49 protein-coding genes and 5 tRNA genes (1 of these 54 running past the window's edge) are annotated in these 57,671 nt (G+C 58.0%); 34 read left to right on the plus strand and 20 right to left on the minus strand.

Features of this window, described 5'->3' with window-relative positions; genetic code table 11:
* Positions 1 to 232 precede the first annotated feature (232 nt).
* Positions 233 to 1,033: a serine O-acetyltransferase gene (gene cysE, locus WH50_RS08590; RefSeq protein ID WP_104153521.1), complete on the plus strand. Its 801-nt coding sequence runs from the start codon at positions 233 to 235 to the stop codon at positions 1,031 to 1,033.
* Between the two features lie 89 nt (positions 1,034 to 1,122).
* On the opposite strand, the gene WH50_RS08595 is transcribed toward cysE, so the two are convergent.
* Entirely contained in the window at positions 1,123 to 1,896 is a 774-nt protein-coding gene (locus tag WH50_RS08595) for an exodeoxyribonuclease III (protein WP_104153518.1), read from the minus strand.
* Positions 1,897 to 2,338: 442 nt separating this feature from the next.
* Here WH50_RS08595 and pyrE point away from each other — a divergent pair, with 442 nt between their 5' ends.
* The gene (pyrE, locus tag WH50_RS08600; RefSeq protein WP_110186940.1) at positions 2,339 to 2,980 is read left to right on the plus strand and encodes an orotate phosphoribosyltransferase; all 642 of its coding nucleotides are present in this window, start codon (positions 2,339 to 2,341) and stop codon (positions 2,978 to 2,980) included.
* Between the two features lie 52 nt (positions 2,981 to 3,032).
* On the opposite strand, the gene hisA is transcribed toward pyrE, so the two are convergent.
* The 3 genes from hisA to hisB form a co-directional block, all read right to left on the minus strand.
* Positions 3,033 to 3,767 carry a 1-(5-phosphoribosyl)-5-[(5-phosphoribosylamino)methylideneamino]imidazole-4-carboxamide isomerase gene (hisA, locus tag WH50_RS08605; protein ID WP_110186941.1) on the minus strand — a complete coding sequence of 245 codons (735 nt, stop codon included), beginning with the start codon at positions 3,765 to 3,767 and terminating at the stop codon, positions 3,033 to 3,035.
* Positions 3,768 to 3,830: 63 nt separating this feature from the next.
* Positions 3,831 to 4,481 (minus strand): imidazole glycerol phosphate synthase subunit HisH, encoded by a 651-nt coding sequence (gene hisH / locus WH50_RS08610; protein WP_110186942.1) that lies wholly within the window; start codon positions 4,479 to 4,481, stop codon positions 3,831 to 3,833.
* A 9-nt stretch (positions 4,482 to 4,490) separates the two neighbouring features.
* Positions 4,491 to 5,084, minus strand: coding sequence for an imidazoleglycerol-phosphate dehydratase HisB (hisB, locus tag WH50_RS08615; RefSeq protein ID WP_110186943.1), 594 nt, complete (start codon positions 5,082 to 5,084; stop codon positions 4,491 to 4,493).
* A 206-nt stretch (positions 5,085 to 5,290) separates the two neighbouring features.
* Between hisB and WH50_RS08620 the strand changes: the two genes are divergently transcribed.
* The 10 genes from WH50_RS08620 (at position 5,291) to speA (ending at position 12,883) form a co-directional block, all read left to right on the plus strand.
* A complete protein-coding gene (locus tag WH50_RS08620; protein ID WP_110186944.1) occupies positions 5,291 to 7,486 on the plus strand; it encodes an AsmA family protein in 2,196 nt (731 codons plus the stop codon).
* Positions 7,483 to 8,532, plus strand: coding sequence for an A/G-specific adenine glycosylase (mutY, locus tag WH50_RS08625; protein WP_110186945.1), 1,050 nt, complete (start codon positions 7,483 to 7,485; stop codon positions 8,530 to 8,532). The genes WH50_RS08620 and mutY overlap by 4 nt, the downstream gene beginning before the upstream one ends.
* A 24-nt stretch (positions 8,533 to 8,556) precedes the next feature.
* Positions 8,557 to 8,832: an oxidative damage protection protein gene (locus tag WH50_RS08630; protein ID WP_110186946.1), complete on the plus strand. Its 276-nt coding sequence runs from the start codon at positions 8,557 to 8,559 to the stop codon at positions 8,830 to 8,832.
* Between the two features lie 129 nt (positions 8,833 to 8,961).
* A tRNA-Phe gene (locus WH50_RS08635) sits at positions 8,962 to 9,037 on the plus strand.
* A 2-nt stretch (positions 9,038 to 9,039) separates the two neighbouring features.
* Positions 9,040 to 9,124 (plus strand) — tRNA-Leu (locus tag WH50_RS08640).
* 14 nt (positions 9,125 to 9,138) lie between these two features.
* A tRNA-Phe gene (locus WH50_RS08645) sits at positions 9,139 to 9,214 on the plus strand.
* Between the two features lie 93 nt (positions 9,215 to 9,307).
* Positions 9,308 to 9,394: transfer RNA gene (locus WH50_RS08650), tRNA-Leu, on the plus strand.
* A gap of 40 nt (positions 9,395 to 9,434) precedes the next feature.
* Positions 9,435 to 9,521: transfer RNA gene (locus WH50_RS08655), tRNA-Leu, on the plus strand.
* 443 nt (positions 9,522 to 9,964) lie between these two features.
* Positions 9,965 to 10,825: a polyamine aminopropyltransferase gene (gene speE, locus WH50_RS08660; RefSeq protein ID WP_110186947.1), complete on the plus strand. Its 861-nt coding sequence runs from the start codon at positions 9,965 to 9,967 to the stop codon at positions 10,823 to 10,825.
* A gap of 144 nt (positions 10,826 to 10,969) precedes the next feature.
* Entirely contained in the window at positions 10,970 to 12,883 is a 1,914-nt protein-coding gene (gene speA / locus WH50_RS08665) for a biosynthetic arginine decarboxylase (RefSeq protein WP_104153493.1), read from the plus strand.
* Between the two features lie 132 nt (positions 12,884 to 13,015).
* On the opposite strand, the gene WH50_RS08670 is transcribed toward speA, so the two are convergent.
* Together WH50_RS08670 and WH50_RS08675 are read right to left on the minus strand one after the other, a co-directional pair.
* A complete protein-coding gene (locus WH50_RS08670; RefSeq protein WP_341476831.1) occupies positions 13,016 to 13,639 on the minus strand; it encodes a LysE family translocator in 624 nt (207 codons plus the stop codon).
* 120 nt (positions 13,640 to 13,759) lie between these two features.
* Positions 13,760 to 14,707 (minus strand): LysR family transcriptional regulator, encoded by a 948-nt coding sequence (locus tag WH50_RS08675; protein ID WP_110186949.1) that lies wholly within the window; start codon positions 14,705 to 14,707, stop codon positions 13,760 to 13,762.
* Between the two features lie 370 nt (positions 14,708 to 15,077).
* Here WH50_RS08675 and WH50_RS08680 point away from each other — a divergent pair, with 370 nt between their 5' ends.
* The 3 genes from WH50_RS08680 to WH50_RS08690 are packed head-to-tail and all read left to right on the plus strand — an operon-like array spanning position 15,078 to position 18,352.
* Positions 15,078 to 16,454 (plus strand): CmpA/NrtA family ABC transporter substrate-binding protein, encoded by a 1,377-nt coding sequence (locus WH50_RS08680; RefSeq protein WP_110186950.1) that lies wholly within the window; start codon positions 15,078 to 15,080, stop codon positions 16,452 to 16,454.
* Positions 16,455 to 16,503: 49 nt separating this feature from the next.
* Positions 16,504 to 17,487 carry an ABC transporter permease gene (locus WH50_RS08685; protein WP_104153483.1) on the plus strand — a complete coding sequence of 328 codons (984 nt, stop codon included), beginning with the start codon at positions 16,504 to 16,506 and terminating at the stop codon, positions 17,485 to 17,487.
* A gap of 13 nt (positions 17,488 to 17,500) precedes the next feature.
* Entirely contained in the window at positions 17,501 to 18,352 is an 852-nt protein-coding gene (locus WH50_RS08690) for an ABC transporter ATP-binding protein (RefSeq protein ID WP_110186951.1), read from the plus strand.
* 174 nt (positions 18,353 to 18,526) lie between these two features.
* Here the strand turns inward: WH50_RS08690 and pobA are convergent, their stop codons facing one another.
* Positions 18,527 to 19,732, minus strand: coding sequence for a 4-hydroxybenzoate 3-monooxygenase (gene pobA, locus WH50_RS08695; RefSeq protein WP_110186952.1), 1,206 nt, complete (start codon positions 19,730 to 19,732; stop codon positions 18,527 to 18,529).
* A gap of 180 nt (positions 19,733 to 19,912) precedes the next feature.
* Between pobA and WH50_RS08700 the strand changes: the two genes are divergently transcribed.
* Complete coding sequence (locus tag WH50_RS08700; protein ID WP_110186953.1) at positions 19,913 to 20,857, plus strand: helix-turn-helix domain-containing protein; 945 nt, start codon at positions 19,913 to 19,915, stop codon at positions 20,855 to 20,857.
* A gap of 92 nt (positions 20,858 to 20,949) precedes the next feature.
* On the opposite strand, the gene WH50_RS08705 is transcribed toward WH50_RS08700, so the two are convergent.
* Positions 20,950 to 21,759, minus strand: a complete 810-nt coding sequence (locus WH50_RS08705) for an IclR family transcriptional regulator domain-containing protein (protein ID WP_110186954.1) — start codon at positions 21,757 to 21,759, stop codon at positions 20,950 to 20,952.
* Positions 21,760 to 21,912: 153 nt separating this feature from the next.
* On the opposite strand from WH50_RS08705, the gene WH50_RS08710 reads away from it, so the two are divergent.
* The 13 genes from WH50_RS08710 (at position 21,913) to fabI (ending at position 37,272) form a co-directional block, all read left to right on the plus strand.
* Positions 21,913 to 23,244 carry a class-II fumarase/aspartase family protein gene (locus tag WH50_RS08710; protein WP_110186955.1) on the plus strand — a complete coding sequence of 444 codons (1,332 nt, stop codon included), beginning with the start codon at positions 21,913 to 21,915 and terminating at the stop codon, positions 23,242 to 23,244.
* 429 nt (positions 23,245 to 23,673) lie between these two features.
* Complete coding sequence (locus WH50_RS08715) at positions 23,674 to 24,486, plus strand: CoA transferase subunit A (protein WP_110186956.1); 813 nt, start codon at positions 23,674 to 23,676, stop codon at positions 24,484 to 24,486.
* Positions 24,487 to 24,496: 10 nt separating this feature from the next.
* Positions 24,497 to 25,276 (plus strand): CoA-transferase subunit beta, encoded by a 780-nt coding sequence (locus tag WH50_RS08720; RefSeq protein ID WP_110186957.1) that lies wholly within the window; start codon positions 24,497 to 24,499, stop codon positions 25,274 to 25,276.
* A gap of 2 nt (positions 25,277 to 25,278) precedes the next feature.
* Positions 25,279 to 26,481 (plus strand): 3-oxoadipyl-CoA thiolase, encoded by a 1,203-nt coding sequence (pcaF, locus tag WH50_RS08725; protein ID WP_110186958.1) that lies wholly within the window; start codon positions 25,279 to 25,281, stop codon positions 26,479 to 26,481.
* Positions 26,482 to 26,810: 329 nt separating this feature from the next.
* The gene (locus tag WH50_RS08730) at positions 26,811 to 27,839 is read left to right on the plus strand and encodes a tripartite tricarboxylate transporter substrate binding protein (RefSeq protein WP_110186959.1); all 1,029 of its coding nucleotides are present in this window, start codon (positions 26,811 to 26,813) and stop codon (positions 27,837 to 27,839) included.
* A gap of 56 nt (positions 27,840 to 27,895) precedes the next feature.
* On the plus strand, positions 27,896 to 28,375 hold the full coding sequence (locus WH50_RS08735; protein ID WP_110186960.1) for a tripartite tricarboxylate transporter TctB family protein: 480 nt from the start codon (positions 27,896 to 27,898) through the stop codon (positions 28,373 to 28,375).
* Positions 28,376 to 28,389: 14 nt separating this feature from the next.
* Positions 28,390 to 29,901: a tripartite tricarboxylate transporter permease gene (locus tag WH50_RS08740; protein ID WP_110186961.1), complete on the plus strand. Its 1,512-nt coding sequence runs from the start codon at positions 28,390 to 28,392 to the stop codon at positions 29,899 to 29,901.
* A 26-nt stretch (positions 29,902 to 29,927) separates the two neighbouring features.
* Entirely contained in the window at positions 29,928 to 31,838 is a 1,911-nt protein-coding gene (locus WH50_RS08745) for a bifunctional sugar phosphate isomerase/epimerase/4-hydroxyphenylpyruvate dioxygenase family protein (protein ID WP_110186962.1), read from the plus strand.
* A gap of 253 nt (positions 31,839 to 32,091) precedes the next feature.
* Entirely contained in the window at positions 32,092 to 33,096 is a 1,005-nt protein-coding gene (locus tag WH50_RS08750) for a TRAP transporter substrate-binding protein (protein WP_110186963.1), read from the plus strand.
* 135 nt (positions 33,097 to 33,231) lie between these two features.
* Positions 33,232 to 33,759, plus strand: a complete 528-nt coding sequence (locus WH50_RS08755; RefSeq protein ID WP_110186964.1) for a TRAP transporter small permease — start codon at positions 33,232 to 33,234, stop codon at positions 33,757 to 33,759.
* Complete coding sequence (locus WH50_RS08760; RefSeq protein ID WP_110186965.1) at positions 33,749 to 35,035, plus strand: TRAP transporter large permease; 1,287 nt, start codon at positions 33,749 to 33,751, stop codon at positions 35,033 to 35,035. The genes WH50_RS08755 and WH50_RS08760 overlap by 11 nt, the downstream gene beginning before the upstream one ends.
* A gap of 163 nt (positions 35,036 to 35,198) precedes the next feature.
* The gene (locus WH50_RS08765) at positions 35,199 to 36,242 is read left to right on the plus strand and encodes a TRAP transporter substrate-binding protein (protein ID WP_110186966.1); all 1,044 of its coding nucleotides are present in this window, start codon (positions 35,199 to 35,201) and stop codon (positions 36,240 to 36,242) included.
* A 250-nt stretch (positions 36,243 to 36,492) separates the two neighbouring features.
* Positions 36,493 to 37,272 (plus strand): enoyl-ACP reductase FabI, encoded by a 780-nt coding sequence (gene fabI, locus WH50_RS08770; protein WP_110186967.1) that lies wholly within the window; start codon positions 36,493 to 36,495, stop codon positions 37,270 to 37,272.
* Between the two features lie 10 nt (positions 37,273 to 37,282).
* Here the strand turns inward: fabI and WH50_RS08775 are convergent, their stop codons facing one another.
* Positions 37,283 to 40,294: a hypothetical protein gene (locus WH50_RS08775; protein ID WP_110186968.1), complete on the minus strand. Its 3,012-nt coding sequence runs from the start codon at positions 40,292 to 40,294 to the stop codon at positions 37,283 to 37,285.
* Positions 40,295 to 40,467: 173 nt separating this feature from the next.
* Between WH50_RS08775 and WH50_RS08780 the strand changes: the two genes are divergently transcribed.
* Positions 40,468 to 42,429, plus strand: coding sequence for an alkaline phosphatase D family protein (locus tag WH50_RS08780; protein ID WP_110186987.1), 1,962 nt, complete (start codon positions 40,468 to 40,470; stop codon positions 42,427 to 42,429).
* A gap of 199 nt (positions 42,430 to 42,628) precedes the next feature.
* On the opposite strand, the gene pcaG is transcribed toward WH50_RS08780, so the two are convergent.
* The 7 genes from pcaG to pcaQ all read right to left on the minus strand — a co-directional run bounded on the left by pcaG (position 42,629) and on the right by pcaQ (position 47,128).
* The gene (gene pcaG, locus WH50_RS08785) at positions 42,629 to 43,237 is read right to left on the minus strand and encodes a protocatechuate 3,4-dioxygenase subunit alpha (RefSeq protein ID WP_110186969.1); all 609 of its coding nucleotides are present in this window, start codon (positions 43,235 to 43,237) and stop codon (positions 42,629 to 42,631) included.
* A 2-nt stretch (positions 43,238 to 43,239) separates the two neighbouring features.
* On the minus strand, positions 43,240 to 43,956 hold the full coding sequence (gene pcaH, locus WH50_RS08790) for a protocatechuate 3,4-dioxygenase subunit beta (RefSeq protein ID WP_110186970.1): 717 nt from the start codon (positions 43,954 to 43,956) through the stop codon (positions 43,240 to 43,242).
* A 54-nt stretch (positions 43,957 to 44,010) separates the two neighbouring features.
* The gene (pcaC, locus tag WH50_RS08795; RefSeq protein ID WP_243410045.1) at positions 44,011 to 44,397 is read right to left on the minus strand and encodes a 4-carboxymuconolactone decarboxylase; all 387 of its coding nucleotides are present in this window, start codon (positions 44,395 to 44,397) and stop codon (positions 44,011 to 44,013) included.
* Entirely contained in the window at positions 44,390 to 45,202 is an 813-nt protein-coding gene (pcaD, locus tag WH50_RS08800; RefSeq protein WP_110186972.1) for a 3-oxoadipate enol-lactonase, read from the minus strand. The genes pcaC and pcaD overlap by 8 nt, the downstream gene beginning before the upstream one ends.
* A 332-nt stretch (positions 45,203 to 45,534) precedes the next feature.
* The gene (locus tag WH50_RS08805; RefSeq protein ID WP_165838363.1) at positions 45,535 to 45,930 is read right to left on the minus strand and encodes a T6SS amidase immunity protein Tai4 family protein; all 396 of its coding nucleotides are present in this window, start codon (positions 45,928 to 45,930) and stop codon (positions 45,535 to 45,537) included.
* 16 nt (positions 45,931 to 45,946) lie between these two features.
* On the minus strand, positions 45,947 to 46,105 hold the full coding sequence (locus WH50_RS08810) for a YqaE/Pmp3 family membrane protein (RefSeq protein ID WP_104153418.1): 159 nt from the start codon (positions 46,103 to 46,105) through the stop codon (positions 45,947 to 45,949).
* Positions 46,106 to 46,204: 99 nt separating this feature from the next.
* Positions 46,205 to 47,128, minus strand: a complete 924-nt coding sequence (gene pcaQ, locus WH50_RS08815; RefSeq protein WP_110186974.1) for a pca operon transcription factor PcaQ — start codon at positions 47,126 to 47,128, stop codon at positions 46,205 to 46,207.
* Between the two features lie 87 nt (positions 47,129 to 47,215).
* Here pcaQ and WH50_RS08820 point away from each other — a divergent pair, with 87 nt between their 5' ends.
* Together WH50_RS08820 and WH50_RS08825 are read left to right on the plus strand one after the other, a co-directional pair.
* Positions 47,216 to 47,869 carry an HD domain-containing protein gene (locus WH50_RS08820; RefSeq protein ID WP_207780235.1) on the plus strand — a complete coding sequence of 218 codons (654 nt, stop codon included), beginning with the start codon at positions 47,216 to 47,218 and terminating at the stop codon, positions 47,867 to 47,869.
* A gap of 286 nt (positions 47,870 to 48,155) precedes the next feature.
* Positions 48,156 to 48,428, plus strand: a complete 273-nt coding sequence (locus WH50_RS08825; protein ID WP_110186976.1) for an RNA recognition motif domain-containing protein — start codon at positions 48,156 to 48,158, stop codon at positions 48,426 to 48,428.
* 90 nt (positions 48,429 to 48,518) lie between these two features.
* On the opposite strand, the gene WH50_RS08830 is transcribed toward WH50_RS08825, so the two are convergent.
* Positions 48,519 to 49,181: a histidinol-phosphatase gene (locus tag WH50_RS08830; RefSeq protein WP_110186988.1), complete on the minus strand. Its 663-nt coding sequence runs from the start codon at positions 49,179 to 49,181 to the stop codon at positions 48,519 to 48,521.
* A 147-nt stretch (positions 49,182 to 49,328) separates the two neighbouring features.
* Here WH50_RS08830 and WH50_RS08835 point away from each other — a divergent pair, with 147 nt between their 5' ends.
* On the plus strand, positions 49,329 to 49,826 hold the full coding sequence (locus WH50_RS08835) for an RNA pyrophosphohydrolase (protein ID WP_104153409.1): 498 nt from the start codon (positions 49,329 to 49,331) through the stop codon (positions 49,824 to 49,826).
* A 65-nt stretch (positions 49,827 to 49,891) separates the two neighbouring features.
* Positions 49,892 to 52,189, plus strand: coding sequence for a phosphoenolpyruvate--protein phosphotransferase (ptsP, locus tag WH50_RS08840; RefSeq protein ID WP_110186977.1), 2,298 nt, complete (start codon positions 49,892 to 49,894; stop codon positions 52,187 to 52,189).
* A gap of 60 nt (positions 52,190 to 52,249) precedes the next feature.
* On the opposite strand, the gene WH50_RS08845 is transcribed toward ptsP, so the two are convergent.
* From WH50_RS08845 to WH50_RS08855, 3 genes are all read right to left on the minus strand, one after another.
* Complete coding sequence (locus WH50_RS08845; RefSeq protein WP_110186978.1) at positions 52,250 to 54,433, minus strand: c-type heme family protein; 2,184 nt, start codon at positions 54,431 to 54,433, stop codon at positions 52,250 to 52,252.
* Positions 54,434 to 54,545: 112 nt separating this feature from the next.
* Positions 54,546 to 56,906 carry an ATP-binding protein gene (locus WH50_RS08850; protein WP_110186979.1) on the minus strand — a complete coding sequence of 787 codons (2,361 nt, stop codon included), beginning with the start codon at positions 56,904 to 56,906 and terminating at the stop codon, positions 54,546 to 54,548.
* Between the two features lie 151 nt (positions 56,907 to 57,057).
* Positions 57,058 to 57,671: the 3' portion of an NRDE family protein gene (locus WH50_RS08855; RefSeq protein ID WP_110186980.1), read on the minus strand. The gene runs 211 nt beyond the window's last position; the window shows 614 of its 825 coding nt (coding positions 212-825); its start codon lies off the right edge, out of view; the stop codon is at positions 57,058 to 57,060.

The raw sequence follows: 57,671 nt of genomic DNA on the forward strand, positions 1-57,671 counted from the left end.
GAGTAGGTCATCGCCAGGCATGAAATACAGCACCCCCTGATCGGTAACGGTCAGGGGTTTTGCTTTTGGGGATCATAAAAATAATATGTGAATAGTGCTTACAGCTCGATGTGCTGCTGATTCCGATTAGAGTTCTGTAACTTTTACTTGTCCGCGTATGGGTACTTGAAAAAACTGTGTACCATCCCCAGTCTGTATTCCTCTTACTATAAGTACCATTCGAGATCTATCGATGTCAGAGTTTACCCAACAGGTATGGCATATCGTTCGTGAAGAAGCCCTTGCGCAGTCTGTTCAGGAGCCGATGCTTGCCAGCTTCTTTCATTCGACCATTTTGAATCACGATAACATCGGATGTGCACTGAGCTTCCATTTGGCAAATAAACTCGACTGTCCTACTGTTCCGGCGATTACTATTCGGGAAATCATCCAGCAGGCGTTCCGGGGTGAACCTGCTTTGCTTGAGTCTGCCTGTGCAGATATTAAAGCCACTGTCGAGCGTGATCCTGCGGTATGCGAGTACCTCACTCCTCTGCTTTATCTCAAAGGTTTTCATGCTCTACAGGCTTATCGCGTAGCCAATTGGCTGTGGCGTCAGGGACGGCGTACTCTGGCGATCTTTATGCAGAATCAGATTTCTGTTGTATTTGGTGTTGATATACATCCAGCGGCACGAATCGGTAAGGGAATCATGCTCGACCACGCAACAGGTATTGTCATTGGAGAAACCTCTGTTGTTGGCGACAACGTTTCCATTCTTCAGTCAGTCACTTTGGGGGGGACTGGTAAGGAGAGTGGAGACCGGCATCCCAAGATACGTGATGGCGTTCTGATTGCGGCAGGTGCAAAGGTGCTAGGTAATATCGAGGTTGGAGAGGGAGCGAAGGTTGGCGCAGGGAGTGTCGTGTTGAGACCTGTTCCGCCTCATACAACGGTTGCAGGGGTGCCCGCCAAGATTGTCGGACGTCCAGAATGTACTATGCCTGCGCTGGACATGAATCAGGTATTCGAGCCTGAGGTGGAGGAAGGTTGAGAGTGCATGTTCTGTAGTTGATTTCTTCACCAAAAAAGAAGCCTGCTTGATAGCAGGCTTCTTTTTTATAAGCGGGACAGAAAGCCCGATTACAGATCATGATCGTATTCAATCATCAGTGCCGCGTGATTAGAGAAGCGAGGCTCTTTGATAATCTTTGCTGCACGCACTTTTTTGCCAAAATCTGCAGTGGCAATCTGGTAGTCCAGACGCGCACCTTCATTAAGCTCAAAGGCGCGATTGTAACTGGGCCACCAGGTGAACTGACGATCGGCCTGGTTCACCTGACGGAACGTGTCGACAAAACCCATCTCGTCAAACACATCACGGAAAAATGCCCGCTCTTCTGGCAGAAAGCCGGAGTTCTTTTGGTTTACATACCAGTTACTTACATCTCGTGGCTCTCGAGCAATGTTCCAGGTACCACAGAAGATGAACTGACGACGCTTGCGCAGGGTCTTTTTGAAGAACGCATGCATGTGCTCCATGAATTCATTCTTAACGGCCTGCTTTTGCAAGTCATTCTCCCCAGAGGGAAGCAGAATCGAGCCAATGCTGATTTTGTCATAATCGGCCTGAATATAGCGGCCATGGAAATCACACAGTTCAAAGCCAAGGCCAGACATGATGGCCTTTGGTTGGTGTTTGCAATAAATGGCGACGCCACTGTAGTTGTCTTCTGGTGCATCGAAGAAGTGGGCCTGATAGCCGGCAGGATGATAGATAGCATCGTCCAGCTGGTAGGCTTTGGCACGCAGATCCTGCAGGCAATACAGATCAGCGTCTTGCTGGACCATCCAGTCAAACAGTCCGCGCTCAGCTGCTTGCTGGATGCCTTGCACGTTGAGGGTGATGACACGCATCAGTAATGGAGTCCTTTAGAGTCTTGCTAACAGGTCTGTGAAGAAACACATACATTCTTGGGGCAGATTCTGTAAGTTGGCGGCACCGCATTGACTGGGCATGCAAAAATCTGGGAGTAGCAAGTATAGAAATTTTAATCGGCTACTACGACGGCGTGCTGCCTAAAAGCTACTTACTTATTAGCTGCCTCTAAGTCCGCGAATTATAACACCTTTTGGGAGTTCATGCGGATGTCAAGTGTGTTCAGCCCGGCATAGTGTAACTGCACACTCCCTGTCGAGGCTAGCGTCTATAGCACTTTTGGCTATTAATGCCATGGTTGTGTGGCGAATTTGCTTGATATTGCGTGTATGAATCAAATCCATGCAAAGCGGATGCTGCGCTGGGAGTGCTGAGTTAAAATGCGCGCACTGTTTCAACCCATCACGCAGAGGACAAAGCATGCATGCCTATCAACGCGAGTTTATTGAGTTCGCTATTCAGCAACAGGTACTGCGTTTTGGTGAGTTTACCCTGAAATCGGGCAGAACCAGCCCTTACTTCTTCAATGCGGGTCTGTTCAATAGTGGTTTGGCGCTGGCCAGATTAGGAAAGTGCTATGCCGAAGCTATCCTGCAAAGTGGCATCGAGTTTGATGTCATTCTTGGGCCTGCTTACAAAGGAATTCCTCTGGCTGCGGCTACTGCCGTCGCGCTGGCTGAGCATCATGGTCGTGACGTGCCCTACGTGTTTAATCGTAAGGAAGCCAAGGATCATGGTGAAGGAGGCAACCTGGTAGGAGCGCCTTTACAGGGTCGTGTGCTCATTATTGATGACGTAATCACTGCGGGTACGGCTATTCGTGAGGTGATGGCACTGATCGAGCAGCACGGTGCAACACCGGCAGGTGTCGTCATTGCCCTGAACCGTCAGGAGAAAGGCAAGGGTGAGTTGTCAGCCATTCAGGAAGTTGAGCGTGACTACAACATGCCTGTTGCCAGCATTATCAGTCTGGAGCAGATCGTCGAGTTTCTGGCTGAGCAGGGTGACAAGGAAGCAGAGCTTGCTGCCATTCGCCAGTATCGCCAAAGCTACGGCGTATAACGTGAAGTACAGGAGCCAGAAGGAATCTGGCTCCGTATTACAACTTAACTACTTATTTTCTCTGGTCACACAGGGCTTGCGCTGTGCGAAGGTCCAGCGTGCCTTCGTAGATGGCACGGCCGGTGATGGCGCCAGCAATACCCTGATCGGCCACTTTCGCTAGTGCCTCGATATCACGCATGTCAGTAACGCCACCAGAGGCGATAACCGGTAATCCTGACTGCTGTGCCAGGGCGACTGTCGCTTCCACATTCACACCCTGCATCATGCCGTCACGACTGATATCGGTGTAAACAATGCTGCCGACACCGTCATCGCGGAACCGTTTGGCCAGCTCTACAGCGGTAACGCTGGTCACTTCCGCCCAGCCATCAATGGCAACCATGCCATCCTTCGCATCCAGACCCACGATGATGTGACCCGGGAAACGCTTGCACATATCAGTCACGAATTCGGGCTCTTTCACTGCCTTGGTGCCGATAATGACGTACTGCACGCCAGCAGCAAGATAGGCTTCAATGATCTCCTGGCTGCGGATGCCGCCACCAATCTGGATCGGCAGGTTGGGGAAGGCCTTGGCAATGCGCTGGACGATATCACCATTGACTGGCTTACCGGCAAAGGCGCCATTCAGGTCGACCAGATGCAGGCGACGTGCGCCTTGTTCCACCCAACGTCCAGCCATATCGACGGGGTCACTGGAGAACACGGTGGAGTCATCCATGCGGCCCTGACGTAAACGTACGCACTGGCCATCTTTAAGATCTATTGCGGGAATTACCAGCATGATGTTCTCTTCACAAACTTGCTATCTTCACAGGTAAGCGGCCGGTTGCCGTATACCTTCACGTTATGCGGGTTGGCCATTCCAGTGCAGGAAGTTCTTCAGCAACTGCAACCCTGCACTGTGGCTCTTCTCGGGATGAAACTGCACCGCGAATACATTATCGCGGAACAGCGCGACGTCGAAATCCAGGCCGTAGTGACAGCGTCCGGCAACCAGCTCAGGCTGCTGAGCCTGAATATGGTAGCTGTGGACAAAGTAGAACCGGCTGTTTTGCTCAATGCCCTGCCACAGAGGATGGTCGACGGTCTGTTTGACCTCGTTCCAGCCCATGTGAGGCACCTTCAGCTTTTCGCCGTTCTCATCCTGCAGATGGTCGCCAAAGAAGTGAGCCTTGCCGGGGAATACACCCAGACAGTCATGGCCACCATTCTCTTCGCTGAACTCCATCAACAGCTGCACGCCCACGCAGATACCCAGCAACGGTTTGCCTGAGGCGGCAACCTGGTGTACCACCTGGTCCAGCCCAAGGCGAGTCAGTTCGCCCATGCAGTCACGAATGGCTCCGACGCCAGGCAGAATCACCCGGTCGGCACTCTCAATCACTGCTTTGTCGCTGGATACCAGCACTTGCTCACCGGGCTTGACGTGCTCCAGCGCTTTGGCAACCGAGTGAAGGTTGCCCATGCCATAGTCAATAACTGCAACCGAACTCATGATGGCTCCTTACAGACAGCCTTTGGTGGAAGGCATGATGCCCTGCATGCGCTCGTCGGCAGTCAGAGCCATGCGCAAGGCGCGGCCAAAGGCTTTGAATACTGTTTCTGCCTGATGATGGCTGTTGTGGCCCTTGAGGTTATCGATATGCAGGGTCACCAGAGCGTGGTTGACGAACCCCTGGAAGAATTCAAAGAACAGCTCGGTATCCAGACCATTGATGCTTGCCCGGGTAAAGGGCACAGCAAAGTGCAGGCCTGGACGGCCAGAGAAATCAATAACGACACGCGACAGGGCTTCATCCAGAGGAACGTAGGAATGACCGTAGCGGGTGATGCCTTTCTTGTCACCAAGCGCTTTGCTGATGGCCTGGCCCATGGTGATGCCCAGATCTTCGACGGTGTGATGGGCATCAATATGCAGGTCGCCATTGGCATGGATGTCCAGGTCAATCAGTCCGTGTCGTGCCACCTGCTCAAGCATGTGGTCAAGAAAAGGAATGCCGGTAACTGATTTAAACTGTCCGCTGCCATCCAGGTTCACCGTTACGGTGATCTGGGTTTCCAGCGTATTGCGCGTCACACTGGCGGTACGCTCTGCCATGCCAGGCTCCCCTAGTATTGATCGTGAGTCGAGGTCAAATAAGCAAAAACAACATCGTCCGTCTGGAATTACCGCTGATTTTGCGAGGATGAAAGTATAAAGCCTTGTGCTTCGGGTTAGAACCGTTACTAACAAAAGCTATACGGCTTGGTAGATGCTTTGGCGTTGCGACAAGTGTGGCTGTCGATGCAATTGAGTGAGGGAACATGAAGGCAACAAAAATAATCCTGTGGCTGCTTGGGGCGCTGTTTGGCTTGCTGGCACTGGTGGTGATCTATCTGCTGGTCGCTTTTGATCCGAACGATTATCGCCAGCGCATCGGTGAGATGGTGCAGGAGAAAACGGGACTGCAGCTCGAAATTAAAGGTCCGATGAGCTGGAGCCTGTTTCCGCAGTTTGCCATTACGCTGGAGGATGTACAGGCGGGCTATCCTGATCGCCCTACCGTGGCTACCTTGCAGCATGCCAGTGTCGCTATGGATGTGCCTGCACTCATCAGCGGGCGTTTGAGCCTGTCCGGCCTGATGGTGGATGGTCTGGTGCTGGACCTGAATCGCGACAAGACAGGTGCAAATAACTGGGACCGGCCTTCTGCAGCATCCTCACCTGCTGCCCGTTCCACCGCTGAGCCGGGCAGTCAACCGGCATCCTCCGCCAGCCGCTCCATGGCTTTGGCCATTGATGATATCGATCTGCAGAATGTGCAGGTCAACTATCATGACCTGCAAGCCAACCAGAATATTGCGTTGGGCCCTGTCAACCTGCGTGCCAGTGCGATCCGCCTGGGGCAGGCCTTCCCTTTAACGCTTACCTTGCCGCTGTCTGTGCAGGCGGATGGCAAGCAGGCCATCCAGCTCGGCAACAAACTGCAGGCTTCGATGCTGCTGGACCCTGAGCGACAACTGTATCAGCTGCATGATATGGATCTGCTCAGCACCATCGACGGTGTGACCAGACAGTCACTGTTACTGGAGATAAAGGGTGATGTGGATGCCGATATGCAGCAACAGCAGGTGCGCCTACCCAACCTAAAACTGGCACTGAACGGCATGCAGGGTCAGCTTGACGCCACGGTCAAGGACTTGCAGAAGGCGCCGGCCCTGCAGGGCTCGCTGCAGATTGCTGAGCTGAATCTGCGCAAATGGCTGTCAGATATTGGTATGTCTGTTTCTCTGCCTGATGAGAAAGCGTTGACGGCGGCTTCTATGACGACTGCGCTGATGGTGGACCGCCAACAGTTGTCACTGACTAATCTGACGGCCCGGCTGGATGAGAGCAAAATCAGTGGCAGCTTCCAGCAGCCATTGAACAAGGGGCAAACCGAGTTCAAGCTGGGCATTGATCAGCTCAATCTGGATCGCTATGTCGCCAGCTCAGCAACGCCAGCCACCAAACTCGAGGCATCGAGCTCGACCACAGCAGCAGCGACCGCCAAGACTACAAGTGACGCAGGTTATTCAAAGGCTCCCATGCTGCCCGTTGAGGCACTGCAAGGGCTGAATCTGCGTGGCTCGGTGCAGCTGGGTAAACTGACCTATCAGCAAGTTGCGATGTCGCAGGTCAAGTTCAATGTGGCAGCAGCAGCTGGAAAGCTGGTGGTTGATCAGGCCAGTGCGCAGATTGCCGAAGGCAAGGTTGTGCTTAAGGCACAGGTCGATGCGCAGAAGGCGCCACTACGCAATCAACTGCAGTTCAATGTTGATCATCTGGCACTGGAGCAGGTGCAGACCCTGCTGGGCAGCACACAGCCTGCGGTCAACGGCATCGGCTCGATGAGTGGCAGCCTGAGCATGAGCGGGAACTCGGTTTTTGACTGGGTTAACAGTCTCAACGGCTCGGCCAAGGCCAATGTCACGGATGGACGACTGAACAATATCAACCTTACCCAACAAATCTGTGAGGGCATTGCCTTTGCCAATCAGGAAACACTGACGGCAGCAGCAGACAGTGAGCACACCAGACTGACCAACGCAAGCCTGCAGGCGCAATTCAACAATGGTGTCGCCCATATCGACTCGGCGCAGGGGCAGCTGGTGGGGGCCAGTGCCAAAGGCTCAGGACAGATCAATCTGCCACAGCGGCAGCTGGATATGGGGGTGGGCGTCACCATTGAGGGTGACACCAGCCGTGAAGCCTGCACCATCAATCCTAAATTTCAGGGGCTGGAATGGCCCCTGCGTTGCCAGGGTAGTCTGGATGGTGATCCTGCCAAATGGTGCCGTCCCGACAAGGAAGGGTTTGCCAAGACGCTGACTTCCCTTGCCAGCAACGAAGCTAAACGCAAGGCGCAGAAAGAATTGAACCGTGCACTGGATAAACAATCCGATAAACTGAGCGAAAAGCTCGGTGGAGACAACGCCGAAGCAGTCAAAGGTTTGCTCCAAGGATTATTCAAGAAGTGACCCCAGAGGTATTTCAGCGCGCTGTATTTGACTGGTTCGATCAGCATGGTCGTACCAGTCTGCCGTGGCAGCAGGACAAGACGCCCTATCGGGTGTGGGTATCGGAAATCATGCTGCAGCAGACGCAGGTAGCGACCGTTATCCCTTATTACCAACGCTTCATGGAGCGTTTTCCCGCCTTGCAGGATCTGGCTGAGGCTGAGCAGGACGAAGTGCTGCATTTCTGGACTGGTCTCGGTTACTACAGTCGTGCCCGTAACCTGCATAAAGCCGCTCAGATTCTCTGGCAACAGCACCATGGTGAATTTCCGGCAACGGTAGAAGCAGTACAGGAGTTGCCGGGTATTGGTCGTTCGACTGCAGGAGCGATTCTGTCGATCAGTCGTGGTGTGCGTGCACCGATTCTCGATGGCAACGTCAAGCGTGTGCTTACCCGTCTGCACGGTGTTGAAGGCTGGCCCGGCAGCAAACCGGTAGAGGATTTGCTCTGGCGGCTGGCGGATTACTACACGCCTGACCGGCGTCTGCCGGACTACACCCAGGTGATGATGGATCTGGGGGCGACGCTCTGTACCCGTAGCAAGCCTGCCTGTTTGCTATGCCCCTTAAAAGACCACTGCAAAGCCTATGGCATGGGCACTCCTACTGCCTTTCCCCATGCCAAACCGCGAAAAACGATACCGGAAAAGCACACTTACATGTTGCTGGTACACGATCGCCAGCAGCACAAGGTGTTGCTGGAAAAGCGTCCGGCCAGCGGGATCTGGGGGGGGTTGTGGAGTCTGCCCGAGATGGTGTCCACAGAACAGGCGGAGCAGTTTTGCGCGAGCTGGCAGGCGGAGCTGCATCAGCAGTCGTTACCTGCTGTGAAGCATACCTTCAGCCACTTCCATCTGCACATCACACCTTTGCTGGCACAGGGGGGCTCTGACAGTAAGCTCATGGAACCTGAGCGCTGGCTTTGGTATAACCTCGACGCCCCGGAGTCGGTAGGTTTGGCTGCTCCAGTCAAACGTCTGCTGGCACAACTGGATGCACAGCGTTGAACTTTATCTGTAGAAGAGACTGATATGACTAGAACCGTATTCTGCCGTAAGTATCAAAAGGACATGGACGGCATGGAACGCCCACCTTTTCCTGGCCCCAAAGGGCAGGATCTGTATGAGCATATTTCCAGACAAGCCTGGCAGGACTGGCTGGCGCATCAGACCATGCTGATCAATGAGAAGCGTCTGAACATGATGGACATGCAGTCACGCAAGTTACTGCAGGAAGAAATGGACAAGTTCTTTGCCGGTGAAGACGTGACCAAGATTGAAGGCTACGTACCACCGAGCGAGAAATAGCCGTTGATGCGGAATAAATTATTGAATTGCTTGACAACTTTTGGAGAGGCGAGTAAATTCCTGCGGCGTTCGCTTGATGCGCTTAGGGATTGACACTCAGTGTTTTGTCCTTATAATACGCGCCTCGTTGCCCAGATAGCTCAGTCGGTAGAGCAGGGGATTGAAAATCCCCGTGTCGGTGGTTCGATTCCGCCTCTGGGCACCACTGCGGGAGTGGTGGAATTGGTAGACACACTGGATTTAGGTTCCAGCGCCGCAAGGCGTGAGAGTTCGAGTCTCTCCTCCCGCACCAAGTGAACAGATGTAGCCCAGATAGCTCAGTCGGTAGAGCAGGGGATTGAAAATCCCCGTGTCGGTGGTTCGATTCCGCCTCTGGGCACCACTTAAAGTCATCTGTAAGTGGTAAAACATCAGCGTCTTGTGCTTGACAAGTTAAAAAGTTTAAGTATGATACGCACCACTTTTCGAGCTGCATGCAGATGTGGCGGAATTGGTAGACGCGCTAGCTTCAGGTGCTAGTGTTCGAAAGGACGTGAGAGTTCGAGTCTCTCCATCTGCACCAATGCTCTCGTTAAGTGATTACAATCAGGTAGCTTCACATTGCAGATGTGGCGGAATTGGTAGACGCGCTAGCTTCAGGTGCTAGTGTTCGAAAGGACGTGAGAGTTCGAGTCTCTCCATCTGCACCACCTGATAAAGGTGTCAGTGAAGTATAAAAGGAAGTCGCGAAAGCGGCTTTTTTTGTTTCTGCCCCCCCTCATATTTCCTGTGCCAGCTGTGCTCTGTAGCGACAGCACTGCATCTGATCCACTTCCCCCTCCCTCTGATTTAGTCCTGCTAGTCTTTCTTGCGTTTGTGTGAAAAAAGCGTATAAAACGCAATTTCTTGCAGAAGCAGCGACAGGTTTTTATGCAAATTCGACTTTAGATGTACAACAGGCCCTCTCAGTAAGTACGCTGCCTGTTGTGTATTCCGTGGAAGGAAGACAGGTTAGTGGAGCTGGCAGGGTTATTCCCATCCTTTCTCCCGCCTTATCTCACTTCCCCTCGTCGAACTGTCATTGTGCTGTCATCCATTGTCGATGTCATAACAGCATGTCATCTGGTTTTTATTGTGAGCGAGGAAGGAACACGTGACTCAGCCGCAACGCTATATCGAGACCCTCTACGCAGGCTACGGTCAGTCTTTCACTATTGATAAGGTGCTGTTCGAGAGCAAAACCGAGCATCAGCACCTGATCATCTTCGAAAACCGCGATTTTGGTCGTGTCATGGCGCTGGATGGTGTCATCCAGACCACCGAACGTGATGAGTTCATCTACCACGAAATGCTGACGCATGTACCGCTGTTTGCTCATGGCAAAGCCCGACGAGTGCTGATCATTGGTGGTGGTGATGGCGGCATTCTGCGTGAAGTGCTGCGTCATCCTGAAGTGGAGCAGGTGACCATGGTAGAGATCGATGCTCAGGTCATCGAGATGTGCAAAACCTACCTGCCGGGCCACTCTGACGGTGCTTTTGATGATCCTCGTGCGACTATCGTCATCAACGATGGGGTTGAGTTCGTCAACACGACCGAAGAGCGCTACGACGTCATTATCTCTGACTCCACCGACCCGATGGGCCCAGGTGAAGTGCTGTTCTCCTCGCGCTTCTACAATGGTTGCAAGCGCTGCCTGAACGCAGGCGGCGTCATGGTTGCCCAGAATGGCGTGTGCTTTATGCAGCTGGGTGAAGTCTCGACTACCCGCAAGCGTATGGGGCTGGATTTCGCTGATCAGCAGTTCTATGCCGCCCCGGTGCCCACCTATGTCGGTGGCATCATGACCCTGGCCTGGGGCAGTGATGATGCCTCCCTGCGTCAGCTTCCCGTGGACGTTATCGCCGAGCGCGTCGCGCAGGCAGGTTTTAAAACCCGTTACTACACCCCAAGTATCCATGTGGGCGCGTTTGCTTTGCCCCAGTATGTAGTGGATGCCCTGGCGGGGTGTTGATAGCGGGTGTTACCCCTGAGGGAGAGCCGGTCTGTGTTTTCCCTGTCGCTCTTTATTTATCCGAGTTATCCGAACATTCCGGCTCCCTGAGCCGGTTGCTCCAGCCAGGTGCTGGCCGCCATCTAGAGAAAGGCAACGAATGCAATGAGCGCGTGGAACAGCCGCGATGCACTGAAACTTTACAACATCCCCTACTGGGGCAATGGATACTTTGACGTGAATGAAAGCGGTGAGGTGTTCGTCAAACCTCGTCGCGACAAGGCAGCTACGATAAATCTGCCGGAACTGTGCAAGCATTTAAGCGAGCAAGGGGTAGCGTTGCCTACTCTGGTGCGTTTTACCGACATATTGCATGATCGGGTGTCCTCGTTGTGTCAGGCTTTTCAGGAAGCCATTCAGTACTACAAGTATCGTGCGCAGTACACGGCCGTCTATCCGATCAAGGTCAACCAGCAGCAACAGGTGGTTGAAGGCATTCTGGCCGGGCAGAAGAAAGACCCCAGCGTAACCCGTGTGGGTCTTGAGGCGGGCTCCAAGCCTGAGCTGATGGCAGTGCTGGCGCTGTCGGAGAACACCAATTCCTCCGTCATCATCTGTAACGGCTACAAGGATCGTGAATATATCCGTCTGGCTCTGATTGGTGAGGCGCTGGGCCATCAGGTTTACATCGTTATCGAGAAGGTGTCCGAGCTGGATGTGGTGCTGGAAGAGGCACGTCGTCTGCAGGTGACGCCGCGTCTGGGTTTGCGTGCCCGTCTGGCGTCACAGAGCAAAGGCAAATGGCAAACCTCCGGTGGTGAGAAGTCCAAGTTTGGCCTGTCTGCCCACCAGATTCTGCAGGTAGTCGAACGTCTGCGTAAGGAAGAGGCACTGGACTCCCTGCAGCTGCTGCATTTCCATCTGGGGTCACAGGTTGCCAACATTCGCGACATTCAGACGGGTCTGCGTGAGTGCGCCCGTTTCTACGCCGAGCTGCGTCAGCTGGGTGCGCCCATCAGCGTGGTGGACGTCGGTGGTGGCCTGGGTGTGGACTACGAAGGTACCCGCTCACAGAGCACCTGCTCCATCAACTACTCCATGTCGGAATACGCCAGCAATGTGGTGTACGCCATGGCGGAAGTCTGTGCTGAACGCAACCTGCCGCATCCCAACATCGTCAGTGAGTCCGGACGGGCGCTGACAGCGCACCACGCGGTGCTGCTGGCCAACGTTATTGACGTGGAATCGCCCAAGGAACTGCAGCCACCGCGCCCCGGTGCGGCGGATCCGAAGATTCTGCACGCGCTGTGGGAGTCCTATCAGGAAGCCCTGCACAGTGCTGACGAACGTAACGTGGTGGAGATCTATCACGACACTATTTATGACGTGGCCGAAGTGCAGTCGCTGTATACCCACGGCTTGTTGTCACTGACCGAGCGCGCCAAGGCGGAGCAGATCTATCAGGCCATCTGCATGCAGATCCGGCCACTGCTGAGCCACAAGAACCGCGCACACCGCGAGATCATTGATGAGCTGCACGCCAAGCTGGCGGACAAGCTGTTCGTCAACTTCTCGGTGTTCCAGTCACTGCCCGACGTCTGGGGTATCGATCAGGTGTTTCCTGTGCTGCCTATTAGTGGTCTGGACAAGGAGCCGACCTTCCGTGCAGTGGTGCAGGACATCACCTGTGACTCGGACGGTACCATTGACCAGTATGTGGATGGTCAGGGGATCGAGACCACCCTGCCGGTACCGGAGTTCGACCCGGCCAATCCTTATGTGATGGGCTTCTTCCTGGTGGGTGCCTATCAGGAAATTCTGGGCGACATGCACAACCTGTTCGGTGACACCCACTCTGTTGACGTGTCTGTCGATGAAGCGGGTGAATGGGAAGTCAGCAAGGTGCTGATGGGCGATACCGTGGATCAGATTCTGGCCTACGTGAACTTCGACTCCCGCACCTTTGTTGAGGCCTACCGTCGTCAGCTGACCCGGTCCAGCCTCAGTAGCGAGACGCAGGCGGAATGTCTGGCCTTCCTCGAAGAGGGTCTGGCGGGTTATACCTATCTGGAAGAGTAATCGCTACCCGCGATCAGCTCAGAAGCTGACCAGCGATAAGCTCAGATGTTAAAAAATCCGGCTCCCTGAAAAGAGCCGGATTTTTTTATCTGTGTTCAGCCCCTGTCACAGGGTTGGCGGGTGTTCAGGCTTTCAGGCCAGCGCGGTGACAAACACCCTGACCGCCAGCAGGATCAGTACCACACCGCTCAGGCGGTCAATCAGTCGGGAGCGGGCGCGCAGTTTCTCCAGCACGGCGGGGTGTACCAGTAACAGGGTAACCAGGGTGTACCACAACCCGTCGATCACGAAGGGAGTGGCGACCAGTGTGAAGTGGGCCAGGGTATCACTGCCCGGCTGCACAAACTGACTGAATAGCGCGATAAAAAACAGCGCCAGCTTGGGATTCAGCAGCGAGATCATCAGTCCGTCCCGTGCGGCCTGCGCCGCGCTCTCCGGATTGCCAGCTTCCAGCGTCTGGGCAATACCGCCCTGTGACATAAGGGCGCGCAACCCTAGATAGGTCAGATAGGCTGCGCCCAGCAAGGTCAGCACCATGAACAGACGGGGTGACTGATGCAGCAGCACGGCCAGCCCAAACATCGTCAACAGTGCATACATACCGACCCCGGCAGCGTGAGCCCAGGCAATGGCAAAACCATTCCGCTTACCGCCTGCCAGCGCATGACGGGTCACCATCGCGAGACTCGGGCCGGGTGACATGGCGCCCAGCAGACAAATCAGCAGCAAACCGCTCCAGTTACTCCAGCTCATCATGTTCCTCACAGGTAAGAACGTGTTCACGCGAGATCGTGAGCATGTTCCAGGGGGATAAGCCTGTTAGCCTACGAGACCTGGCTGATAAGGTGAAATCATAATTCGGAATACAGCTGATGATCAGGAATCATGGCCGATTCTGTGTGCTGTGGACTTTGATGCCATGGAATAGAGCGAGGCTTCAAAACACTGGAATACCACCTTACGCAGCCAGGTATGGCTGACATCATCGTGGTACTTGGGGTGCCACAGTAGCCAGTAGCGATGAGTGGGGCAGGGCAGATCGAAAGGGCGATAGGTAATGGCATAGTCTGCCTGCATATTGCGGGCGATGTGCTCAGGGATGATCAGCAACAGCTCACTGCGGCTGATGATACGCAGTGCCGAGGTAAAGAAGGGGACATGCAGACGGATACGGCGTGGCTGGCCCAGCTCTGCCAGAGCCAGATCGACAAAGCTGTCCTTGTCGCCACCCCCACTCAGGGACAGATGCTCACAGGCCAGCAGATCATCGACCGTCAACCGCTGCTGCTGCGCCAGTGGGTGGTCCTGCCGCATGACACACACCGGCCCGTCTTCACCGAGTGCCAGCCCTTCTAGCCCCGGCGGAATGGCCTCCAGCATGGTCGCCACCAGCTCCAGTGGCAGGTCGGCCAGTTGTGACAGCTGCTGGGGCAGCCACAGCTGATAAGTCAGTTGCAGTTGCGGTGCCGCACCGGCCAGCGTGCTGACAATATCGGGCAGGATGTAATGGGCAGCATAGTCTGATGACGCCATGCGGACGTGGCCCTGCCACTGTTGCGGATCAAACTGCTGCGGGCTGAACAGCGCATCGCATTGCTGCAGCAACGGACGCAGTTGTGCCTGCAAGGCCAGGGCACGGGGTGTCGGTAGCAGGCGGTTGCCATCACGCACCAGCAACGGGTCTGCCAGCGCCTGACGCAACTGCAGCAGCTGGCGGCTGACGGCCGACTGGGTCAGGCAGAGCCGCTCTGCCGCGCGGGTGACATGCTGTTCTTCCAGCAAGACTGCCAGAGTGCGCAACAGATTGAGATTGGCAGGGAGCATGGGCAGTCCTGTAACGGCGGGCGGGAGCAATCGGCAGTGTAGCGGTCGGGTTCGCTGCCGTCATGGTGCATGTGCAAAAAACAGGCACCGAGGGTATCCGGCGTACCGGGTTGGTGCGCCGGTTGCCAGTCTGATTCTGCTGCTCAGGGCTAACCCTATGTTAAATAGGGTTTTCTCATTTATGGCATGGTAAGTGCTTTTAGCTTCCTCACAGACTGAGCCGACAGTGATCGTCGGCAGAGCAAAGTGAAGAACCCGAAACGTCTGCCCGGCAGCGTTTCGACAATCTGAGAGCACGGTAAAGGCGCCGTTCCACTTCGGAAATATTCCGGAGGGAGCGGCGCCTTTTTTTATTTCCGAGGGAGCAAAAATGCTGACCAGACGTTCCTTGTGTAACAAAGCCCTGCTGGCGGTGGCCATCGCCTCTTTCTCTTTCAGTGCGCTGGTGCAGGCCGAAGTGGGCGCACCGGAAAAGGAGGAGCTGAAGTTCGGCTTCATCAAGCTGACCGACATGGCGCCGCTGGCAGTTGCCTATGAAAAAGGCTACTTCGAGGACGAAGGCCTGTATGTCACGCTGGAAGCGCAGGCCAACTGGAAAGTGCTGCTTGACCGGGTCATCGATGGCGAGCTGGACGGTGCCCACATGCTGGCCGGACAGCCGCTGGGGGCGACCATCGGTTTTGGCACCCAGGCGCATATCATCACGGCCTTCAGCATGGACCTGAACGGCAACGGCATCACCGTTGCCAACGATATCTGGCAGCAGATGAAAGCGAACATTCCTGTCGGTGCTGATGGCAAGCCGGTCCACCCGATCAAGGCCGATGCCCTCAAGCCGGTCATCGACAAGTACCGTGCCGAAGGCAAACCCTTCAACATGGGCATGGTGTTCCCGGTTTCCACCCATAACTACGAGCTGCGCTACTGGCTGGCCGCGGGCGGCATCAACCCCGGTTACTATGCGCCGCTGAAAGGCGACAGCAGTGGCCAGATCAATGCTGACGCGCTGCTGTCCGTTACCCCGCCACCGCAGATGCCTGCCACGCTGGAAGCGGGCACCATTTATGGCTACTGCGTCGGTGAGCCATGGAACCAGCAGGCGGTGTTCAAGGGGATCGGCGTCCCCGTCATCACCGACTATGAAATCTGGCAGAACAACCCGGAGAAAGTCTTCGGGGTCTCCAGCGACTGGGCAGAGAAGTACCCCAACACCCATATCCATGTCATCAAGGCCCTGATTCGTGCGGCCAAATGGCTGGATGAAAACAACAACGCCAACCGCAATGAAGCGGTGGATATGCTGTCTCGCCCTGAGTACGTCGGCGCTGACCGCAACGTCATCGCCAACTCCATGACTGGCACCTTCGAGTACGAAAAAGGCGACAAGCGTGAGATTCCCGACTTCAACGTGTTCTTCCGCCATAACGCTACCTATCCCTATTACTCCGATGCCATCTGGTATCTGACGCAGATGCGCCGCTGGGGACAGATCCCCGAGGCCAAGCCTGACAGCTGGTACATGGACACCGCGAAAAAGGTCTACCGCCCGGATATCTACGCCATTGCTGCCAAAGAGCTGATCGACCAGGGGCTGATGCAGGCGTCCGACTTCCCTGACTTTGGCAAGGAGGACGGCTTCAAGGCGCCGCAGACCCAGTTCATCGACGGCGTGACCTACGATGGCCACAAACCCAACGACTATCTCAACAAGTTCAAGATCGGCCTGAAAGGCGACGACAAGATCTGATCTGCAGCAGGCCGTGCTCCCGACGGGGCACGGTCAGGAGGGTTATCTCATGAACAGCGTCTCTACACTCTTCAACAGCCGTGCCCGCGGCTCCGTGAACAGCTGGCTGAAGCGTCTGACTCAGGCGCTGGGCATGCCGCTACTGGGGCTGGTGGTGTTTCTGTTCATCTGGCAGACCGGCGCCCAGCATATCGATACCTCGCTGGGCAAGTTTCCCGGGCCTGCACAGGTCTATACCCAGGCTCAGTCACTGCTGGCGGAACATCAGCGTGAGCGAGACAAGGAAGCGGATTTCTATGCTCGTCAGGAACAGCGCAATGCCGAAAAACTGGCCAAAGACCCTCAGGCTGAGGTGAAGATACGCGAGTACACCGGCAAGCCGACGTTCTTTGATCAGATCGGCACCAGTCTGGTGACGGTGCTGTCGGGCTTTATCATTGCCGCGCTGATCGCCATTCCGCTGGGCATCTGCATTGGCCTCAACGCATCGCTCTATGCGGCACTCAATCCGCTGATCCAGCTGTTCAAACCGGTGTCGCCGCTGGCCTGGCTGCCGCTGGTCACCATGGTGGTCAGTGCGGTGTACACCTCGGCAGACCCGCTGTTCGCTAAGTCCTTCCTGACCTCCCTGTTTACCGTGTCGCTGTGCTGCCTGTGGCCGACACTGATCAACACCGCGGTGGGCGTATCGAGCATCAGCAGTGATCTGCAGAACGTCAGCAAGGTGCTGCGGCTGGGCTGGCTGACCCATGTCCGCAAGATCGTGCTGCCCTCATCAGTGCCGATGATCTTCACCGGGCTGCGCCTGTCACTGGGGATTGCCTGGATGGTGCTGATTGCCGCCGAAATGCTGGCGCAGAACCCTGGCCTCGGCAAGTTCGTCTGGGATGAGTTCCAGAACGGCAGTTCCGACTCGCTCGGGCGCATCATGGTGGCGGTGCTGGTGATTGGCCTGATCGGCTTTATGCTCGACCGCGTCATGCTGCTGATCCAGCGCGCGGTTTCCTGGGACAAAAACGCAATTACCCGCTGAGGGAGGCAACATCATGGCTGCACATCTTGAACTGACCGGCGTCTCCATCGAGTTCCCCACCGCCAGGGGCACCTTCAAGGCACTGGACAACGTCAATCTGAAAATTGCCCAGGGCGAGTTTGTTTCGCTGATCGGCCATTCCGGCTGTGGCAAGTCCACCGTACTTAATATCGTTGCCGGGTTGCATCAGGCGACCACCGGCGGGGTGGTGCTGGACGGACGGGAAGTCAATGAGCCGGGGCCGGAGCGCGCCGTGGTCTTCCAGAACCACTCACTGCTGCCGTGGCTGAGCGCGTTTCAGAATGTCGAGCTGGCGGTGCGTCAGGTCTTCAGGGGGCGCAAGAGCAAGGCGGAAATGAAGGAGTGGATTGAGCACAATCTTGAGCTGGTGCACATGACGCACGCCATGCACAAACGCCCGGACGAGATTTCCGGCGGGATGAAGCAGCGCGTGGGTATTGCCCGGGCACTGGCGATGGAGCCCAAGGTACTGCTGATGGATGAACCCTTCGGTGCTCTGGATGCCCTGACCCGTGCCCATCTGCAGGACTCGCTGATGGAGATCCAGAAGGATCTCAACAACACCGTGATCATGATTACTCACGATGTGGACGAGGCGGTACTGCTGTCAGACCGGATTGTCATGATGACCAATGGCCCGGCAGCGACCGTCGGTGAGATTCTGCAGGTGGAGCTGGAGCGGCCACGTAATCGTATCGCCCTGGCGGATGACCCACGCTACAACCACTATCGCCATCAGGTGCTGAGTTTCCTCTATGAGAAGCAGCGCAAGGTGGAGGATATGGACCAGCATCGCTCTGCCCGCAGCAAGAAGGATGTGACAGCGGTCAAGGCACAGGCCTGACGTACAGAGAGAGGCCGTGCACCTGTTTATGGCGGTTGAACAGACGCAGGCAGCGGGCTGTTAGCGGCAAAAAAGAGGCCGGAGTTTGCTCCGGCCAAGGTGTGAAAAACCTGTCAGTGTGAAACACGTGCACAACGCGGTATTCGGCAACGCAGATAGATTTTCAACGACCTGTTAGTCCTCGAAAGGCAGACCGACATAGTTCTCTGCCAGCGAGCGGCGGGCGGATTCGGAGCTGAACACCAGATCCAGTTCAGCCTGCTGGATGCGACGGTCGAAGGCATCGTGCTGCGGGAATTTATGCAGCAGTGATGACATCCACCAGGAGAAACGCTCCGCCTTCCAGACCCGGCGCAGGCAGTTGGCAGAGTAGTGATCAATGCCGATGCTGCTGCGGTCCTTATAGAATTCGGTCAGGGCGCGGTACAGATAGCGCACGTCGGAGGCCGCCAGATTCAGGCCCTTGGCACCGGTGGGCGGCACGATGTGGGCCGCATCCCCGGCGAGGAACAACCGGCCAAAACGCATGGGTTCGGCAACAAAGCTGCGCAGCGGGGCGATACTTTTTTCCACCAGCGGCCCGCGCTGCAGGGTTTCACCGGCCTTGACGCCGAGACGGATTTCCAGCTCATCCCAGATCTGCTCATCGCTCCAGTTATCCAGATCATCCAGCGGCGCCTGAATGTAATAACGGCTCAGGGTGTGCGAGCGCATGCTGGCCAGGGCAAAGCCACGATCATGGTTGGCGTAGATCAGCTCGTGGGATACCGGCGGCACATGGCTGAGAATGCCCAGCCAGCCAAAGGGATAGACCCGTTCGTAGGTGGTCAGCGCCTGCTGTGGCACGCTCTTGCGGCAGACGCCGTGGAAGCCGTCGCAGCCGGCAATAAAATCACACAGCACTTCATATTGCTGACCGTCCTTGCGGTAGGTAATGCGCGGCGTGTCGCTGTCGAAATCATGTACCGCCACGTCATCCGCTTCAAAGACGATGCTGGCACCCAGTTCCAGCCGGGCGTTGATCAGATCACGGGTGACTTCGGTCTGGCCATAGACCATCACCGATTTGCCGGTCAGTCCTTTCAGATCAATGCGATGGCGTTCACCATTAAGACTCAGCTCGAAACCGTCGTGCGGCAGACCTTCCTGATTCATGCGCTGGTCAACGCGGGCTTCCCGCAGCAGTTCAACCGTGCCGCTTTCCAGCACACCGGCGCGAATGCGGGCTTCCACATAATCGCGGCTGCGCTGTTCAATGATGATGGCGTCAATGCCCTGCCAGTGCAGCAGCTGCGCCAGCAGCAGGCCGGAAGGGCCAGAGCCGATGATGCCAACCTGAGTACGCTGGGTAGTGGACGAAGTGGGGGTATGCAAACTCATGATTCATATCCTCGGCTGACCCGGCTACGTGGCCCGGTCATTGTTAGAGTTGTTCTGAGGTTGCTCATTACCCTAGCGATGACCCATGCGGATTCAAATGGACAGAGCTGACCAGTATTTGTATTTTTCGAACATTGTGAATCACGCTGACCCGATAACAACAAGAGCGGGAGCCACCCTATGTCGATGGAAGACTGGCTGCGAAATGTGCCCAGTTATGCGCTATATGGCGAGGAAATTGATGAAATTATCCCCGAACGCATGCATTGCGAGTCGATTGCCGAGCGCAGCGAGCTGTACGAGTGGGAAATTCGCCCTCACCGTCATGAAGTTTTTTTTCAAATTCTGTACGTGGAACAGGGGCAGGGGGTAGCTCTGGTGGATCAGCAGCGGTTTGATCTGACGGGGCCCTGCGCGCTGTGGATTCCGCCGTTACTGACCCATGGTTTTCAGTTCAGTCAGGGCATCAGGGGTTACGTACTGACCATTGAAGATGGCCTGCTGCCAAGTCTGCTGGGCGAGTCGCTGCTGCAGTCCACCCTGGCCTATCCGCAGCGTCTGCTGTTTGCCGTCGACGAGGCGGAGTATCAGCATTTCCATCAGGTGATGGCCGCCATTCTGCTGGAATACAAACACTCCTCCTGGGGACGGCTGCAGGCGTTGCATGCCAACCTGTCACTGCTGCTGGTGCATCTGGGCCGGGCGCTGATGCAGCAGCAGGACACCCTGACTGTCACTCAGGACAATCGGGCCGGGCGTCATGTGCGCAAATATCTGGCACTGGTGGACCGGCATTATCGCCAGCACCGGCCGGTGCAGTTCTATGCCGAGCGACTGGGGATCACCCCGACCCAGCTCAACCGGGTCTGCCAGCAGGTGCTGGGGAAGACCGCTCTGACGGTCATTCATCAGCGGCTGTTGCTGGAAGGCAAGCGTGATCTGCTGTATGCCAACCTGAGTATCAACGAGGTGGCGCAGTCACTGGGTTTTGCCGATCAGGCCTACTTTTCGCGGTTCTTTACCCGGCACAGCGGTACGACACCCAGTGAGTTTCGTCAGCAGGCACGGCAGCAGTTGGTCAGCGGTCGGGCGACGCCGCTACAGCGAAATGCAGATATTGTCTGAATTGTTCGCATGGCGTATAAGTGTCCGCCATGCGAATTGTGTCGAGGGCTGGATGCCGTAGCCGCTCATACCGGTTGCGGCACAACGGCAGGTCAGTTGAGGTACTGCGACATTTCTTTGATGCGCGCCTGCAGATAGGGCAGAAACTCGCGGGTCAGGGTATCGATACTGATGCGGGCGGCGTTGGTGCTGACGTTCAGTGCGCCGACCAGTTTGCCCTTGTTGTCGAAGACCGGCAGCGCCAGTGAACGCAGGGCCGAGTCCAGCTCCTGATCGACAATGCAGTACCCCTGCAGGCGGACCTGCTGGATCAGCTGCCTGAGGATGGTTTTGTCGGTGATGGTCTTGTCGGTATAACGCACCGGCTCGATGTGTTCGAGGAAGGCATCCAGCTGGGCATCGCTTTTCTGCGCCAGCAGTACCCGGCCCATGGAAGTGACGATGGCTGGCAGATGCGTGCCGACCGACAGGGTGATCGACATCAGCCGGTGTTTGGCGGCGGCCCGCGCAACATAGACCACATCTTCACCGTCCAGCACCCCCAGCGAGCTGGATTCGCCCAGATTCTGCGAAATATTCTCCAGATACTGCTGGATCACCGAGTGGAAGTTGTTGGAGGACAGGTAGGCGTACCCCAAAGACAGAATCTTGGGCGTCAGCTCGAAATTACGCTGGTTCTTGCGGACGTAGCCCAGTGCCTCCAGTGTCAGCAGGAAACGCCGGGCCTTGGCGCGGTTCATGCCGGTGCGGGCGGTGACTTCACTGAGCGTCATCTGCCGGTTGTTCTGGTCAAACGCCAGGATGACCTCAAGACCACTGGCCAGGGCGCTGACAAAGTCACGGCTGTCCTCGGTCAGCGTGCTTTCATAGCCATCGTCAAAGGTGCCTGGGGTTTTGCTCATGGGGGTCTCCACATTACGGCATGGACTGCCAGACATCGCGGCAGTGAACTGAACTTTACCGATTGAAACGGTCTGGATTCTACACAAATAAAATTCGCCAACGATAGACCTTTGCTTGTGGCGCACCGTTTACCTTCAGATGGATGACAGTCTATGTATACACGTCTCTTTCAGGATCCTTTCACCTCTCCGGCCCTGCGGCAGCTGCTGTCGGCGGAAAGTTATATGCGCAGCATGCTGGAAGTGGAGCTGCAGCTGGTTCGGGTGCAGGAGGAGGACGGGCAGTGGCCACAGGGCACCGCGCAGCAGCTGCGGGAGGCACTGGAAGGCGTACCGCTGCTGGATTACGAAGTGCTGGCGGGGATTGGTCTGGGCGGCAATGTCGCCATCCCCTTCGTCAAACATATTCGTGAGTGTCTGCCGGCCGGGCTGAAGCGCTGTCTGCACTACGGCCCTACCAGTCAGGACATCGTCGATACCGCGCTGATGCTGGAGCTGCGCAAGGCGCTGCTCTGGTTTGAGCGCAAGGGCGAAGCGCTGGAGGGGCATCTGCGCCAGCTGGTGGAACAGCACCGTCATACCCTGATGATTGGCCGCACCCTGATGCAGCAGGCGCTGCCGATTACCTTTGGCCTCAAGGCCGCGGGCTGGCTGCAGGCCGTGCGGCAGGCCAATCGGCGTCTGCAGGGTCTGAAGGCTGAGCTGTTACAGCTGCAGTTCGGTGGTGCGGCAGGTACGCTGGCGGCGCTGGGAGCGGACGGGCTCAGCACCTATGACCGTCTGGCTCAGGCGCTGGATCTGGCGGCCCCGGCCATGCCCTGGCACACCAACCGGCAAAGCATGCATGCGCTGTTCACTGCCCTTGATGCACAGGCCGTCAGTGTGGAGAAGATCGCCGGTGACATTGCCCTGATGGCACAGACCGAAGTCGGTGAAGTGGCGGAGCCTGCCGGTGAGGGCATGGGCGAATCCTCCTCCATGCCGCATAAACGCAACCCGGTGCGCTGTGCGCTGATTCATGGCGCCACCCGGCAGATTCACGGTCTGGTGACCACCCACCTGAACAATGCGGCGCACCCCCATGAGCGCGCGCTTGGCGGCTGGCATACCGAATGGTCAACCCTTTATGAAGCCATGCTGCTGCTGGGCGGCGCGCTGGAGCAGGCGGAAATCCTGCTGGCCGGGCTGGAAGTGTTCCCGGCCCGCATGCGCGCCAATCTCTACACCACGCAGGGCGTGATCATGGCCGAGCCGGTCAGCCTGGAACTGGCCCAGCGCATGCCGCGTGATCTGGCCATGGCGGCCGTGAAGAAGGCCACCAAAGTGGCGCTGACGGAGCAGATCGGCTTCACCGAGGCGCTGTATCGCGATGAGCTGATTCAGGCCGCCCTGAGTCGTGACGAGCTGGAACAACTGGCCGCACCGGAGAGCTATCTGGGAGCGACGCAAGGGTTTATTGATCGGGTACTGGCACAGACCAGCTAACACTCCATCTGTTTTCTAACTCTCCATCGGTTTTGTTGCACTGAGTCAGCCCGACAGGCTGCTCACCTGCACTTTTTTGTTTCAATACCGTCCTGCACAGGGCGTGGTGGCAACACCACGCCCTTTTTGTTTTCGGGATAAGTGGTTGAAGTGCTTGATTTTGCTGCGTCGCAGCGGGAAACAGGCCGGGTTTTGGCCGCAGTGAGAAGGGCTTTTTACCCCCAAAGGTGAGTTGACAGGCACCCGGCGCAGGTCTATTTTTGTTCGCGATACGAATTAATGTTTGCAGAGCGAACATTTTCGCAAGCGCTGCAGCCTACTGCTCGCGGTTTTTATCAGCAGACTGTTTCATCAACAGACGGCTGTTGAAGACCGAGCCACGACCAGCGCTGACTTCCAGAAAAATGATAAATCTTGAAGGTATGCCCTATGGCCAAGTTCATGTCGCTCCATGACGCCATCAGCACCTACGTAAAGGATGGCGACACCGTTGCCCTCGAAGGTTTTACCCACCTGATTCCTTTCGCTGCTGGCCACGAAATCATCCGTCAGCAGAAGAAAGATCTGACGCTGGTCCGTATGACCCCCGACCTGATCTACGATCAGATGATCGGTATGGGCTGCGCCAGCAAGCTGATCTTCTCCTGGGGCGGCAACCCCGGTGTAGGTTCACTGCACCGCCTGCGTGATGCACTGGAGCACAACTGGCCCCATTCACTGGAAACCATCGAGCACAGCCACGCGGCCATGGCCAACGCCTATGAAGCGGGCGCAGCCGGTCTGCCTCTGGCGGTACTGCGCGGTTATCAGGGCAGTGAGCTGCCGAAGATCAACCCTTACATCCGTTCCATCACCTGCCCCTTCACCGGTGAAGAGCTGGCAGCGATTCCTTCCATCCGTGTCGATGTCGGTATCGTGCATGCGCAGAAAGCTGACCGTCAGGGTAACGTGCTGATCGAAGGCATCGTCGGGGTACAGAAAGAAGTGGTACTGGGTGCCAAGCACGCCATCGTCACCGTTGAAGAGATCGTTGACGACCTGAACAACCACCCCAACGCGACCGTGCTGCCCGCCTGGGTGATCGATGCGGTGGTGGAAGCTCCCCGTGGTGCCTACCCTTCCTATGCGTACGGCTACTACGAGCGTGATAACAGCTTCTACAAGGAGTGGGATGCGATCGCCCGTGATCGCGAGGCCTTCCTGGCCTGGATCAACGACAACGTGCTGAACGTGCAAGGCTGAGGTGACGACCATGACTGCTACCTACACTCCCAGTGAAATGATGACCGTCACCGCCGCCCGTTCGCTGCCCAATGGCGCCGTCTGCTTCGTCGGCATCGGTCTGCCCAGCGAAGCGGCCAACCTGGCCCGTCTGACCCATGCCCCTGACGTGGTGCTGATCTATGAATCAGGCACCATCCAGACCAAGCCCAATGTGCTGCCGCTGTCCATCGGTGACGGCGAGCTGTGCGAAACCGCACTGACCACCGTGTCAGTACCGGAAATGTTCCGCTACTGGCTGCAGGGTGGCAAAGTCGACGTCGGCTTCCTCGGCGCGGCGCAGGTTGACCGTTTCGGCAACCTTAATACCACCGTGATCGGCCCTTACGATGCACCCAAGACCCGTCTGCCCGGCGGCGGCGGTGCACCGGAGATTGCCACCTCCTCCAAGGAAGTGTTCATCACCCTCAAGCATTCCAAGCGCACCTTCGTCGATAACCCTGACTTCGTTACTTCCGTGGGTTACGGCCGTGATGGCAAGGCGCGGGAAAAATACAAGGTCATCGGTAAGGGCCCGACCCGCGTCATCACTGACCTGTGCATCATGGCGCCGGAAGAAGGCACTAACGAGCTGATCGTGACCTCCATTCACCCCGGCGTCAGCCGTGAACAGATCATCGAAGCGACCGGCTGGGCCATCCGCTTTGCCGACAGCGTGGCGGAAACTGCCGAACCCAGCGAGCAGGAGCTGAGCATCCTGCGTGAGCTGAAAGCCCGCACCGCTGCCTTCCACGCTGCTTCCGGAGCCTGATAATGAACAACGTATACATTGCCCAGCCTCTGCGTACTGCCATCGGCAGCTACGGCGGCACCCTGTCCAGCGTGCGTCCTGACGACATGCTGGCGCAGGTCATCAAGGCGGTGGTAAACCGCTCAGGTATTGATGCCGCGGCCATTGAAGAAGTCATCATGGGCTGTGCCAATCAGGCCGGTGAAGACAACCGCAACGTCGCCCGTATGTCGTCACTGCTGGCTGGGCTGCCGTTCTCGGTGCCCGGCACCACCATGAACCGCCTGTGCGGCTCGGGTCTGGATGCTGTCGGCACCGCTGCACGCGCGGTGGCAGCCGGTGAGCTGGAGCTGGTACTGGCCGGGGGCGTGGAATCCATGTCCCGTGCGCCCTTCGTCATGGGCAAGGCCGACAGCGCCTTCAGCCGTAATCAGGCGATCGAAGATACCACCATCGGCTGGCGCTTCGTCAACCCGCTGATGAAGGCGCAGTACGGCGTCGACACCATGCCGGAGACCGCCGAAAACGTCGCCGAGCAGTTCAGCATCAGCCGCGAAGATCAGGATCTGTTTGCCTATCGTTCACAGCAGAAAACCGCTCGTGCCCAGGCCGAAGGACGCTTCAAACAGGAAATCGTCGCCATTGAGATCCCCCGCAAGAAGCAGGATCCGCTGGTGTTCGATACCGATGAGCATCCGCGCCCACAGAGCACACTGGACAAGCTGGCAACCCTGCCTACGCCTTTCCGCAAAGGCGGTTCCATCACTGCCGGTAACGCCAGCGGTGTCAACGACGGCGCCTGCGCCATGTTGATTGCCTCTGAAGCCGCCGTGCAGCAACACGGTCTGCAGCCCATTGCCCGCATCGTCGGCATGGCGACCGCCGGGGTGGAGCCACGCATCATGGGGATCGGCCCGATTGCCGCCACCCAGAAGCTGATGAAACGTCTGGGCATGACCCTTGATCAGATGGATGTGATGGAGTTCAACGAAGCATTTGCCGCTCAGGCGCTGGCCTGCACCCGTGGTCTGGGTCTGGCTGACGATGATGCCCGGGTCAACCCCAACGGTGGCGCTATTGCCCTTGGCCATCCGCTGGGCATGTCCGGCGCCCGTCTGGTGACGACCGCCGCCAATCAGTTGCAGCTGATCGGTGGACGCTATGCCCTGTGCACCATGTGTATCGGTGTTGGTCAGGGGATCGCCATGGTGATCGAGCGCGTCTGATTAAGACAGTGAACGTGCGGTGAGCTCGGCTCGCAGCGCGAAAAAGACATGGCTCCGGTGGCCCGGCAACGAGCACCGGCGCCAGAATCCTGACCGGGTTATGCGAACACACGTTGATGTTAGCGCTAGCCTTGACGGGGTTTTTCATCACAGTGGTGCGCGGAAGTGCCACTGTGGCTGGGCGGTGACTGCACCGCCCGCCAGTTCTGCCTGACGACGCCGGTTAGCGATCACACAGAGGATGGCGGCAAGCGATGTAAGGGCAGGCGTTAGGGATGACGCCCGCAGATGTGACACTTCAAAAAAATACAAAACACAGGTGTGAATAAATGCGTACAACCAAGAAGACCTCGCTGACCACTCTTTTGAAAGGCGCTGCCGCTGCCCTGCTGGCTGGTTCCCTGTCCCTGAGTTCTGCCTTTGCCGCGGATTTCCCCGATAAGGATCTGCAGGGTGTGATCATGTGGGGGGCCGGTGGCGCCACCGACAACGTCGCCCGCGCCCTGACGCCTCATGTGGAAAAATACCTCGGCAAGAAAATCGTCCTGACCAACAAATCAGGCGGTGCCGGTGCGATCTCCACCAACTATGTCTTCAGCCGCCCTGCCAATGGCTACACCGTCCTGTACGGTGCCGAGAACCCACAGATTCATGGCGTGCTGGGCCTGTCCAAACTGGACTACAGCAGCTTTATTCCGGTCAACATCATTGCCAGTGGCACCACGGTGATCGTTACCCGTGCCGACAAGGAATGGAAGACCGTTAAGGACATCGTCGATGACGTCAAGGCGCATCCCGATACCATCAAGATGGGCACCGCCGGCCCCGGCTCACTGCCCTTCGTCGTCAGCTCAATGCTGAAAACCACCACGGAGATGCCCGTGCTGACCGTGCCCTTCGACGGTGAAGGCCCCGGTATGACGGCGCTGGAAGGTGGCCATATCGACTTTATGGCCGTCGGCCTGACCGCTGCCCGTGAACAGCTGAAAGCCGGTCGCCTGAAAGCGCTGGCCGTGGTGTCTGACACCGCCGTGCCCGGCATGGAAAACGTGCCGCTGATCACTGAAGACTTCCCGGCGTTCAAGAAATTCCTGCCCTGGGGACCGTTCTACGGCATCTTCGTCAAGCAGGGTACACCTGAAGAAGCGGTCAAAGCACTGACCGATGCCTTTGCCAAAGCCGTTGCTGAGCCTCAGTTCCAGGACTTCATCAAGGACTTCGGTGCGACGCCGCTGAACATCCATGGTGATGAAGCCGTCCAGTACCTGAAGCACAACCAGTCCGTCAGCGCCTGGCTGCTGCAGGATGCCGGTGCGGCCAAGATATCTCCTGAAGAACTGGGCATTCCACGCCCCTGAGATTGAGTAGTAACTCACCTCCCTGATGTCTGACATCAGGGAGGGTCGGGAGATTGATGATGAAAGCAACCACTCATGTGCGTGCCGGTGAGGTGATCTTCACCCTGCTGTTGCTGGCGGTTTCCGCCTTTCTGCTGTTTGAGGCCTATGGCATCGCTGCGCTCTCTTCCTGGAGTTCGCCCGGTGCCATGCCGCTGTTTTCCACCGGCATCATGGTCGTGACCGGTATTTACCTGGTGTTCAATGGCGCCCAGCGCGGGGAAGGCCGTGAGGCATCGGTATCACTGGCCCACCATCTGGGAGCCGCTGTGGCGCATCTGTTCCGTCCGGTGGTGCTCAGTTACTGCGTACTGCTGGTGCTGTATCTGCTGGCCTTGTCCTATATCGGCTTCTTCTACAGCTCTGCGGTGTTCCTGTTTGTCTCCTTCATGGTGCTGTGGCAACAGGGCGTGGTGAAAGCGGCCGGTATCACGGTCATCAGCCTTGGCGCGGTGTACGTGATTTTTCAGTATCTGTTCAGCGTTGTGCTGCCATAAGGGGAAGGTGAGTGATGAGTACTGATCTGTCCTACTTCCTGATGCCCTGGCTGGATCCGTCGCTGATGATGCTGACGGCGCTGGGCACCTTTGCCGGTATCTATATCGGCGCCATTCCCGGCCTGTCGGTGACCATGGCTGTTTCCATCCTGATTTCCTTCACCTTCTCCTGGGAGGTCAACGACGCGCTGGCGCTGATGGTCGGGGTCTACATGGGCGGCGTCTATGGTGGCTCGCGCACGGCCATTCTGCTCAATATTCCCGGCGCGCCATCGGCCATTGCCACCAGCTTTGATGGCTTCCCGCTGGCCAAGCTGGGGGAGGCGGGCAAGGCCATCGGCGTGACCACCGTGGTGTCCTTTATCGGCGGTATGGTCGGTATCGTGGTACTGGCGCTGGCAGCCCCGATGGTGGCGGATTTCGCCCTGATGTTCGCCCCCCGTGATTACCTGCTGCTGGCGGTGATGGGGCTGCTGCTGGTGGGCAGCATGTCGGGTGAATCACTGGCCAAGGGGCTGTTCTCCGGCGCGCTGGGGATCACCATCGGCATGGTGGGAATGGACCCGCTGACAGCCGAAGGCCGCTTCACCTTTGACAGTGTGACCCTGCTTGGCGGCATTCCTTATGTGGTGGTGATGATCGGCATGTTCGGTATCTCCGAAGCCATCAGCCAGCTGCATCATCTGAAAGATGTGGTGATTCGTCAGGACGTGTCGAAGATCCTGCCGTCGTGGAGCACGGTGGTGAAGTACATTCCACTGTCCATCCGTACCTCTTTTATCGGTGTGATCATCGGGGCCCTGCCGGGGACCGGCGGTGACATTGCCGCGCTGTTTGCCTATGACCACGCCAAGCGTTCGGTGAAGAAGCCTTCCCGGCCGTTCGGACAGGGGGCCTATGAAGGGCTGGTAGCGCCGGAAGCGGCCAACAATGCCGCCGTCGGTGGTGCTTATATTCCGATGCTGACCCTTGGTATTCCGGGCGATGCGGTGACGGCCGTGATGATCGGCGCGCTCTATATCCACGGCCTCAAACCCGGCCCGATGTTGATGATCGAAACGCCCCATCTGTTCTGGTTCAGTGTCGGCAACCTGACGCTGGCCAATATCTTCATGCTGATCTTCGGTCTGATGGGCATCCGCCTGTTCGCCAAGATCGTGGAGATTCCCAAGGGCGTGCTGATTCCCCTGATCGTGCTGTTGTCGGTGGTGGGGGCCTATGCCATCAACAACAACGTGGTCGACATCTACTGGATGCTGGGCTTCGGTATCTTCGGTTATCTGCTGAAGATGTACGGTTTCCAGATCGGCCCGGTGATTCTCGGCGTGATTCTGGGGCCGCTGATGGATGTGTCTTACCGGCGCGCCATGATGTCGGTGAACAACACCCCTGACGCCTTCTTCATGGACCTGCTGACCAACCCGATTTCCCTGGTGCTGACCCTGGCCATCCTGTTCATGCTGATCGGCCAGACACCATTGTGGACTAAGCTGAAAGCGGGTTTAGCTAAGGCCAAGGCGGCGTAACAGGCCGGGGCGCGAGGAGTCTGGATATGAGAAAGGCCATTGCCACCGTCACCCTCTCCGGTGACCTGTATGAAAAGTTCGAAGCCTGTGCGGCAGCAGGCTATCAGGGCGTGGAAATCTTTGAAAACGACCTGATGCTGTTTGACCGAACGCCGGAAGAGGTGCGGGAACTGGCCCGTTCCTTTTCCCTCGATATCCTCTCCTTGCAGCCCCTGCGTGATTTCGAGGCGCTGCCCGAGGAGACCATGAAGAAGAACCTGCTGCGCGCGGCGCGCAAGTTCGAGCTGATGCAGCGCCTGGGGGCGCAGCATCTGCTGGTCTGCAGTAATACCTCGGCGCAGGCGCAGGACAATAACGAACAGGCGGCCGCTGATCTGGCCCGTCTGGCGGAAATGGGCAAGGCCCACGGTATTGCGGTGGGCTACAGCGCGCTGGCCTGGGGTCGGCACGTCAACCGTTATGAACAGGCCTGGGAGATCGTCCGCATGGCGGATCACTCCCATCTGGGTCTGGTAGTGAATTCCTTCCATCTGTTTGCCGCAGGCAGTGATCTGGCCCTGTTGCAGCAGTTACCGCTCAACAAGCTGAGCTATGTGCAGCTGGCCGATGCGCCCCGCCTGCAAATGGAAACCCTGCAGCTGAGCCGGCATTTCCGCTGCTTTCCCGGTCAGGGCGACATGCCGGTGCTTGAGCTGATGGCCTGTCTGCAGCAGCGTGGCTACCGCGGTTATATTTCCCATGAAATCTTCAACGATGACTTCCGCGCGGCACCGCCCAAACCCAAGGCAGTGGACGGCATGCGCTCCATGCTGTGGATGGATGAGCAGCTGGCCCGTCAGTCCGAACAGGCCAGTGTGCTGGCCGAGCAGGAGGAAGTGGGTGTGCTGCCACCGCAGGCGTCGGTGGATGATCTGGAGTTTATCGAGTTTGCCATTGACGGTGAGGAAGCCGCCGAACTGACGGCGCTGCTGACAGGGCTGGGCTTCGAGGAAAGCCACCGGCATCGCTCCAAAGACGTCAGCCTGTGGCGGCAGGGGCAGATCAATCTGGTGCTGAACCACGAAATGGAAAGCATGGCGCACTCGCATTTCCTGCTGCACGGGGTGTCCGTTTGTGCGCTAGGCTTCTCCACCCGCGATCTGGGCGCCATGCTCAGGCGTGCCGAATACTTCCTGTGCCCGCGCATGGGCAACAAGATCGGCCCCGGTGAGCTGAACATCCCGGCGGTGCGTGGGGTCGGCGACAGCGTGGTGTACTTTGTCGAGCACAGTGAGCGGCTGAAGTTCTACGACGTCGACTTCTTCCCGCTGAAACAGGCCAGCACCGCAGCACTCGGCCTGACGCGCATCGACCATATCGCCCAGACCGTCAATCCGGGGGATTTTCTCTCGGCGTCCTTCTTCTACAAGAGCGTGTTCGGGTTCGAGGTGGAGTCCAATCAGGACCTGTTTGACCTCTACGGCACGGTGGTCAGCCGCACCATTACCAATGCCGACAAGCGGGTGCGTATCCCGCTCAACATGTCAGCCAACCAGCAGTCGTCGTCCCAGCGCTTCCTGCGGCAGGCCAAGGGCTCGGGTATTCAGCAAATTGCTTTTGCCTGCGATGACATTTTCCACGCCGCCGAAGCCGTCGACCGCCGTTATGTGCTGCCGATTCCGGCCAACTATTACACCGAACTGGCGATCAAGTACGACCTCGACGAGGCGCTGGTCAGCCGTATGCAGGCGCTCAATATTCTCTATGACCGCAATGATGACGGTGAGTTTTTCCACCTCTATACCCGCGAGGTACACGGGGTGTTCTTCGAGATCCTGCAGCGGGCAGGGGGGTATGACCGCTACGGCGAAGTGAACTCCCATGTGCGCATGGGCTGCCAGTCGCGTGAGTACCGCGACAAGCAGCGCCGACTGGAAAGCCTGCTGGCCCTGTATTGATACGGGGCTCAGTACATAACAAAACAGCCTTGGCCGGTGTATCTGCCAGAGCACGTGACCTTTTTGACAGGGTGTCAGACCGGTCGCGCGCCACATCGATACAGCGGCAACTGTAAAAGCGCAGCCGGAAAACACCCCGGATCTGTGCCATAACACCCCGCACGAGCCTATCAGGTACAGCTGGCCGGGCGGGGTGTAACGGGAGAATGAACAGGGACGTAAACCAACTAAAAACTACAACACAGGTGTATATATGAATCACAAGCTCCTGACCAAGGCAGCCCTCGCGGCCGCCCTGTCCCTGACCACCGCTTATGCCAGTGCCACCACCACCCTGCGCTTCTCGCACTTCTGGCCGGCCACCTCGGCCATTCACAAGGAGGTCTTCCAGGCCTGGGCCGATGATGTGGAAAAAGCCTCCAATGGCGAACTCAAGGTGCAGCTGTTCCCCTCCCAGACTCTGACCAAAGCGGATGCAGCCTATCAGGGCGCCGTCAACGGTATCTCTGATATCGCTGCCACTGCGCAAGGCTACACCGCCGGTCGTTTCCCGCTGACTCAGGTGGTAGAGCTGCCCGGCGTGTCACTCAGCGCCACTCAGGGTGGCTGCATCACCCAGTCGCTGTATGACAAGGGCATGCTGGCGGACGAGTACAAAGACTCCCATGTACTGTTCATGTTCTCCACCGGCCCCGGCTACATTCATACCACCGACAAGGAAGTGAAGGTGCCGGATGACCTCAAGGGTCTGCGTATCCGTCGCCCCAGCGCCGTGGTCGGCAAGATTCTCACTGAGCTGGGTGCACAGCCCATCGGTATGCCCGCACCGGAAATCTACTCTTCCATGCAGCGTGGTCTGCTCGATGGCGTCAGCCTGCCGTGGGAAGGCATGAAAACCTTCCGTCTCAATGAGCTGTCCAATCAGCACACCCAGGTGCCTTTCTACTCGCTGGTGTTCGTCGCCACCATGAACAAGAAGACCTATGACCGTCTGCCCGACAATCTGAAAAAGGTGATCGATGAGCATTCGGGTCTGGCCTGGTCGAAGAAAGCCGGTGAAGTCTTCGATGCCGAAGACAAGGCCGGTCGCGCCGAAGCCAAGGGCAATATCGTCGAGATCAACGATCCGCTGAACGATCCCAGCTGGGGTGGTCCGCTGAACGCGGCCATCAAGGACTATCTGGGTGATCTGAAAGCGAAGAACGGTCAGGCGGTGTATGACGAGGCGCTGGCACTGCGCAGCCAGTGCGCGATGTAACGACCTGAATACGTTCTGACTCTGTCAGACGGACAGGCAGGGCCGCCGGGCCCTGCCCGCAGGTGATGCACTCTACCGGGGCAGTTGTTGCGGGCGTCAGCCCGAAGCCCGGGTAGTCAAGCGGGAGAAGAGGTTATGTTCAAGTTGTTGCAGCTGTCGAAAGGGATGTCGTGGCTGTGTCTGGGTTTTGCCGGAATTGCCCTGGTTGGATTGATGGGGGTTACCGTCGTCGATGTGATTACCCGCTGGCTGTACAAGCTCACCTCGGGGGGTTTTGGTTTCACCATTGTCGGCAGTGTCGAGATGGTGAAGTACCTGCTGTATTTTGCCCTGCTGTCTGCCATGGCTGCTTCGGTGGAGCGCGGGCAGGTGGTTGTTGAGCTGTTCACTCAGGCGCTGCCGGCACGGGTCAAGGCGCTGATGGGCAGCTGCTATCTGATCGGTTTTACCGTCCTCGGTGCGGCGCTGGCCTACGGCTCCTGGGAGGAAGGCTTCAATTCGCTGGAATACGGCGAAGTAACGCAGGATCTGGCCCTGCCCATTGGTCCGGTGTATTTCGTCGCTGCCATCATGTTTGCGGTGATGGCCATTCGTACTCTGATTCACACCCTGGCCGGACTGGCAGGGGTCGAGACCGGGCAGGAGGAACAGCATGAGCTCTGAGATGATCGGCGGTATGAGCATGGGTATCCTGCTGCTTCTGCTGGTGTTGCGTGTGCCCATTGCCCTCAGCATGCTGCTGGTGGGCTTTTTCGGTTTTGCGGCGGTGACCAGCATGGATGCAGCGATTTCCATGCTCAAGTCGGTGCCGCAGGAAGTGCTGGCCAACTATGACTACAGCGCGATTCCCATGTTTATCTTCATGGGCGTGCTGGCTTCTCACTCCGGTATGGCCAAGCAGCTGTTCAATGCGGCGCGCAGCATGTTCGGTGGCTGGCGCGGCGGTATGGCGCTGGCAGCGGTGAGTGCCTGCGGTGTGTTTTCCGCGATTTCCGGCTCTTCGCTGGCCACCGCCAGTACCATGAGCCGGGTTGCGCTGCCGGAGATGGAGCGCAGCGGTTATGCTCCCGGTCTGGCGGCTGGCACGCTGGCCGCCGGTGGCACTCTGGGGATCATGATCCCACCCAGTATCGCCCTGCTGCTGTATGCCATCATCACCGAGCAGTCGGTGGGTGACATGTTCATGGCCGGTATCCTGCCCGGTCTGGCGGGTCTGCTGTTCTACATCATCACCGTTGCGGTGGTGGTCAAGTTCTGGCCGCATCTGGCGGGTGAAGCGGCGTCCACCACCTGGGCGGAGAAGTTCAGGGCCGTGCTCGGCATGGTGCCCTTTGCGCTGGTGTTCCTGATGATCATCGGCGGCATCTACGGCGGTATCTTCACGCCGACCGAGGCTGCCGCGGTCGGCGCCTTTATCACGCTGCTGTATGCCATCAGCCAGCATATCGGCTGGCAGGGCTTCATGCAGGCGGTGAAGGAAACCCTGATCCTTTCCAGCGTGATCTTCTTCATGCTGTTGGGTGCCACGGTATTCGGCTACCTGATCTCGGCATCGCGGATTTCCTTCTCCATCGTCGACTATGTGGTCAGTCTGAACATGACCACTTTCGGCGTGATGGCCTGCATCCTGCTGATGTACTTCGTGCTGGGCTGCTTTATGGACTCCATCGCCATGCTGCTGCTGACCGTGCCGGTGGTGTTCCCCATCGTCGTCGGCATGGGCATTGATCCGGTGTGGTTCGGGGTGGTGACGGTACTGACGGTCGAGCTGGGGCTGATCACGCCGCCGGTGGGGATGAACGTCTTCGTCATTCAGGCCATGGCGCCGCACATTGCTATCAACAAGATATTCCGTGGGGTTACGCCGTTCATCATCTCGGACTTTGTGCGTCTTGGGGTGTTGCTGGCGTTTCCGATCATGGCTACGGCCTTTCTGTAACTGACAGGCACTGGCTCACGGGTGGTGAGCCTGTGCCATAAACCTGTTCGTTCCGTCCGTAGCGGGCGGGGGCGAATACCCGGAGTCTTTGTTCAGGTAACACCAACCGCAGTACTCACCGTCCGTCAAGCAACCGCAGTAACAACAACAATCAGAGGTGCTTATGTCATTGAATTCTCGTTCCGTCGTTGCATCACGTCCTGCCCGCGCCTGGAAACGCGCCGCTCTCGGACTAGCACTGGCCTGTGCCGCTGGCTCCGCCAGTGCCACCACCACCCTGCGCTTTGCCCATATCTGGCCAACCACTGCCGCTATTCACAAAGAGGTGTTTCAGGCCTGGGCGGACACCGTGGAGAAAGAGTCCAACGGTGAACTCAAGGTGCAGATCTTCCCGGCCCAGACCCTGACCAAATCCGACACCGCCTATCAGGGAGTGGTCAACGGTATCGCCGATATCACCGCCATTGTGCAGGGCTATACCGCTGGTCGCTTCCCGCTGTCACAGGTAGTGGAACTGCCGGGGGTATCGATGAGTGCCAAGCAGGGCAGCTGTATCACCCAGTCACTGTATGACGAAGGCAAGATCGCCAGTGAATACGCCGACAGCCATGTGCTGTACCTGTTTGCTTCCGGTCCGGGTTATATCCATACCAACGACAAGGTAGTGAAAACCCCGGAAGATCTGCAGGGCCTGCGTATCCGTCGTCCTACCGCGGTGGTGGGCAAGCTGCTGAGCGAGATGGGCGCACAGCCTGTCGGTCTGCCTGCACCGGAGATTTATTCTTCCATGCAGCGTGGCCTGCTGGATGGGGTGGCGATCAACTGGGAAGGGCTGAAAACCTTCCGTGTGTCCGAGCTGTCTAACGAGCACACCGAAGTGCCGTTCTACTCGCTGGTGTTTGTCACCACTATGAACAAGAAAACCTATGATCGCCTGCCGGACAACCTGAAGAAGGTGATCGATGACAACTCCGGCATGAAGTGGGCGATGAAGGCCGGAACGGTGTTTGCCGCGCAGGATGCCGAAGGCCGTGCCGAAGCCAAGGGCTCGATTCTTGAAGTGAAGGATCCGCTGGCCAGTGGCCCCTGGGCTGCGCCGCTGAAAAAGGCGACCGAAGGTTATCTGGATGAACTCAATGCCAGTGGCAAGAACGCCACCGAAGTCTATGACGAAGCCAAACGCCTGCAGGGTGAATGTGCTATCTGATAGCTGGACTGTTAGATCACCAAAACGGCTCCCTTGATGAGCCGTTTTGCTTTTTGCTGGCCGCGTTAATGAATGTGGTGATGTTGTCCGTCGTCACTGGCAGCCCTTCCTCGGATACTTCTATACTGCATTGCACAAACCGAATTGAACCAGGCCAGCAGCCTGTCGCACTTGACCCGCGTTGAGTGCCGGGGTGGCTGGCGGCTGGGCGCCGTGTGCTACTGCGCCCGCATGACACAGGAGTGGCAGGATGGCATTGGCAGTGGATTTGAAAGGTAAGGTCGGGTTGGTGCTGGGCATTGCCAACGAGCAGAGTATCGCCTTTGGCTGTGCGCAGGCATTGCGGCAGGCCGGTGCCGCGCTGTGCGTCACCTATCTGAATGACAAGGCCCGGCCCCATGTTGAACCGCTGGCGCAGCGGCTGCAGGCTGAGCTGCTGCTGCCCTGCGATGTGCGTCAGCCGGGGCAGCTGGAAGCGGTGTTTGCCGCCATGGCCGAACACTGGGGCAAGCTCGATTTTGTGGTGCATTCCATTGCCTGGTCGCCGCTGGATGAACTCCATGGGCGCCTGCTGGATTCCACTGCCGAGGGCTTTGCCCAGGCTATGGATGTGTCCTGCCATTCCTTTGTCCGCGCCGCCCGACTGGCCGAGCCGCTGATGCAACAGGCAGGTGGCGGCACCTTACTGACCATGAGTTATTACGGCGCTGACAAGGTGGTGGCGCACTACAACCTGATGGGGCCGGTCAAAGCCGCGCTGGAAAGTGCCAGCCGCTATCTGGCTGCAGAGCTGGGCAGCAGCGGCATTCGTGTGCATGCTCTGTCGCCTGGGCCGATGCCGACCCGCGCAGCTTCAGGCATTGAGCAGTTTGACCAGCTGCTCGACAAGGGGCGTCATCATTCGCCGCTGCAACGTCTGGGTACGCCTGAGGATGTCGGTCATCTGGCCGCATTTCTGGTCAGTGATCTGGGTGCCCACCTCACCGGCAGCACGCTGTTTGTCGATGCCGGGCTGAATATCATGTCCTGAAATCGTGCGCCTATGGCTGGCGTCTGGCTGCCAGCTGGCGTAAGTAGTCCAGTCGCTCCTGCTGGCCGAGGGTGGCGATCTGCCCCGGGGCGCTGGTCTGGCTGAATGTCTCCGGCTTCAGTGCACCACGGTCGAGGCTCTGCTCGGCCGCAGTGAGGCAATGTTCTGCCAGCTGGTGCTTGCCCCATGCCAGCAGATTGCCGATCACACTGAGGCGCGTCGGCATATCAGCAGGCAGCAGCAGGGTGTTGATAACGTGCTCTTGGGTGGCTTTGTCAGCCTCGGTAAACACCTGCTCCGGTATGGCCAGCAGACTGTCAACCTGCTGTGGCAGACCGGGCAACCGGTTGCTGGCATCCAGTAACCGCTTCAGTCCTGCCTGCTGCCGGGCCGGATCCTCGCTGCTCATGTCGGCCCGGCACAGGAAGGTATGCAGCGCCATGATGTTGGTCCGGCCGAGGTTGGAAACCCCCGGTAACCCGGACTGAATCAGCGGGGGGAGCAATTCATCCAGTAACTGACGGTCAGGGCCACGTTGCCAGTCTTCCGGCACGCCCATTTTACGGGTGAAGTTACCCAGAAAATTGACCACCGAAGTGATCTTGTTCAGGGTGAAGCCGCTGCGCTGGTTTGTTTCCTGCTGCTGACGCTGTGCCAGCACGCCTGTCTGTGCAGAAGGGCTGGCGGGGAGTTCCTGACGGCCGATATGGTTCAGCTTCTGTGCCAGGGTAGACGGACGGTTGCTGGCCATGGGGTGTTGCCGCAAGCCCTCGTTGACCAGCGCGTCAATCAACTGCCGTGCCTGCGGCCAGCCCCACTGGCAATGGGGCTGCTGCATCATTTTGCTTGCCAGATAGAAGGCTTCCGTCAGCTCCGCATGGCTTTCCTGACCGATAAAGAGGCGATCAGCATTCTGATCGTTCAGGGGGGCGGACGAGATAGTGGTGTCGGCGTAGCCGAAACCGGCGCGCGGATTGACGTAGTTGTGATTGATATAGGCCGCCATGCCGATATCCACTTTGACCTCACCAGATTGATCTGTCAGATGCAGGGTGTGTTTGGTCTGGTCATCACGCAGTAAGACGGCATAGGGCATGGCCGGATCATGGGCATCGAAGCGGGCGTGACCGGCCAGACCGTGGAAACAGGTGCGGGCAACGAAGTCCAGATTCTGTTTGGCGTGATCAAGCAAATCAAACTCGTGCTCATGCTGTTTAAGCAGATGGGTCAGCAGCTGCGCTTCATTGCCTGCCATCCAGTTCACATCCCGTTCTGCCAGTTGCAGGCTTTGTCTGGCCCGCTGCGCGGCCTGATCATTGACCGAGACCAGCGCCACGGTGCCACCCATGGCTTTGCCGCAGCCGAGGTTGGCGTACTTTTGCAGGCTCTTGCACAGGATCAGCCGCAGCTTGCCCTGTTGCAGGGGCTTGGCCAGCTGATGGAGCAGGCTGTCGACTTCACCGCGTTGCTCCAGTGTGGTGTCCAGCATCACCACCATCGGTTTGCTGAAGCGCGAGGCCGCGGCCAGTTTGCTGTTGATGGCGCCGACCAGGGTGTCCACCGTAATGTCAGGGCGATGACCCTTCTGGCTGGGGATGCTGTCATGCAGGGTGGCGCTGAACGCCCCACCACTCATTCCGGGCAGGTGCAGCCCGGCTCTCAGACTGTGTTTGGCACGACTCAGCAGCGATGCCTGCTGCGGGTAATCGCGGACGGTATTGGTCTCGTAGTAGCTGGGGATCTTCTCCCCCGACGGTTTCAGCAGGTCGTCCACCTTGCTGCTGCCTGCCAGCTTGCGGCACAGATTGAGGCCGGTCGACAGCGCTGCCATCCCTGAGCTGAACAGCCGTACTTCGCTGTCCTGACGCAGTGCGGGTGGCAGCAGGTGATGCCCTCCGGTCGAGGCCGCGGCCTGATGAAAGTCGTGCAGGGTATAGGGGCGGCTGGCGCTCAGGCAAACCTGCATTTCCTCCATCAGGATGTTGTAGGCATTGATGAACTGCGCACTGTTACGGCTGAGCGCGGGCATGCTGTCAGCCACCGCGTGCAGCGCCTGCAGCCCACTGGCTAACAGCGGATTGTGCCGGTGCCGCTGGTCCAGCCCTTTTTCTTCCAGTGTGGTCACCAGCGAGTCGATCAGGGCGGCAGCCGTCCCGGCCAGTGCTGACATGGCATGGTCAGCCGGGATGGCGCGCAGGGCGGTGCTGACCGAATCGGCCTGCTGTGGTTTGAGTCGCTGCAGCAGCTGGAGGTTGTCGACGGTGCGGTCGCTGGCGACGGGGCCACTGTTCACGCCGCTGGTCGCATAGAGAGAAGGTGCGCCGCCAAAATGCTCGCAGTAGCGCTTGCCATACTCAACGGCCAGACCGTTCTCCAGATTCAGGGCAAACAGCCCTGGCTGTAATGGCTTGAGGTGCTGGTTCAGATAATCGGCCGTGGTGGTGAACTGCTCAGGCGTCTTACCATCGTGGCACAGCTGTTTGACGATCTGCTTGGCTGCATGGCGGCTATTCACAAAGATGATGTTGTTATCGTTCTGACCTCCGCTGGCGTGATACAGCGCCAGACAGCGGTCGAGCTGAGCGGTGGAGGGTTTGGTCCTGACGTAGTCGGTATCCAGCGGGTGGCGCAGGGCTATTTTGCTGCCCTGGCGGATGTCGGCGGTACGAGGGGGCATACCTTCCTGGGCGAAGTGCAGGCCATACTGACTGGCGATCTGTTCACCGCCTTTGATACTGGCCAGCTGCTGTCGGCGCAGTGCGGCAAAATCGCTGCCGTGGCTCGATTGCTGCTGGGTACGCTGATACAGCCAGGATTGCGCCAGCAGGTGCTGCAACTCCTGCTGTACGCCGCTGTGGCTGCTGCGCTGCAGCGATGCCAGCCGGTCGGTCAGCCGAGCCTGCTGAGCGGCGGCGCCTGCACCGGAGGCCGGTAGCGACTGCGAGCGCTGTAAGGTGGATGGCTGGCCCGCCGCGGCCAGCAGCGATGTCTGCGGCAGTCCGGCATGAGTGACCCGTGTCATGGCGCCTCCTGAGACTTCAAGCATTCTATGTGAGTCGCTTTCCAGCGGGATTGGTTGCAGAACACACCGACAGTGATGTCATTCCATGCAGCAGACTGAAGCAGCTGTTGACTGGCAAGGGGACGGTGACGTCATCACTATGGACAAATTTAGACAGCAGTATGGATGCCGTTATGGATCACCCTGACCTCGCCACCGCCTCTTCCGGCTTGCCTGACATTGTTGCCGGTCCGCTGTTGCGGCGTGCCGAAGCGAACCGGCTGGTGTTCTGGCTGGTAAGCACTTGCCCACTGCACTGGCAGCTGAAACTCAGCGTCGGTGACGGTGCGGAGCAGGCCGGGCAGCGTCCGGCCGGAACCTCTCAGGCCCTGCAGGTGGGGCTGCGCTGCTGGATTCACCTGCTCGATTTCCAGCTGGAGCAGCCACTGCCTGATGATCAGCCGGTCAGCTATGACCTGCAGTATCAGCACGCTGATCAGCCTGAGGCGGACTGGCTGGGGATACGCCAGTGGGCGCCCGAGCTGTGTTATGACAATGAAGCGCTGCCACGCATTCTGGTGCGTCAGCAGCTGACCCAGCTGTTGCATGGCTCTTGCCGTAAGCCGCATTTCCCCGCTGGCGATGGTCTGGTGCGGGCCGATCAGTGGCTGGCCGAACATCGCCAGCAGAATGATCACTGGCCCAGCCTGATGATGCTCTCCGGTGATCAGATTTATGCCGATGATGTAGCTGGCCCGATGCTGGTTGCCATTCATCAGGTGATGGCACTGCTGGGGCTGTGGCCGGAGCAGTTGCAGGGGGCCAGGGTCAGCAACACCGCTGAGCTGCTGGGCAGCGAGCATTGTTACTACGACCGTCAGCACCTGCTGCCGGACACGGCGCTGGCAGAAGAGGTCAGACGGCGTTTCTTTCGCGGCGTGCGCAAACCGATCTTTACCTCCGACTCGGCACACAACCATCTGATCACCTTTGCTGAAGTGGTAGCCATGTACTGTCTGGTCTGGTCACCGCTGCTGTGGCGTCAGCTGCAGCTGGCGTGCCCGGCGCGGCTGACGGCCGAGGCCCGGCAGTGCTTTGAGCGGGAGCGGGAGCATATTGAGGCCTTTGCTGGTGGGCTTACCGCGGTGAGGCGAGTCCTTGCTCACCTGCCAAGCTATATGATCTTTGATGATCACGATGTCACCGATGACTGGAATCTGAATGCCGAGTGGGAAGAGGCCGCTTATGGCAATGCCTTTTCCCGCCGCATTATTGGCAATGCACTGCTGGGTTATCTGCTGTGTCAGGGCTGGGGTAACCAGCCTGAACGCTTTGCCGCGGTGATGCCGGAACTACAGCAATGGTTGCTGCAGGCGCAGCAGGGTGAGGCTGCGCAGCGCCATGATGAACTGATCACACATCTGCTCGGCAGTCGTTACTGGCACTACGCGCTGGCTACCGAACCGGCACTGGTGGTGCTGGATACCCGCACCCAGCGCTGGCGCTCCGAGCGCAGTCTGGCCCGGCCGTCAGGGCTGATGGACTGGGAGGCGCTGGTGGAGCTGCAACAGACGCTGATGGACCGTCAGGCTGTCGTACTGGTGTCGCCGGCACCGGTATTCGGGGTCAAGCTGATCGAGGCGATACAGCGGTTGTTCACCTGGTTCGGCAAACCGCTGATGGTGGACGCCGAGAACTGGATGGCCCATCCGGGAGCGGCCAACGTGATGCTGAATATCTTCCGTCATCCACGCACCCCGCAGCATTTCGTCATCCTGTCCGGCGACGTGCATTACTCCTTTGTCTACGACATTCATCTGCGTTTTCGCCGGCAGGGGCCGACAATCTGGCAAATCACCAGCAGCGGTCTGAAGAATGAGTTCCCGCACCGTCTGCTCGACAGCTTCGACCGTCTCAATCGCTGGCTGTATGCCCCCTGGTCGCCGTTGAACTGGCTGACCAAACGGCGGCGGATGCGGGTTCACCCCCGTCGGCCACAGCAGGCTTCGCGCGGTGAACGGCTGATCAATGGGGCGGGGATGGGGTATGTGCGGCTGGATCCGGCCGGTGAGCCGCTGGAAGTGGTACAGCTGATGGTGGACGGACGCAAACTGGCCTTTGAAGTACACGAAGGGGAAGAGGAGCACTGGGCCTGATCAGCGTCGTTCTGTGCGGATCCATAAAGAAAAAAGGACCCGCAAAGGTCCTTGAAAGGGGCTGTACCTGCCCGTCCAGACACGACAGGGCCTGTCAGACAGGCACCGGGGCAGGAGCAGCGGTTGGCATCGTAAGGGTAACGTTGCACAACTCGGGAGCGGCCAGCAGCAGGCTGTGCTGCTGGCCTTCAGGCGTTACTCAGTAATCGAAGAACACCGTGGCGTTGTCGCCCTGCATACGGATATCAAAGCGATAACGCACGCCATAGGGGCTGTCGACACGCTTGGCCACCAGCGTATGGCGACGGCCTTCCGGCACCTGATTGAGGATCGGGTCCTGGGCGTTGGCCGCCGCTTCATCCTCGAAATACAGACGGGTGTAGGAGTGAATCAGCAGGCCACGCATAAAGACGATGACGTTGATAAAGGGCGCATGGCCGTCTTCGATACTGCCGGGTTTGATGGTCTCAAACTGGAAGTGGTTACCGGGCAGGGTGCCGGTGCCCATGCGACCGAAACCGTTGAACTCGGGGTCCAGTGCGCGCTCTTCACGCTGATCCGCAGGGTGGGCGAAGCGACCGCTGCTGTTGGCCTGCCAGATTTCAATCATGGCGTCATCAACGGTGTTACCGGCACCGTCAAACACCTGTCCGACGATCTCGATGTAATCCCCCTTGGTCTTGTCGCTGGCCAGCTTGCCGGAGGTAATGGGGGGCAGCGGATAGCCGTACTGACGCGGAGTCAGGCCGTAGGCGAAGTAAGGGCCAACGGTTTGGCTTGGGGTTTCCTTGAGCTTGTTGTCTGCCATGATCAGCCCTCCAGCGGGGTGGCGTTGGGGCCACGCAGGACGATATCGAAGATGTAACCCAGCGCGAAGTTTTCCTCGGTGACATCAATGGAGAAGGTGCTTACCAGACGGCTGCGTGCCGTTTCGGGAATGCCCTTGTAAATCGGGTCGAGGTCGAGCAGGGGGTCGCCGGGGAAATACATCTGGGTGACCAGACGGGTGCGAATGGTCGGCCCGAACAATGAAAAGTGAATATGGTTCGGACGCCAGGCGTTGGGGTGGTTGCCCCAGGGATAGGCACCGGGCTTGATGGTGTAGAACTTGTAACGACCTTCGCTGTCAGTGACGCAACGGCCTGAACCCTGGAAGTTGGGGTCCAGCGGGGCATCGTGCTGATCACGCTTGTGTACATAGCGACCGGCGGCATTGGCCTGCCAGACTTCGATCAGGGTATTGGGGACCGGGTTGCCATGTTCGTCCAGTACACGACCGGTAACGATGATGCGCTCGCCCAGTGGCTCGCCATTGACCTGACCGTTCTTGGTCAGATCGCTGTCCAGCGGACCGACGTGCTCGGCACCGAACACCGGGCCGGTGTCTTCCGCCAGGGTGGTGCTCACTTCTACCAGAGCCTGATCCACGCCGCGCAGACGGGTGGACTTGTAACCTTCATCGATGTAGCCGGGATGGCTGCTCCAGTCGCGCTGGCCGTAGGCGGCCTTGTAATCACGGGCGCTCATAGGAATCTCCTGAATGCTTGTTCTTGTCGTCAGGCAGTAATAACGCTTCGCTGCCTATACAGGATTGTTCGCCAGGCTGGCATAGGCCTCTTTGGCGATCTTGATCGCGGTGTTGGCTGCCGGTACGCCGGCGTAAAGGCCGACCTGCAGTAACACTTCCTTCACTTCCTCCACGGTGGCACCGGTATTCACGGTGGCGCGGATGTGCATCGCCAGTTCATCGTGATGGCCGAGCGCGGCCATCAGGGCGATGGTGATCAGGCTGCGATCACGTTTGCTCAGGCCATCGCGGCTCCAGACGCTGCCCCAAGCGGCTTCAGTGATAAAGCGCTGAAAGTCTTTATCAAAGTCGGTGATATTGGCACTGGCACGGTCGACGTGCTTGTCACCCAATACCGAGCGGCGCACTTGCATGCCGCTTTCATAACGTTCATCAGACAAGGCCGTTCTCCTTGAAGAAGGTGGCAATATGGCCTGCCAGCGCCTCAGGCTGTTCCGCACAGGGAATGTGGGCGGCATCGGGCAGGGTGACAAAACGGGATCCCTTGATCAGCTGCGCCATGGATTCCACCAGAGCGGGCGGTGTGGAACCGTCTTCCTCGCCGACCACGCACAGGGTGGGCAGGGTCAGCTGACTGGTTGACGCGGTCAGATCATTGTCACGCAGCGCCGCGCAGGTGCCGACGTAACCTTCGACCGGTGAGTTGATCAGCATGTTTTTCCACAGCTGCAACTTGTCCTGATGGTTGGCGTGGTAATCCCTGGCGAACCACACCTTCATGATGTTGTCGGCGATGGTGGCCAGACCCTGTTCCCTGACCAGACTGATGCGGGTGTTCCAGCCGTCTTCGGTGCCGATCTTGTGAGCGGTATCACAGAGCACCAGTGCCTTGACCAGATCGGGGCGCTGTGCCGCCACGCCCTGAGCGATCACCCCCCCCACCGACAGTCCGCACAGCAGCACCTGATTCAGTTGCAGGCTGTCGAGCAGCACCACGAGGTCGTCGATATGGCGTTGCATGCGGTAGGGAGCAGGGGTGGCTGTCGACAGGCCGTGGCCGCGTTTGTCATAGCGGAGGAAGCGAATACCGGGGATGGCGGCGCTCAGGTAAGGCAACAGCGGATTCCAGACGCGGAAGTCAGTCCCCAGGGAGTTGGCAAATACCATGATCGGGCCACTGGCATCCTGGCTGGTGGATTCCAGGCTGTAGTGGATGCGGCAACCGTCGATATTCAACACGTTCATCAATCAGATCTCCTGTCAGGATAAAGACAGGCGTAAGCGCGAAGGCTTCGCCGTGGGTGTTTGTCTTTATCCTTATATCAGCGAATGGTTTAAAAATACGCTCCATTTTCTGCATGTAAAATGAGGTTTTGTCCGTTTTATATATCGAAAACGGAATGAATGCGTTTGAGTTGCTGCAATAGTGAGCAGCCATCAGGGGGCAAGACGCAGTGTTGCCGCAGGCGTCAGGCGCAGGACTCAGGTTGCAGGGGGAGTACGACAGGGAAAGAAGGGGGAGGCGATGTGGACAGAGTGCCGGTGGGCCGCAGGAGACGGCTCACCGGCAGTACCGTTCAGCGATCTCTGGCAACGATATTTTTGCTCAGGGTCTTCAGCTCGGCACTGGTGTACAGGTCAAGACACTTTTTGGTTTTGAACTGGCCCTGCACCGGGCCGCTGTAGCTGCGACGCAGGTACTTGTCCACCATGGCGTCGAGCTTCTGCATGGATTCCGCGCTGGCCTTGCTGTGCTCCAGCGCAATGCTGGCGGTGATGGAGGCATCCCGCCCGGCTGCGGTTTCAGTGCCGTAGGCTTTGGCCAGACAGTGGCTCAGTGCCCAGTTGCGCAGTTTATCCTGAGCCGAATACTGGGGGCCGGTATCGGCCCGGGCTGACGAGAGCCACAGGCCAGACAGCGTTAACGCGGACAGTGACAGGCTGAGGGCAAGGCTGACAGATTTTCGTCCCATGGTCTCCACTCGTTGGTTAGCGGCGTGCAATGATCCACACAGCATGCACGATACCGGGGATATAGCCCAGCAGCGTCAGCAGAATGTTGAGCCAGAAGGCTCCGCCAAAGCCTACCTGCAGAAAGACGCCCAGTGGTGGCAGCAAGATAGCGAAGATGATGCGAATCAGATCCATGACAGCAAACTCCTGTTTCAGCACAAAAGGGGGTATCCCTGTGTTTGGCTGCCATGAGGTGCGCAGGCAAGTCGCGGTGACGGGATCGAAACAGGCTGTTCACGCCTGGATACCTTCTGCAACCTGACGGATACAGTCGATCAGCATTTCCAGCGAGGCACTGGCCTGCAGGTCGGTGCGGGTCGTGATACCCACCGGCCCCATGGTGTCACGGGTATCCATATCCAGCTCGATCAGGATGCCTTCTTCAATATCCTTGGCCACCACGCCGTGGGAAATGATCCAGATGGCATCCGAGTGACGCACATAGTCGCGGCCAAACTCGGTGGAAATGGTTTCAATACGATCCGGTAAATGGCCGATGCCATGGGTGATCAGCAGTTTGTCTACGGTGCTGCGGATGATGGAGTCATCCGAGGGCAGCAGCACGGTGAAGTCCTGGATACGGTCCAGACGGGTGATATGGTCCTGCTGCAGCGGATGGCCGGGGCGGGTCACCAGTGCCACCCGCTCGGAATACAGATGACTGAAGCTGAGGCCAGTCATCTGCTCGGGGGCGGCCAGCCGGCCAACCACGACATCCAGCTCACCCAGACGCAGTTGCTCAAGCAGCAGGGCATTGGGGCCGGTCTGGACGCTGACGGTGGCATCAGCCCCGCTGGCTTTGAACTTGCGTACCGTGTCGGGCATGATGCGCGCCGATACCGTGGGCAGAGCGCCGATGCGCAGCAGCAGATCGCCACGGCGTGCCTGCAGGATGCTGTCGACACCCTCACGCAGGGCCGCCACACTGGCACCGGCATGACGCAGGAAGACTTCACCGAAGGCGGTCAGGGTGACGCCTTTCTTGCTGCGTTCAAACAGCTGCACGCCCAGCATGTCTTCCAGCTCTGCCAGCTTTTTGGAGACGGCAGGCTGAGTCAGGGCCAGCACCTGCGCGGCTTTACCGACACTGCCCTGGCGTGCGACTTCGAGGAAGCACTGCAGATGGCGAAACTTGATACGGTTATCCAGGGCTGACATCGACGACTCCGGTCAGGAAGACTGTGGGGGCGAGTGTAGGAGCCACTCTGCAACAGGACAAGTCGCGCGCTGAGTTTGAGGAGAGCGATGATGAATGATCGTGAGATGTTTCTGCCGCTGCTACGTCAGGCCATGGTGGAAGATGCCGCCCATGACCTGGCCCATATCGAACGTGTCGTTGCCAATGCGCGGCGGCTGGCAGACGCGGAAGGGGCTGAGCTGGGGGTGGTATTACCTGCTGCCTGGCTGCATGACTGCGTCAATGTAGCCAAGGATTCACCACTGCGCAGTCAGAGTTCACGCCTGAGTGCTGACAGGGCGGTAGTGCTGTTGCAGCAGATTGCTTACCCCTCCCGCTGGCTGGAGGCGATTCATCACGCTATCTGTGCTCACAGTTTCAGCGCGGCCATCACACCGCGTACGCTGGAAGCGGCAGTGGTGCAGGATGCGGATCGTCTGGATGCTCTGGGCGCCATTGGCATCGCCAGAACTTTCATGGTCGGTGGCCAGTTGCAGCGGACGCTGTACAGTCTGGATGACCCGTTCTGTGTGGAGCGTGAACCTGATGACCATCGCTTTGGTCTGGACCACTTCCATACCAAGCTGCTCAGGCTCGAACAGTCTTTCACGACGGCTGCAGGGCGTGCAGAGGCTGTCCAGCGGACCAGCTTCATGCGTTGCTATCTGGCCCAGTTACGGCAGGAAATTGTGTACCTGGACGCAGCCGATAAGTGTCGTTAGTAAATAACCCTGCAATAAATAAAGAGTGCAAATGCGGGGAAAGAAGCATACTGTAGCGACCGGATTGCACACTTTTCAGTCACTCTTCAGGCTCGTTGCAGTAATGACGGTCTTGTCCTGACTCCTCAGTGGATGTTGTCGGATAAGTGCCCTATACCGGCAGTTATCAGGCTGTCAGCCTTCCTTCCCCTCTGCCTTCGGCAGCTTTAAGCAGGTTATTTGTGCGCTTGGTAACCTGATTGATGATCTCGCGAACAACGCATACCTCCGCTAAGAGTGATATTTAATGAATCTATATGTCGGCAACCTTCCCTACACTGTCACAGAAGCCGATTTACGCGACGCTTTTTCAGCCTTTGGCACCGTAGAGAGCGTATCCCTTGCAACTGACAAATTTTCAGGTGAATCCAAAGGTTTTGGCTTTGTCGAGATGCCCAGTAATTCTGAAGCTGATCAGGCCATCAAGGCCTTAAATGACAAGCCGCTGAAGGGTCGCAACATCAAAGTCAATCAGGCACAGCCCCGCAGTGAACGGCCTCAGCGTCGCCCGCGCTACTGATCTTCAGTATATGCTGTGAAGCAACAACGGGAAGCTTAGCTTCCCGTTGTTGCTTGTGTTAATAGCTGGTTTACCTGAGCGTTCAGTGATTTATGAGTTGCGCAGGCTAACAATCTCCCAGCCGCGCTCGGTGGCTACCTGCTTCAGTACGTCGTCCGGATCGACAGCGACAGGCTGTGAGGCCAGCTCCAGCAAGGGCAGATCATTGTGGGAGTCGCTGTAGAAGTAGCTGCCTTCAAGGCTGAGTTCGGGGTGTTGCCTGAGCCAATCCTGCAAACGCGTCACCTTGCCTTCGCGATAGCTGGGAACACCGGTGGGACGGCCGGTATAACGGTTGTCGATAATCTCGGCTTCACAGGCAATCAGATCGTCCACCCCCAGGTATTCGGCAATGGGGGCAGTGATAAAGCGGTTGGTTGCGGTGATGATCAGCAGATAGTGGCCCTGCTGACGGTGCCATTGCAACAGCTGGTGCGCCTTGGGTTGCAGCAGTGGCAGCACTTTCTGGGCAAAGTAGTCACGATGCAGTGAATCCAGCTCTGCCATGCTGAAGCGGCTCAACGGTGCCAGTGAGTGACTGAGGTGGGCATGGATGTCCAGCGTGCCAGCCATGTAGTCCTGATAGAAAGCACTGACCTGGGCCTTGTAGGCATCGCCGTCCACCAGGCCGGATTCTGCCAGAAAATCACCCCAGACCTGATCGCTGTCGCCGCCAATCAGGGTATGGTCAAGGTCAAAAATGGCCAGTCTCAAGGTCGTTTCTCCCGGTTTTTGCATGCCCCGTCACAAGGCGGGGCTAAGCTGCTGTTTCCAAAAAGTTTTGTATTTGCACCAGCCCTTGGTGAATCTGGGCAGTTGTGGAAGAATAAGGCTAATTCAAAGTTATGACAGGGTGATTCCGTGATCGACGAAGACGGATTCCGGCCCAATGTGGGCATCATCCTGGCGAATGGACAAGGGCAGGTACTCTGGGCAAGGCGCATCGGACAAGATGCGTGGCAGTTTCCTCAAGGTGGCATAAAAGAATGCGAAACCCCTGAGCAGGCGCTATTTCGTGAACTCAAGGAAGAAGTGGGGTTAAACCCGGAACACGTCGAGATTCTTGCCTGTACCCGTGGCTGGTTACGTTACCGTTTGCCCAAGCGCATGGTACGTTACCACAGCCAGCCTGTCTGCATCGGTCAGAAACAGAAATGGTTTTTGTTGCGTCTGCTGGCTGAAGACGAGCGGGTGTGTATTGATGCGGGTCCGTCGCCGGAATTTGACCACTGGCGCTGGGTAAGTTACTGGTATCCGCTGGGCCAGGTTGTATCGTTCAAGCGTGAGGTCTACCGCCGCGCCATGCGGGAGTTGTCCACACGCCATATGCGTCTTTGCTATGGACGCGACATGGGGTAATTGCATACGGGTAAACAGATGGCTCGCAGCACTGCTGGCCGGGCCAACTTTGAGGGAGCGGCATCATGCCTAAACTGGAGACGTTACGCAAGATAGTGCAGGAGGTGGACAGCGCCGAGACGCTGGACGACGCTCTGGTGCTTATTGTGAAACGTATCCGCAGTGCCATGAGCACGCACGTTTGCTCCGTTTACCTGTTTGACAAAGATCTGCAGGCCTTCGTACTGATGGCCACCGAGGGTTTGCATCAGAAGTCCGTCGGACAGGTCAGCATCCCTCTGCATGAAGGTCTGGTGGGTCTGGTTGGTCAGCGGGCAGAGCCCCTTAACCTGGATGACGCCGCCCAGCATCCTCAATTCCGCTATTTCGAAGAAACCGGTGAAGAGCGCTTCAAGTCCTTCCTCGGTGTGCCCATCATTCATCAGCGCCGGGTACTCGGTGTGCTGATCGTCCAGCAGCGTGAGCAGCGCAAGTTCGATGAAGGTGATGAAGCCTTTCTGGTAACCATGTCGGCCCAGCTGGCGGGCATCATTGCTCACGCTGAAGCCACCGTTGGTATCTACTCCTCTACCAATCAGACGGAAACCGTCGGTTCGGAAAGCAAGTACGACGGTATTGCCGCTTCTCCCGGTGTGGCTATCGGTGTGGGTGTGGTGATGGCGCCCCCGGCCGATCTCACCACGGTGCCGCAGAAGACGATCAGTGAAGACAAGATTGCACTGGAAATCGAACGCTTTCAGGCGGCCCTGAAGCAGGTCCGGCGCGATATCCGGGCGGTAGGCCGGACGCTGTCGAAGCGCCTGCGCAAGGACGAGGCTGCGCTTTTTGACGTCTATCTGCGCATGCTGGATGACAATGCCCTGCCCGGCGAAGTTATCAGTCTGATTGAAGACGGCCAGTGGGCGCAGGGTGCGCTCTGCGCCGTGGCGATGGAGCATATTCGCCAGTTTTCCCTGATGGATGACCCCTACCTGCGTGAACGGGCCACGGATATTCGTGACCTTGGCCGCCGGGTATTGTCCTACCTGCAGGAAGAAGCCAGTGCGGAGCCCAAACAGTTTCCGCCGCACACGATTCTGATTGCTGAAGAAGTGACCCCTGCCATGCTGGGGGAAGTGCCACCGGAATCGCTGGTGGGGTTGGTATCCGTATTAGGTTCATCCAACTCCCATGCGGCCATTCTGGCGCGCTCCATGGGGATTCCTACCCTGATGGGGGCCGTCGATCTGCCGATGACCCAGCTGGACGGACAGGATCTGGTGCTGGATGGCTACATGGGACGGGTCTTCGTCAATGCATCCAAGGACCTGCGTCATTACTACGAGCTGATTATCGCTGAGGAGCGGCAATTGGTAGTGGGGCTGGAGGCGATCCGCGATCTGCCAGCGGAGACGCTTGATGGGCGCAGCATTCCCCTGTGGGTGAATACTGCCATGGGCGCAGATGTTAACCGCTCACTGGAGCGGGGTGCTGAAGGTATCGGTCTGTACCGTACCGAAGTGCCCTTCATGATTCGCGAGTCTTTCCCCACCGAAGCCGAACAGGTACAGAGTTACCGGGTGCAGCTGGAGTCCTTTGCGCCGCGCTCCGTGACGATGCGTACGCTGGATATCGGCGGGGATAAGGCGCTGCCGTATTTCCCCATTGAGGAAGATAACCCCTTTCTTGGCTGGCGCGGTATCCGGGTCACGCTGGATCATCCCGAGATTTTCAAGGTGCAGGTACGCGCCATGCTGAAAGCCAGCATCGGCCTCGACAACCTGCGCATCATGCTGCCGATGGTGTCCTATGTCGGTGAAGTCATCGAAGCCAAACGCCTGATCAACGATGCGCTCAACGAGCTGCGTGATGAAGGCCTGCCGATTGCACGCCCCGCCCTCGGCGTGATGATCGAAGTACCTGCGGCGGTGTATCAGGCACGGGATATTGCCCGTCATGTTGACTTCCTGTCGGTGGGCAGCAACGACCTGACGCAGTATCTGCTGGCGGTGGATCGCAACAATCCGCGGGTCGCCGGACTTTATCATTCCTATCATCCGGCGGTGTTGCAGGCGCTGCGCTGCGTGGTTGAGGAAGGGCATAAGGAAGGGGTGCAGGTCAGCATCTGTGGTGAAATGGCAGGCGACCCCGGCGGTGCCGTGCTGCTGATGGCCATGGGCTACGATGTGCTGTCCATGAGCCCGATCCATCTGCCCAAGGTCAAGGCGGCGATCCGTGCGGTCAAGTATGCCGAAGCCTGTGCCATGCTCGATAACGTCATGCAGCTGCTCGATCCCAAAGCGGTGGAAGAGGCTATCTATACCCTGCTGTATGATGCGGGCGTCGGCCGGCTGGGTAACCGTCGTAACCTTGAGGCGGGCTAAACCCCACTCGTGCGACAGACTGATGTGATTACGGAAGGCCGCTAATGCGGCCTTCAGCGTTTATTGCTCAGGGGCTGAGGTTGCATTCTGGGGCGGGCGAGGCTGCAGCGGCAGGCGCAAACGCAGGCTGAACCCCTTCTGTTGCGGGCCAAACACGCCAAAGACCAGCTGTGCCTGCAGCTGCTGCACCAACTCATTGATCATCAGGCTGCGGATCGGATTGCTGCCGCTATCAGCGGTCATGCTCTGCCACTGGCTGGTGGCGTCGCCGTCGGCATCTTCCAGTTCAATCTGGATATCCTCTTCCTCCTGGCGCGTGCGTATGCGCAGACGCCCGTTGCCCTGCAGCGACTCTTCCGCCTGAATCAGCAGATGGATCATCAGCTGGCTCAGTTGCAGGACATTGCCCTGATAAGGCGGCAGCTCGGCGAAGTCCTGCTGAATCAGGATGTGTTCACTGATCTCGGTGCGCAGCACTTCCAGCACGCTGGTGATCAGGCCATTGACCTCCATGGGGATATGCCCCCCTTGTTCAGCTTCGGCCAGATGCTGCAGCTCCTTGACGGTTTGTTCTACCTGATTGAGGCCTGCCAGCGTCGTGGTCAGATGCTGGTCAAGCATATCCATCTCGGTATTGCAGACCTGACTGAGCTCCGGCAGCAACGGTGAATCAGGCTGCTCGACGCTGATACGCTGATAGATGTTGTCCAGCTTCTGCATGGTCTGCTGACCATTGCTTTGCAGCTGCTGCAATTGATACAGGGCAAAGGCCAGCGGTGCGTGAATTTCGCTGATCACGCCGGAGGTGACCTGTCCCAGTGCCACCAGTTTTTCCTGTTGCAGCAGCTGTGCCTGGGCCTGCTGCCAGTGCTGGATCAGCTGCTGCTGGCTGCGTCGTTCTTCCTCCAGCGCCGCGGCAGTGCTTTGCAGCTGCTGGTTGGCATCCTGCAGCGCCTGGGTTCGCTCATTGACGCGCAGCTCCAGCTCGCTGTTGAGCTGCTCCATCTTGCGCAAGAATTCGGATTTGATCTGTGATGAGGCCAATGCCTGATCGCGGGCTTCTGCCAGAGTCATTTCCAGTGTCTTCTGTTCGCTGATATCGCGGATGACCACCACGTAAAGCGCGGGCTGCGAGTTGGCCACCTTGTTGATCTGCAGCATGACCGGGAAGCTGGAGCCATCAGGGCGTAACCCCTGCAGTTCCTTGGGAACGTTGCCGGTGGGCAGCCAGTGGTCGGGTGGTGTGCTGAGGGCATTGAAGTACTGGGTCAGCGGTTGCTGCCGCAGTTGCTCCCAGTTGCTGCGCAACAGCTGGCAGCCTGCCGGGTTGCTTTGCTGGATACGCCATTGCTGGTCAACCAGCATCAGGCTGTCGGCCACGCTGTAGACGATGGCCTGATTCTTGGCGGCGGTCAGGCGCAGCTCCTGTTCGGCTTCGCTGCGTTGCTGAATCTCGCTCTGCAGGCGTTTGTTGACGTCGAGGGTCTTGTCATTCAGCGCTTCGGCATGGCGCAGGGATTTATGCAGCCGTGACATGCTGTACCACAGCAGTCCCAGCGCCAGCACGCTAAACAGGGTCTGCACGAAGGTCAGTGACCAGAAGAAGCTGGGGCCGGTGCCGGTGCTGATATTGCGGGTCACGCTCATGACGCCACGCACGTCGCCGGCTTTCCAGTCGCGCTTGGGGGTGCCGGGATAGGAGTTATGGCAGGCCACGCAGCTGGGGGAGAGAATGTCGGCACGGGCGTAGCGCAGGGTCAGCTGATCGTTCTTGTCGTCAAACTGATAGAACGGTTCGAAGGAGTTGGAGTGCAGCGCCCTTAACGCATCATTCTCGAAGGTATCCTGAGGGCCGCCGGACTTGTTCCACGGGAAGGGCAGCTCGCTGAACAGACGAATCCGCAGGCCGGTATTCTCGGCCATCAGGTTGCGGGCAAAGTCCATGGTGAAGGAGGTGGGTAGCGGCAGCATGTCATTGTGGAAGGCGTAATCATGGCCAATCCGCATCCCGGCGTCTTTCGCTTTGGGGACAATCTCCCGCGAGTAAAAAGCGCGAATCTGCATCATCAGCTGCAGGTATTCATCGGCCTGTTGAATGGCCTCCTGCTCCAGATGATTCCGGTTCTGTTCGTAACTCCACCAGCTGATCGACAGGCTGGCGACGATCAGGACCACGATAAAGGCCGAGAACCAGGTACTGGAAAAGTGGCTGGCAGACGGTGCTCCTGACTCCTTGGTTGTCACTGCATGGTTCCCGATAGCAAGGGGCAGCCCCTGATCCGCCGTGACGATTCATGGTGGATCTGGGGCTGCCCGAAAAATGAGTAAGGGGCTCGATGAGGCAAGCGACCGTCGATCAGGAGCGGTGATCGACCTCCAGACTGACCGGTTGCTTGATAGGTAGCCACAGCGTAAAGCAGGTTCCCTGGCCTTTGACACTGGTCACATCGATGCGCCCGTGATGTTTTTCCATAATATTGTAACTCATGGCCAGACCCAAGCCCGTGCCCTTGCCCACCGGCTTGGTGGTGAAGAAGGGGTTGAAGATCTGGCCCAGATGCTTCTCATCAATGCCGCTGCCGGTGTCTTCCACCTGAATATAGACCTGATCATCTTTCTGGCCGGTGCGCACGGTGACCCTGCCAAACTGCTCGATCGCCTGGGCGGCGTTGATCAGCAGGTTGAGCAGCACCTGATTGATCTGTGAGGGGATGCACTCCACGGCGGGCAGATTGCCGTACTCACGGACGACTTCGGCTTTGTACTTGAGCTCGTTGTGGGCGATGTTGAGGGTGCTTTCCAGACCTTTGTGCACATCGGTCCAGGCCCAGTCGCTATCGCCCCCGTGTGAGAATTCACGCAGATCTTCAATGATCTTCTTCACCCGTCGCGTGCCTTCGCGCGACTCTTCCACCAGTGCCTGCAGGTCATTGATGAGAAAGTCGTAATCCAGCTGGATCTTGAGCTCGTCGAGAGACTGACGGGCCGGGTCACTGCTGGGCAGCAGGGCATGTTCATAGGCCTGATTGAGGCTGAGCAGATCGCCGACGTAATCTCCCATGGCTTCGATATTGGCAGAGATGTAAGCCATGGGATTGTTGATCTCATGGGCCACACCGGCTGCCAGCTGGCCAATGGAGGCCATTTTTTCTGACTGCACCAGCTGCGCCTGCGTTTGTCTCAGCTCATCAATCAGCTGCGCCTTGGCGGTATTTTCCTGATTGAGCTGGTGATTGAGGTCCTGCAGCTCCTGAGTGCGTGTGGTCACCCGCGCTTCCAGCTCCTGATTAAGGTTTTCCAGATTGGTCTTGGCTTCTTCCAGCGCCTGGGTGTATTGTCCCAGCGCCTTACCCATCTGGATCAGGCCGGTGGCGGTCTCCTGGGCCTCACGTACGACAAAGGGTTCCAGATTCTGGTAGTAGTCGCCTTCCCCGATTCGCTTCATGGTGGCCGACAGCGCCTGCAGGGGCATGGCGACCGACTGACTAAGGGTGAATGCCTTGCGATAGAGATAAACAAAGAAGCACAGATAGAACAGTACCAGTACACCGATCATCAGATAGCCAATGCGATTGAAGCGGGCGTTGAGCACCATGGCATCGGTGTAGATATTGTCATCATCGACCAGCAGCAGGAGCGACCAGTTGGTGCCACGAATGGTATGCCAGCTGACCAGCATCAGATCGTTGTTAAGGTTGAGTTCGGTGATGCCACTGTTGGCTTTCTGCATCGCCTGACTGAGCGCCTGCGTATCAGCACGCTTGTGGAGGTTGAATTCATCGGGTTTGAAAGTGTCCTGCCGAATGGCATCGGCATACGACTGATTGGTCAGCTCTTTCAGGCCCCAGGCCTCTTCACCTTGCGGCGGCAGGGCCATGATGGTGCCGCTCTTGTCCACCAGAATGCCGTAGCCCTGCCAGGGCACATCAAGATGAAGTATCTGTTTGATCAGTTGTTCCAGGGTGATGTCCAGCCCAACCACGGCTTCCGGTCCTTTGGCCGGATCACTGCCGGGCAGGTACACCGGGGCGATGCAGGACGTCATCCAGCCCTGTCCGGCCGGATCGATGTAGACATCCGTCCAGACCGGCCCCTTGCCGGGGTTGTGCTTGATGTCGGCATCGTAGAAGAAGTTGTACTCGGTGATCTTCATGTCGTGGGGATACTGATCAATGACATCGAAGTAGGGATAGATGCGATTCATCGAGTCCCGGGTGTTGATGTAGGCCTGCGTCACCAGTGGCTGGGCATCGACCACATCACGCATCACGTTATCGAGCTGACCGAGCTGCAGGGCCTTGTCACGCTGCGTCTGGCCAATGGTGTTGATGTTGGAATAAAACAGTGCCGCCCGTCCCGGCAATTCACGGGTGGTATGCAGCACGCCGTCGGTCACTGAATAGCGCTGCTGTTCTTCACTGCTGGCCTGATACGGGGTCTGGTAGGCTACCTCGGTCTGACGCTGGAGCAGTCGGGTCATATGCGCCACACTGTCGAGCTGGTCAGAAATACGCCCGGCCTCAAGATTGGCCACGCCCTGCAGCTGGTCTTTGGCCAGCCGTTGCAGAGTCTGAATATTCTCGTCGCGGATGATGGCATTGGTCAGCAAGTAGGCTACCACCAGTGCCAGTTCGATCAGAATGATCGGGAGCAGGGCGCTGCGCAGATAGGAGCGCCACACCAGGCTGAAGAAGGACTGAGAGCGGGGTGTAGTCATGACCGTGATCCAATAGGCATGCAACAGAGGACCTGCCTGACCGCCATTGAGAACTGCCGGATGACATAGAGGCGGGTGTGGCAAATCACATTTCTACCTGATGCGCGTCAAACAGCAGCAGGCCTTAAGGTGTCTTTTGAGACACTTATAACTAAGCGGCAAATCCATTTCTGCCCCGAACGTGCCAGCTTTCACAGGTTTGCTGAAAAGCATAGCCGCCGGGGGAAAAACTGCACTCCCGCACGCTGATCAGCCCTGCCTGATCGCGGCTGAGGCCGAGACTGGAGCGGGTCCCGTAACCGGGGCTGGCAATAAAACAGGAAGACAGACGCTGCTCCCACTCCACGCTGATGCCGGTATCGGGCAACTCTGCAGTGGGCGCCTGCTGACGGCTGCCAAGCAAACGTGGCAACGAGGGCAGATCGCGTCCGGCCGCGAGCCAGTGTTGCATGGCCTGACGGGCCTGCTGTGTTTTCGGCCAGTGGCTGTGCAGCCGGGCGTTGGACAGCGTATACAGGCCCGGTTGCAGACGTTCGGGCCAGGGCAGACGGTTACTGCAATAGATCACTTCATCCGGGCTGCCGAGCAGCAGGTTGAAACCGGCGTAGTGGTGGCCCTGTTCCAGCACCTGCAGTGCATAGTCAAAGGCCGACAGGCTGTAGGGGGAGCGGCTGTCCTCATGCTCGGTATCCATCTCCAGCTGGCGCAGATAGCCGCTCACCAGTTCGCCCCGGCTGCGCAGGTGATCCGCCTTGCCACTGCCTT

It is taken from the genome of Pokkaliibacter plantistimulans, from assembly GCF_003194385.1.
In the GTDB taxonomy this organism is placed as follows: domain Bacteria; phylum Pseudomonadota; class Gammaproteobacteria; order Pseudomonadales; family Balneatricaceae; genus Pokkaliibacter; species Pokkaliibacter plantistimulans.

Coding starts and splice junctions, on each gene's coding strand:
- cysE (WP_104153521.1), top strand. CDS start 233: ATGTCAGAGTTTACCCAACAGGTATGGCATATCGTTCGTGAAGAAGCC.
- WH50_RS08595 (WP_104153518.1), bottom strand. CDS start 1,896: ATGCGTGTCATCACCCTCAACGTGCAAGGCATCCAGCAAGCAGCTGAG.
- pyrE (WP_110186940.1), top strand. CDS start 2,339: ATGCATGCCTATCAACGCGAGTTTATTGAGTTCGCTATTCAGCAACAG.
- hisA (WP_110186941.1), bottom strand. CDS start 3,767: ATGCTGGTAATTCCCGCAATAGATCTTAAAGATGGCCAGTGCGTACGT.
- hisH (WP_110186942.1), bottom strand. CDS start 4,481: ATGAGTTCGGTTGCAGTTATTGACTATGGCATGGGCAACCTTCACTCG.
- hisB (WP_110186943.1), bottom strand. CDS start 5,084: ATGGCAGAGCGTACCGCCAGTGTGACGCGCAATACGCTGGAAACCCAG.
- WH50_RS08620 (WP_110186944.1), top strand. CDS start 5,291: ATGAAGGCAACAAAAATAATCCTGTGGCTGCTTGGGGCGCTGTTTGGC.
- WH50_RS08630 (WP_110186946.1), top strand. CDS start 8,557: ATGACTAGAACCGTATTCTGCCGTAAGTATCAAAAGGACATGGACGGC.
- speA (WP_104153493.1), top strand. CDS start 10,970: ATGAGCGCGTGGAACAGCCGCGATGCACTGAAACTTTACAACATCCCC.
- WH50_RS08670 (WP_341476831.1), bottom strand. CDS start 13,639: ATGATGAGCTGGAGTAACTGGAGCGGTTTGCTGCTGATTTGTCTGCTG.
- WH50_RS08675 (WP_110186949.1), bottom strand. CDS start 14,707: ATGCTCCCTGCCAATCTCAATCTGTTGCGCACTCTGGCAGTCTTGCTG.
- WH50_RS08680 (WP_110186950.1), top strand. CDS start 15,078: ATGCTGACCAGACGTTCCTTGTGTAACAAAGCCCTGCTGGCGGTGGCC.
- WH50_RS08685 (WP_104153483.1), top strand. CDS start 16,504: ATGAACAGCGTCTCTACACTCTTCAACAGCCGTGCCCGCGGCTCCGTG.
- WH50_RS08690 (WP_110186951.1), top strand. CDS start 17,501: ATGGCTGCACATCTTGAACTGACCGGCGTCTCCATCGAGTTCCCCACC.
- pobA (WP_110186952.1), bottom strand. CDS start 19,732: ATGAGTTTGCATACCCCCACTTCGTCCACTACCCAGCGTACTCAGGTT.
- WH50_RS08700 (WP_110186953.1), top strand. CDS start 19,913: ATGTCGATGGAAGACTGGCTGCGAAATGTGCCCAGTTATGCGCTATAT.
- WH50_RS08705 (WP_110186954.1), bottom strand. CDS start 21,759: ATGAGCAAAACCCCAGGCACCTTTGACGATGGCTATGAAAGCACGCTG.
- WH50_RS08710 (WP_110186955.1), top strand. CDS start 21,913: ATGTATACACGTCTCTTTCAGGATCCTTTCACCTCTCCGGCCCTGCGG.
- WH50_RS08715 (WP_110186956.1), top strand. CDS start 23,674: ATGGCCAAGTTCATGTCGCTCCATGACGCCATCAGCACCTACGTAAAG.
- WH50_RS08720 (WP_110186957.1), top strand. CDS start 24,497: ATGACTGCTACCTACACTCCCAGTGAAATGATGACCGTCACCGCCGCC.
- pcaF (WP_110186958.1), top strand. CDS start 25,279: ATGAACAACGTATACATTGCCCAGCCTCTGCGTACTGCCATCGGCAGC.
- WH50_RS08730 (WP_110186959.1), top strand. CDS start 26,811: ATGCGTACAACCAAGAAGACCTCGCTGACCACTCTTTTGAAAGGCGCT.
- WH50_RS08735 (WP_110186960.1), top strand. CDS start 27,896: ATGATGAAAGCAACCACTCATGTGCGTGCCGGTGAGGTGATCTTCACC.
- WH50_RS08740 (WP_110186961.1), top strand. CDS start 28,390: ATGAGTACTGATCTGTCCTACTTCCTGATGCCCTGGCTGGATCCGTCG.
- WH50_RS08745 (WP_110186962.1), top strand. CDS start 29,928: ATGAGAAAGGCCATTGCCACCGTCACCCTCTCCGGTGACCTGTATGAA.
- WH50_RS08750 (WP_110186963.1), top strand. CDS start 32,092: ATGAATCACAAGCTCCTGACCAAGGCAGCCCTCGCGGCCGCCCTGTCC.
- WH50_RS08755 (WP_110186964.1), top strand. CDS start 33,232: ATGTTCAAGTTGTTGCAGCTGTCGAAAGGGATGTCGTGGCTGTGTCTG.
- WH50_RS08760 (WP_110186965.1), top strand. CDS start 33,749: ATGAGCTCTGAGATGATCGGCGGTATGAGCATGGGTATCCTGCTGCTT.
- WH50_RS08765 (WP_110186966.1), top strand. CDS start 35,199: ATGTCATTGAATTCTCGTTCCGTCGTTGCATCACGTCCTGCCCGCGCC.
- fabI (WP_110186967.1), top strand. CDS start 36,493: ATGGCATTGGCAGTGGATTTGAAAGGTAAGGTCGGGTTGGTGCTGGGC.
- WH50_RS08775 (WP_110186968.1), bottom strand. CDS start 40,294: ATGACACGGGTCACTCATGCCGGACTGCCGCAGACATCGCTGCTGGCC.
- WH50_RS08780 (WP_110186987.1), top strand. CDS start 40,468: ATGGATCACCCTGACCTCGCCACCGCCTCTTCCGGCTTGCCTGACATT.
- pcaG (WP_110186969.1), bottom strand. CDS start 43,237: ATGGCAGACAACAAGCTCAAGGAAACCCCAAGCCAAACCGTTGGCCCT.
- pcaH (WP_110186970.1), bottom strand. CDS start 43,956: ATGAGCGCCCGTGATTACAAGGCCGCCTACGGCCAGCGCGACTGGAGC.
- pcaD (WP_110186972.1), bottom strand. CDS start 45,202: ATGAACGTGTTGAATATCGACGGTTGCCGCATCCACTACAGCCTGGAA.
- WH50_RS08805 (WP_165838363.1), bottom strand. CDS start 45,930: ATGGGACGAAAATCTGTCAGCCTTGCCCTCAGCCTGTCACTGTCCGCG.
- WH50_RS08810 (WP_104153418.1), bottom strand. CDS start 46,105: ATGGATCTGATTCGCATCATCTTCGCTATCTTGCTGCCACCACTGGGC.
- pcaQ (WP_110186974.1), bottom strand. CDS start 47,128: ATGTCAGCCCTGGATAACCGTATCAAGTTTCGCCATCTGCAGTGCTTC.
- WH50_RS08820 (WP_207780235.1), top strand. CDS start 47,216: ATGATGAATGATCGTGAGATGTTTCTGCCGCTGCTACGTCAGGCCATG.
- WH50_RS08825 (WP_110186976.1), top strand. CDS start 48,156: ATGAATCTATATGTCGGCAACCTTCCCTACACTGTCACAGAAGCCGAT.
- ptsP (WP_110186977.1), top strand. CDS start 49,892: ATGCCTAAACTGGAGACGTTACGCAAGATAGTGCAGGAGGTGGACAGC.
- WH50_RS08850 (WP_110186979.1), bottom strand. CDS start 56,906: ATGACTACACCCCGCTCTCAGTCCTTCTTCAGCCTGGTGTGGCGCTCC.